Source organism: Dactylosporangium sp. NPDC006015 (genome assembly GCF_040614215.1).
GTDB classification, from domain to species: Bacteria; Actinomycetota; Actinomycetes; order Mycobacteriales; family Micromonosporaceae; genus Dactylosporangium; species Dactylosporangium maewongense.
Genome location: NZ_JBEXUD010000033.1, coordinates 57,672 through 115,342, shown reverse-complemented (window position 1 = coordinate 115,342; position 57,671 = coordinate 57,672). Strand labels below are relative to the sequence as shown.

Here is a 57,671-nt window from a genome sequence, read left to right as displayed (position 1 = left end):
CGTGCGGAGCCGGACGATCCGGCCGTCCGTGGTCAGGCAGTCGACGGCGCTCATCGCGGGCTCCGGGCGGCGGGCGGCCGGCCGGACGTGGAGCCGAACTCCAGCAGATCGGCCGTCGCCGCCGGGTCGAACAGGTCGTCGACCGCGGCGGCGCTGTGTGGCGCGCCGAGCGGGTCGCGCACGACGGGGCAGCGGACAACGTCCCGGCCGGACCCGTTGAGCGCCATCCGGTAGGTCATGGTTGCCTCCAGCCCGTGATGCCGCTGTCCGCGGCGTTCGGAGGAATGCGCCCTGCCCGTACACGTCATTCTTGCCCAAGACCGGGGCGAACGGCAGGGGGCGGGTGACGGCTCGGCGGGCGGATCGGTCGCGTCCGGGTGTGGCGGTCGCTGAAGTGGAGCGCGGAGTCCGCGGTCGTCATGGTGTCCCGCGGCCGGGCTCCAGCGCGCCGGGCTCCAGCGCCGCCGGAAGAGGGCCGCTGCGCCGGCGGGTGAGGTCGGCCGCCTCCAGCTCCGCCAGCTGCAGGGTCCGGGCGGCGAGCGCGGCCTCCAGGGCCGGGATCCAGTGGCGGTCCAGGGCCCGTACCCGCCGCCGGGTGGCGGCCATCTCGCTCTCGACGGCGGCGAGCGCCGCGTCGGCGGCCGCGTGCCTCACCGCGGCGAGCGCCGCAGCGCGGTACGCCGCCTCGGCCTGCGAGAGCGCGGCCCCTCCCGGCGCCGGCAGCTGCGCGGGGCGCGGCGGGATCAGCACCGACGGCTCTCCCGGGCAGCGGACGCCCATCACCGCGGTCCACGGCACGCAAACCTCGGCCGGCGACATCTCGGCCGCCGCGTCGATCGCCTCCAGGCCGTCGAGCAGCACGGCACGTTCGAGCCGGCCGCGGGCCGCCGCGTCGGCCGCCGTCCAGTCCCTGGCCGTCTCGGCACGGCGCCGCCGGAGGCGGTCGTGCTCGGCGGCGAGCAGGGTGAGCTTGCGCCGCAGGACGCTGCTGCCGTGCCGGGTGACCTCGAGGCGGTGACGCAGCCACAGCAGGCCCGAACGGCCCACCGGCACATGGCGAAGGGCGATCATCCGGCCGCCCCGGTGGGGTGGGCCGCGCGGATCGCCTCGGGCAGCATGACGAGCTCCCGATCCGGCAGGGTCCGCACCGCCTGCCAGGCCCGGTCGAGCGTGTCGTCCAGGGTCCGGGCCTCGTCCGGCCGCTGGTCGATCAGCCGCTGTTCGACGACGTCGGCGAAGCCGAGGTACTGGCGGTCGACATCGCCGAGCGCCGCCGCCCCGATCAGGTCGGCCAGCTCGCGGGTCTGCCGGGCGCGCGACAAGGCGGCGAGCACCTGCGCCGCGAGCGGAAGGTGATCGTCCCGGGTGCGGCCCGGGCCGGCCCCGTGGCGCATGAGCCGGGAGAGCGACGACAGCGGGTCGGCCGGCGGATACACGCCCCGGCCGTGCAGTTCGGCGGAGAGCACGATCTGCCCCTCGGTGATGTACCCCGTGAGGTCCGGCACCGGATGCGTGATGTCCCCGGCCGGCATGGTCAGCACCGGCAGGATCGTCACCGAGCCGGGCCGGTGCCGGATCCGGCCGCACCGTTCGTAGAGCGAGGCGAGGTCGGTGTAGAGGTACCCCGGATAGGCCCGCCGGGCGGGAAGCTCGCCACGGGCCGACGACACCTCCCGCAGCGCCTCGGCATAGCTGGTCATGTCGGTCATCACGACCAGGACGTCCCGGCCGCCGGTGAACGCGAGATCCTCGGCCACTGTCAGTGCCAGCCGCGGCGTGAGGATCCGCTCGATCACCGGATCGTCGGCCGTGTTCAGCAGCAGCACCAGCTCACCGGCGGTGGCCCGCTCGTCCAGGGCGTCCCGGACGTACGCGGCGTCGGCGTGGGTGAGGCCCATGCCCGCGAAGACCACGCTGAACGGTGCGCCGCCGACATGGGACTGCGCGGCGATCTGGACGGCCAGTTCGAGGTGCGGCAGGCCCGCGACGCTGAACACCGGGAGCTTCTGGCCGCGCACCAGGGTGGTCAGCGCGTCGACCGCGGAGACGCCCGTGATGACCGGCTCGGCCGGCGGTTCGCGCCACGTCGGGTTGAGCGGTGCCCCGGCGACCGCCGCGCTGCGCTCACCGCTGACGGGCGGGCCGCCGTCGATCGGCGCGCCGCGGCCGTTGCAGGTGCGCCCCAACCAACGGTCGCCGACAGCGATGCGCATCGGTGCGCCGGCGAACGCGACCGTGCTGCCGTGGCGGCCCATGCCCGCCGTTCCCTCGAGCACCTGGACGACTGCCGTGTCGCGGTCCACCTCGAGCACGACGCCGTGCCGGTGGGCGCCGCCGGGCAGGCGGACGGTGACGACATCGTCGTAGCCGGCTCCCGAGACGCCGCCGACGACGACCAGGGGGCCGCGCAGCTCCCGGATGTCGCCGTACTCGACCACGGGCCACGCGGTCATGCCGTCGTCCCCGGAGCCGTAGCGTTGAGCTGGGCCAGGACCGCGTCGCGCAGCCGGGCGACGCCACCGGCGTCGGCGGGACCGAGCGTCTCGCGGGCACGGGCCAGCGGGCCGAAGTCGATCGCCTCGATGGAGGCCGGCGCGGTGCCGGCGTCGACGAGCGCGTGGCAACGGTCGCAGACGGTGAGGACGGCGTCGAGCAGCGCCGCCGACTTCACCACCGTGCAGTGGGCATCGGTCGCGACGAGGGCGTTCTGTCGCAGGACGCCGTCGCGCAGGAGCCGGCCGGCGAGCAGCGTCATCCGCTCGTGCGCCGGCAGCCCGCCGGTGCCGACGAGGTCGGCGAGCGCGGCGATGCGGTCGGCGTCGGCGAGCACGTCCAGCGCCCGCGCCCGCCGGGCGTCCCAGCCCGGATCCCCGCGACGGGCGTAGTCGGCGCCGACCAGCCCGGTGTCGCGGGAGAACGACGCCGACCAGGACACCGCGGGGTAGTGGCGGGCGTACGCGAGATCCCGGTCGAGGGTCCACCGGCAGCGGACGAACCGCTCGGTGTTCGCGATGACCGGCTCGGTCATGTCGCCGCCGGGCGGGGACACCGCGCCGACGATTGTGACCGAGCCGGAGCCGCCGCCGAGCGTCCGCACGGCGCCGGCCCGTTCGTAGAAGGCGGCCAGCGCCGAGGCGAGGTCGGCGGGGTAGCCCTCCTCGGCCGGTGGTGTTCCGCTGCGGGACGCGAACTCGCGCAGCGCCTCCGCCCAGCGCGATGTGGAGTCGGCGATGACCACCGCGTCGTAGCCCATGTCGCGGTAGAACTCGGCGACGGTGACGCCGGTGTAGATGCTGGCCTCCCGGGCCATCATCGGCATGTTCGACGTGTTGGCGATCACGACGGTCCGGTCGAGCAGGCGGCCCCCGGTCCGGGGGTCCTCCAGTGTGGACAGTTCGCCGACGACGTCGGCCATCTCGTTGCCGCGCTCGCCGCATCCGACGTAGACGATGACGTGGGCGTCGCACCACTTGGCGATCTGCTGCAGCAGGAGGGTCTTGCCGGTGCCGAAGCCGCCCGGCACCGCCGCCGTGCCGCCCTTGGCGATCGGGAAGAACGCGTCGACCACGCGCTGCCCGGTGAGCAGCGGTGCGTCCGCGGCGCGGCGGGCCGTGTACGGGCGCGGGGTGCGTACGGGCCACGACGTGGTCATCGTCACCGGTGCCGTCCCGACGGTGACGAGGACGTCGTCGGGTCCGTACTCGCCGGGTGCGGCGACCTGCTGAACGGTGCCGGACACGTGCGGCGGGACGAGCACCCGGAACTCGATCGGGCCGCCGGTGGCGACGGTGCCGAGGATCCCGCCCGGTCCGGCCGTGTCGCGCTCCGCCACCCGCGGTGTGAAACGCCGGGCGGTGCCCTGCGCCGGCGGGGCGGCGAGTGACCCCGCGGTGAGCCAGACCGGGCCGCCGGCGAGGGGGCGCAGCAGGCCGTCGAACAGCCCACCGAGCAGCCACGGCCCGAGCGGCGCCGCCAGTGGACGGCCGAGCGGGACGGCGGCGTCTCCCGGGCGGAGGCCGCCGGTGTACTCGTACGCCTGCACGGTGACGGCCGGCCCCCGGACGGCGACCACTTCACCGGGTGAGCGGCAAGGGCCGAGCTCGAGCACGTCGTGCATGGCGGCGTCCGCGCCGTCCACCTGCACCAGCGGCCCGCTGACCCGCGTGATCCGGGCGGCCTGCGTGGAGTCGCTGCCCCGTGCGGTCATCGCCACAGCTCCGCTACCGCTTCGGCCGACTCGACGGCATGCGCGGTGAGCGACGCGACGGAGCAGTCCACGCACCGGTCACCGAGGCGGGCCGTGAAGCCGCCACCGGTCGCCGGTGCGACCGTCGCGCCCGGACCGAGGGCGGCGGCGGCCCGGGCGGCGAGCGCGGGGCCGAGCCGTCTGTCGTCGAGTGCCGCCCGCAGCGCCTCGGCCACGCGACGGCACAGTTCCTCGTAGACGTCCCGCTGCGCCGCGAGCACGAGCGCGTGGGCGGCACGGCGGGTGTGCGCCTCCTCGGCCTTGGCGAGGCGTGCGGCGTCGGCGCGGCCGGTGCCGCGCGCCATCTCCAGGAGTCGTTCGGCCTCGGCGCCGGCGTCGGCCAGCAGCCGGGTGCAGGACCGTGCGGTCTCGGCACGGACGGCGGCGGCGTCCGTCTGCGCGCGGTGCAGCAGGGCCGAACGGACCGGCTCGAGGCTCTTACGGACCGGCGTGCTCATGCGGCACCGTCCGGGTCCGGCAGCACGGCGAGCAGGCGGCCACCCGGCCCGCCGGCCGCGGCCACGGCCCGGGCCGCGGACGGGGTGACGATGACGATGCCGACCCGGTGGTCGAGCTCCCGCCATGCGGCCTGGGCCGCCCGTTCGTCCTCGGCGGCGACTACCGTGACCCCGGCCAGGCCGTAGCCACGGACCAGGCGGGTCTCGCCGATCGCCGCGACGCGAGCCGTCGCGTCCATGCTCACGCCTTGCCGATCAGGATGATCGCGACGATGAGCCCGTAGATCGCGATGCCTTCCGCCAGGCCGACGACCACCATGGCACGGCCGAACAGCTCAGGACGCTCGCTCAACGCCGCCAGCGCCGCGGCGCCGGTGTACGCCACGGCGATCGCCGCGCCGATCGATGAGCCGGCCACCGCGATGGCCGCGCCGAGCAGCGCGGCCCAGCTCGCGTCACCCGTCCCGGCCTGGGCGACCGCCGTGGTGCCCGCACCGGCCCGCGCCGGGGTGAGCAGCAGCGCCGCGGCGGAGACGGCGGCGGCGAACAGCACGGCGTTCACCAGGACCAGCGCGCGGGTCACCAGCCAGGGCCGCCGGGTGGCGGATCGCCGTACGGCCCAGGCGACCATCAGGACACCCGGCACCGCGCCGAGCCAGAGTGCGTTCACCGCTGAACCTCCTTCGAAGCCGGAACACAGCGCCACGGCCGGAAGGGCCGGCCGGTCCCCTCGAACACCCGGGAGAACAGCTCGTAGTACTCCAGGCGCAGCGCCTGAACCCCGGCGACGACGGCCTCGAGGCCGAACGCGACCGCGTTGCCGAGCACGAAGACGGTCACCGCCGTGACCGTCCACACTCCGCCCCGGTGCCACAGCCCGGTGGTCCCGGCCCACACGAGCGCGCCGAGTGCTGCGTGCGTCAACCCGAACGCGGCCAGCCGGGCGAACGAGACCAGGTTCGCGCAGATACGGACGACGAGGTCGAAGAGCTGGACGACGGTCTGCGCCACGGCGGCACCCTCGCCCGCGGCGGCACGCAGGCCGGCGGCGGCGAACGCCAGTCCCGCGGCCGCGACGGCCGCCGAGACGGCGACGAGCGGGGCGCTCGCGGCGAAGACTCCGGCCGCGAGCAGGGCCAGGCCGGCGAAGACGGCGGCGCCCGCGACGCCGGACGGCGCGTACAACGCCAACCCGGCCGAGCCCTCCCGCCAGCGGTTCACGATGCCCACCACGTAGGCGACGGCCAGGAACGCCCCGCCGAGCCCGACCGCTGCCACCAGCAGCCGCACCGGCTCGTCCAACGGCCGCAGCCACAGCGCAGGCAGCAGCCCGGTGGGCCCGAAGAACTCACCGTAGAGCACCCCGAAGACGGTGCTGGCCAGGCCCGCGCCGGCGACGAACGGCCACGCGTCGCGAAGCCGGGGGTACCGCCGGGGTGGGTGCCGGGCCAGCAACACGGCCACCAGTACCAGGACGAGTCCGTGACCGGCGTCGCCGAACATCATCCCGAACATCACCACGTAGGCCACGCCGGCCGGCAGCGTCGGGTCGACGTCGGCGTAGGGCACCGCGCCGTACGTCTCGACGATAGGCGCGAACGACCTGCTCACCCGCCCGGCCCGGGTGAGCAGCGTCGGCGGCTCGGCTCCGGGCGGCGGCCGCAGCGCGGCGAGCGCACCACCGAGTGGTGCCAGCCGGTCGGCCAACGCCCCCCGGGACGGCTCGGGACACCAGCCCAGGTACGCGGCCGCGCCGTGGCGGCGCAACGCCGCGGCCCGCATCCGGTCGAAGCCCACCTCGTCCGGATCGCCGGCGCCGTGGTCGACGGGCTCCAGCTCGACCACGCCGGCGAGCCCGACCTCGGCCAGGACCGCGTCGAGCGTGTCCTCGGGCGCCACCAGGGCGACGCGCGTCATGCGCACCGGCCGCAGCCGTTGCCGCCACGACGCCGGCCCGGGCGTGGTCACGGTGTGCCCGGGCCCCGGCCGGCGCCGTACACCTCGTCCAGCGCGGCCGAGACGATCGACGGCGCGGCGATGTCGAGGCGGTCCCAGGCGCGGGCACGCAACGCTTCGGCCGTGCGCTGCGCCTCGTCCATGACGGTCTCCATGGCGTGGGCGGTGTCGGCGCGTGCCACGGCGAACGCCTCGGCGCGAGCCCGTTGTGCGCGGGCGTGCGCGGCCGCCACGATCCGTTGCGCCGCGACACCGGCCCGCCGTCGTCGCTGCGCGGCCGCCGCCTCCGCCTCGGCCCGGATCGCGGCGGCTTCCGCGTCGGCGGCGGCGAGCAAGGAGAAGACCGGGCGCAGTTCCTCCTCGGCCCGGGCCACCCGGTCGGCGGGCACCGCGGCCTGCCCGGCCGCGCCCGGTGGGCCGGCCGGCCGGAAGCGTTGCAGGAGTTGCCGCAGCGTCGTCACGGTCGCTACCTACCCCCGCCGGACGGCGGGCAACGGCTCGCCGCGGCCGATCCTGGGCGCATCCTGGGGGTATGCGATCCGGTGCGGCACATGTCGCCGGCGCCGTGCGGGCACGCGCCCTCGTCCGGCGTTGTGTGGGTCCGGCCTCGGCGCGGGTGCTGGCCGGGAGCCCGGGGCTCGACGCGGCGATCGGCATGCTGGCGTCGGGTCCGTACGGCCGTGAGGTGCGGCCGGGCCAGGACGCGCAGTCGGTGCAGGACGCGGTGTCCCGCACGGCGCTGTGGCACCTGCGGATCCTCGCGGGATGGCTGCCGCGGGACGGCGTCGAGCAGTTGCGGGCGCTCGCCGGCTGGTTCGAGATCCGCAACGTGGAGCGGATGTTGCGCCATGGACGGGGGTATGGACGGGGCCACGACGGCCCCGCACCGTTCAGGCTGGGGTCGTTGGCGGTCGTCCGGCCGCCGCTGTCCGCCACGTTCACAGTGGACCAGGTGCGGGCGGCGCTGGCGTCATCCGCGTGGGGTGACCCCGGGGCCGCGACCGCCCGTGCGATCGGACAGGGCATGCGGGCCACCTGGGCGGTGCGCGCCGCGGCGGTGCCTGCGGCCGAGCCCTGGGCAGCGGGTGGCCTCGCGCTGATGGTGGCGCGGGAGCGCTGGCTCACCGGCCGGCCGCTCACCGAGGCGGCCCACACCCGCGCCGCCGGTCTGCTCGGCCGGCGCGCGCTCGACGCCGCTTCGTTCGCCGGCTTCGTCGCGGCACTTCCGGCCCCGGCCGCGTGGGCACTCGCCGACGTCCGGGGGCCGGATGCGCTGTGGCGGGCGGAGGCGGGCTGGTGGGCACGGGTCGGCCGGGACGCGCACGGGCTGCTGCGCACGGCCGGGTTCGACGGCCGTCCCGCCATCGGCGCGGCCGCCGCGCTCGCGGTCGACGCCTGGCGGGTCCGGGCGGCCGTGGCCGCCGCGGCGGACGGTGCCGGCACCGGGCCGTACGACGCGATGATGGACGCCGGCCGCCGGGAGTGACGGGTGAGAAGTCCCGGACTTTCGTGTGCGGATGCGTGCGCGAGGACGAGACTTGAACTCGTGCAGACGGTCGCGACGCGGGTGGCGCGCCGTATCGAGGTTCGTGGGACGGTGCAGGGCGTCGGCTTCCGGCCGTTCCTCTACCGGCTGGCCCGCGGGCTGGGCCTGGACGGCTGTGTCCGCAACGACGGCGGCGTCGTGGTGATCGAGGCCGCCGGCCCTGCCGAGGCATTGCGCGCGCTCGTCGCTCGGCTGCGGATCGAGGCGCCCGTCCAGGCCCGCGTCGCCGACGTGCGGGTGAGTGAGCTGCACGGTCGCGCGCCGGCACCCGGCGCCGGCTTCCGGGTCGGCCCGTCGATCCGCCCGCGCCCGGCCGGTGCCGCGCCCGGCCGGATACCGCCGGACCTCGGCACCTGCGACCGGTGCCTGGCGGAGCTGTTCGATCCCGGCGACCGGCGGCACCGCTATCCGTTCGTCAACTGCACCGACTGCGGTCCCCGGGCGACGATCGTCGACGCCCTGCCGTACGACCGGGCACGCACGAGCATGCGGGAGTTCCCGATGTGCGCGGGCTGTGCGGCGGAGTACGCCGATCCGGCGGACCGGCGCTTCCACGCCGAACCGATCGCCTGCCCGGCTTGCGGCCCGCGACTGGCATGGCACGGCGCGGGCGACACGGTCGCGGCCGCCCACGGCGATGACGCCCTCGCCGCGGCGGAGCACCTCATCCGCCGCGGCGGTGTCGTCGCGCTCAAGGGACTCGGCGGCTATCAGCTCGTCTGCGACGCGACCGACGGGACCGCCGTCGCCCGGCTGCGCGAGCGCAAGCATCGCCCGGCCAAACCCTTCGCCGTCATGGTGGACGGCGTGGCGACGGCGCGGCGGCTGGCCCGGGTCGGCGGGGCGGAGGCGGCGCTGCTGACCTCGCCGGCGCGCCCGGTCGTGCTGCTGGCCCCGCTGGCGGGCGGCCTCGTGGCGGACGCCGTCGCGCCCGGCGTGCCGCGGCTCGGGCTGTTCCTGCCCACCACGCCGCTGCACCATCTGCTGCTCGCCGATCTGGCCCGCCCGCTGGTGGTCACCAGCGGGAACGTCTCGGACGAGCCGATCGTGGTCGACGACGACGAGGCCCGGCGGCGGCTGGCCGGGATCGCCGACGGCTTCCTCGGCCACGACCGGGCGATCCGGTCCCGGTACGACGACTCGGTGACCCGCCTCGTCGCCGGCCGGGCGTCGCTCGTGCGGCGCGCCCGCGGTTACGCACCCGAGCCGATCGCCCTGCCGGTGCCCGCGCGGCCGCCGCTGCTGGCCGTCGGCGCTCAGCTCAAGCACACGTTCACGCTCGCCGACGGCGGCACCGCGTTCGTCGGCCCGCACACCGGCGACCTGGAGCAGCAGGCCACGATGGAGGCGTTCACGGCGAACCTCGCGCAACTGTCCCGCGTCGTGGGCGTCACGCCGGGCGCCGTCGCGCACGACCTGCATCCGGGGTACCTGTCGACGCAGTACGCCGCGGCGCTGCCGGTCGGGCGGCGGATCGCGGTGCAGCATCATCACGCGCACGTCGCGTCGTGCGCGGCGGAGCACGGTGTGACCGGCCGGTTCATCGGCGTGGCGTACGACGGGCTGGGGCTCGGCGACGACGGCACCCTGTGGGGCGGTGAGGTGTTCGTCGCCGACCTCGCCTCGTACCGGCGGGTGGCACGGTTCGCCCGGGCGCCGTTGCCCGGCGGTGAAGCCGCGGTGCGGCGCCCGGCCCGCATGGCGCTCGGCTATCTGTTCGGCTCCGAACTGCCCGACGAACGTGTGCCGCGCGCAGCCGAGCCGTTCCTGCGCCGGTTGCCCGATCACGAGGTCGTCACCGTGCGCCGGATGGTCGAGCGCGGCGTCAACTGCCCGGTCGCGTCGAGCGCGGGGAGGCTCTTCGACGCGGTCGCGGCGCTGCTCGGCGTCCGTGACGACGCGACCTACGAAGGGGAGGCGGCGGTCGCGCTGGAGGCGCTCGCCGCCGGCTTCGCGGGCGCGCCCGAACTGCCGTGGCGGCTGACGGCACGGGACGGCCTGGTGGTGTACGACCCCTCGCCGACCCTGCTGGCACTGCTGGACGCGGCGCGGGACGGCGCCGGCGCGGGACCGCTCGCCGCCGGGTTCCACGCCACGATCGCCGCCGTGACCGTCGCCCTGTGCGCCGACGTCGCCGCGCGGCACGGGCTGCGGACCGTCTGCCTGTCCGGCGGGGTCATGCAGAACCAGCTCCTGGTGGAGGCCGTCGTCGGGAGACTGGCGGCGGCGGGGCTGGAGCCACTGGTCAACGAGCTGGTGCCGGGCAACGACGGCGGGATCAGCTACGGCCAGGCGGCGGTCGCCGCCGCCCGGGTGCGGAAGAGGTGAGCCGGATGTGTCTGGGCATTCCGGGCCGGATCAGGTCGGTCGACGACGCGAGCGGCCTGCACATGGGCACGGTCGACTTCGGCGGTGTGGAGCGCGAGGTCTGCCTCGCCTATGTCCCTGAGGCGCAGGCGGGCGACTACGTGATCGTGCACGTGGGATTCGCCATCAGCGTCGTGGACGCGGCCGAGGCGCGGCGGACACTGGAGGTCCTGGAGGCGATGGGCGACGTCCTGGAGCAGGAGCTCGCCGGCGGACCGGGGGCGGCGCCATGAGGTACGTCGACGAGTACCGCGACCCGTCCCTCGCCCGGCGCCTGTTCGCCGAGATCCGCGCGGCGGCCACCCGGCCGTGGACCCTGATGGAGGTGTGTGGCGGCCAGACCCACACCATCGTGCGGCAGGGCATCGACGAGCTCCTGCCGGCAGGGCTGCGGATGATCCACGGGCCGGGGTGCCCGGTCTGCGTGACACCGCTGGAGCTCATCGACAAGGCTCTGGAGATCGCCGGGCGCGACGAGGTCGTCTTCACGTCGTACGGCGACATGCTGCGCGTGCCGGGCAGCCGGACCGACCTGCTGTCGCTGCGGGCCCGCGGCGCCGACGTCCGCGTGGTCTACTCGCCGCTCGACGCGGTCCGTGTCGCCGCCGACCGTCCCGACCGTGAGGTCGTGTTCTTCGCCGTGGGCTTCGAGACGACCGCCCCGGCCAACGCCATGGCCGTGCTGCGGGCCCACCAGCTCGGGCTGCCCAACTTCAGCATGCTGGTCAGCCATGTGCTGGTGCCGCCCGCGATGACCGCGATCCTCGACGCGCCGGACTGTGAGGTTCAGGCGTTCCTCGCCGCCGGGCACGTCTGCGCGGTGATGGGCTGGACGCAGTACGAGCCGATCGCCGCCCACTACCGGGTGCCGATCGTGGTGACCGGGTTCGAGCCGCTCGACCTCCTCGAAGGCATCCTGATGGCCGTCCGGCAACTCGAGGACGGCCGTGCGGCGGTGGAGAACCAGTACGCCCGCGCGGTGCGCCGCTCGGGTAACACCCAGGCGCAGGACGCGATCCGGCGCGTGTTCCGCATCGGCGACCGCGCCTGGCGTGGCATCGGCACCATCCCGGGCAGCGGCCTGATGCTCACCGACGAGTTCGCCGGATACGACGCCGAGCTGCGCTTCGCCGTGGCCGGCCTGAGCGCCCGGGAGCACCCCGCCTGCATCGCCGGCGACATCCTCAGGGGCACGCGCGTGCCGACCGACTGCGCCGCCTACGGGACCCTCTGCACCCCACGCGCGCCGCTCGGTGCGCCGATGGTGTCGACCGAAGGGACGTGTGCCGCCTTCTACAACGCGGGGCGCACGCGCCCGGCGGTCACGGCGGGTCCGCGATGACCGCCGCCGACCTGTCCCGCGCCGGGTGCCCGGTGCCACTCGCCGAGACCGAGAAGGTGCTGCTCGGCCACGGCAGCGGCGGCCAGCTGTCCGCGGAGCTGCTGCGCGACGTCGTGGTGCCGGCACTCGGCGCCGCCGCCGCCGAGACCGTGCCGGAGGACGCCGCGGTGGTCTGTGTCGACGGCCTGGACCTCGTCGTGAGCACCGATGCGTTCGTGGTCAGTCCGCTGTTCTTCCCCGGCGGTGACATCGGCGTGCTGTCGGTGCACGGCACCGTCAACGACGTGGCGATGATGGGTGCGACGCCGCTGGCGCTCGCGGTGGCGTACGTCATCGAGGAGGGATTCCCGGTCGCAGATCTCAGGCGGGTCACCGCGTCGGTCGGCGCGGCCGCGGCGGCCGCCGGAGTGCCGGTCGTCACCGGCGACACGAAGGTGGTCGGGCGCGGCGCGGCCGACGGCCTGTTCGTGACCACGACGGGACTCGGCCGCCGGCTGCCCGGCGCCCGGGTTTCGGCGGCGCTCGCGCGCCCCGGGGACGCGGTGCTGCTGTCCGGGCCGATCGGCGCGCACGGCACGACCATCCTGAGCACGCGCGAGGCACTCGGGTTCGAGGCCGACATCGCCTCCGACACCCGCCCGCTGCACCGGCTCGTCGCGGCGATGGTGGCCGGGGCCGGGCAGGCGATCCACGTCATGCGTGACCCGACCCGGGGCGGGGTGGCCTCGACGCTCAACGAGATCGCCGCCGCGGCGGGGGTGGGAATCGAGATCGACGAGGCGGCGGTCGCGGTGCCGGCCCCTGTGGCGTCGGCATGTGAGCTGCTCGGCCTGGATCCGTTGCACGTGGCCAACGAGGGTTGCCTGGTGGCGGTGGTGGCGCCAGAGCCCGCCGAGGCCCTGCTGGCCACGATGCGGGCGACGCCGGAGGGGCAGGACGCGGTCCGGCTCGGGTCGGTGGTGGGGGAGCACCCCGGGCGGGTGGTCATGCGCACCCTCATGGGCGGCCGCCGCATCGTCGACATGCTCGTCGGTGAGCAACTGCCCCGGATCTGCTGACATCGGGGTCAAACGGCCTTTAAAGGGTAGTGGTGCAGAGACGCTCAGTTGTGGAGGCGTGCTCGATGGCCCCGGTGGTGTTGTCCCGGCTCGACGACCTCTTCGTCGCCCTGCGACAGGACGGACTCACCGTCATCGGCCCGACGGTGCGCGGGCACGCGATCGTGCTCACCGAGATCGGCGGTGCGGCGGATCTGCCGTACGGTTGGCGGACGGAGGTCGAGGCTGGCATCTACCGGCTGCTGCCCGGCGACGAGCGGCTCGCGTTCACGCACACGTCCGGGCCGCAGTCGTGGAAGCAGGTCCTCCATCCACCCCGGCAGCGGCTGTGGTCGGCCGACCGATCCGCGGACGGCTTCACGGTCGCCGACGAACCCGAGCCGCCGCGGCGGCTGGCACTGTTCGGCGTCCGCCCGTGCGACCTGCGCGCGATCGGCGTGCTCGACCACGTCCTGGGCGACGGCGGACGCTACGCCGCCCGCCGCGCCGAGGTGCTCATCGTCGCGGTCAACTGCACCGAGCCGGGCGGCGCGTGCTTCTGTGTGTCGGCGGGTGGCGGGCCCGGCGCCGACACCGGCTACGACATCGCGCTGACCGAACGCTCCGACGGGACGTACCTGGCGAGCGGCGGCACGGCCGACGGCGAAGCGCTGCTCGCCCGTATCCCGGCGACGCCGGCCTCCGCCGACGACATCAGGTCCGCGGAACGGGCGGTGGAGTCCGCCGCGACGCGGATGGGCCGGACCCTGCCCGAGGCCGACCTGCGCACGCTGCTGGCCGGTCACCGGGCGGACCCGCAGTGGGACGACGTGGCGCAGCGGTGCCTGACCTGCGGCAACTGCACGATGGTCTGCCCGACCTGCTTCTGCACCTCGGTCACCGACACGACGGATCTGACCGGTGACCACGCCGAGCGCTGGGAGTCCTGGGAGTCCTGCTTCGACCTGGAGTTCACCTCGCTGCACGGCGGGCCGGTGCGCGAGTCGAACGCCGGCCGCTACCGCCACTGGCTCACGCACAAGTTCGGCACCTGGCACGACCAGTTCGGCGAGTCGGGATGCGTGGGCTGCGGCCGCTGCATCGCCTGGTGCCCGGTCGGGATCGACGTCACCGCCGAACTGCACGCCCTCGACGCACACCCGCCCACGCCGGCCGAGGACACGCCATGACGACCACGTACGACCTGCTCGTCTCGCACCCGTTCCTCGCCGGGCTGCCGGCGGAGCACGTCGAGCGCCTCTCGCGCTGGGCGTCCCCCGCGCCGTTCAGCGCCGGCACGCGGATCTTCGAGGAGAACGACCGGGCCGACCGGTTCTGGCTCATCCGCGGCGGCAGCGTCCACCTCGACATCCGGGTGCCCGGCCGCGGCGACGCCGTCATCGAGACGATCGGCGCCGGCACGGTCCTCGGCTGGTCCTGGATGTTTCCGCCGTTCCGCTGGCACTTCGGCGCGGTCGCCGTCGACCAGGTGCGCAGCATCGCGATCGACAGCGCCGCGGTCCGTTCGCTGCTCGACGCCGACCCCGGCTTCGGCTACGAGCTGACCAAGCGGTTCATGGCCGTCGTCGTGGAGCGCATGCAGGCGACCAGAATCCGGCTGCTCGACCTGTACAAGGCACCTGCATGACCACGATGACCGCCGCCCGCTACCGGGTGACCGAGCGCTGGCGGGAGACCGGAGACACGGTCACCCTCGCGCTCGAACCGGTCGACGCGCCGTTGCCGGTGTTCCGGCCCGGCCAGTTCGCGATGCTGTACGCCTTCGGGGTGGGCGAGGTGCCGATCTCCGTCTCCGGCTACGGCACGGCCGGCCTGCTGCACACGATCCGGGCGGTCGGGGCCACCACCGGCGCCCTGTGCGGAGCCGGTCCGGGCGCGATGCTCGGCGTGCGCGGGCCGTTCGGCCGCGGCTGGGAGCTGCCCGCGCCCGTCGGTGCCGACCTGGTCGTCGTCGCCGGCGGGCTCGGGCTGGCCCCGCTGCGGCCGGTCGTCCTCCACGCGATGGCCGACCGGGACCGCTACCGGCGGGTGGCCGTGCTGATCGGTGCCAGGACTCCGGACGACCTGCTGTATCCCGGCGAGTACGAAGGCTGGCGGGCCGCCGGGCTCGACGTGTACACGACGGTGGACCGCGCCACCACCGAGTGGAGCGGTCACGTCGGAGTGGTGACCGCGCTGTACGACCGGCTCGACCACCGGCCGGCCGCCACGGTCGCCTGCGTGTGTGGGCCCGAGATCATGATGCGGTTCGCCGCGCGGGGGCTGGTCGGCCTGGGCGTGCCCGCCGGGCAGGTATGGCTGTCGCTGGAGCGCAACATGCAGTGCGGACTCGGCCACTGCGGCCACTGCCAGCTCGGCCCGCTGCTCGTCTGCCGCGACGGCCCGGTGGTCGCCTACGACCGGGCCGGCCCGCTGATGACGGTCAAGGAGCTGTGATGACTGTGACGGCACGGCCGAAGCTTGCGGTGTGGAAGTTCGCGTCCTGCGACGGCTGCCAGCTCACCCTGCTCGACTGCGAGGACGAGCTGCTGCCGCTCAGCGAGCACGTCGACATCGCCCATTTCCTGGAGGCGTCCAGCGCGGTGGTGGAAGGCCCGTACGACGTCTCCCTCGTCGAGGGATCCGTCACCACCCAGGACGACGTCGAGCGGATCCACCGCATCCGGGAGCAGTCGGGGATGCTGATCACCATCGGCGCGTGCGCCAACGCCGGCGGCGTCCAGGCGTTGCGCAACTTCGCCGACGTCCAGGAGTTCCGCTCGGTCGTGTACGCCAGCCCGCAATACGTGGCGACCCTGGCCGAGTCGACGCCGATCTCGGCCCACGTGCGGGTGGACCTGGAGCTGCCGGGGTGCCCGATCGACCGGCGTCAGCTCATCGGAGTGCTGACCGCGCTGCTGGCCGGTCGGCGTCCGGGCCTGCCCGTGCACAGCGTCTGCCAGGAGTGCAAGCTGCGCGGGACGACCTGCGTGACGGTGGCGCAGGGCATTCCGTGTCTGGGGCCGGTCACCCGGGCCGGCTGCGGCGCGCTCTGCCCCGCGTACGGCCGCGGCTGCTACGGCTGCTTCGGCCCGATGGCGAAGCCCAACACCGCCGCCATGGTCGCCTCGCTGCGCAGCCTCGGCATGTCCCCGGCCGACGTGGCCCGCGTCTTCCGGACCTTCCACGCCGCCAAGCCGGAGTTCCGGGCCGCCGCCGAGCAGGGGGAGCGGCGATGAGCCACCGCAACGACCGATCACTGCGCGTCGGTGCGCTCGCCCGGGTCGAGGGGGAGGGGGCGATGCACGTGCGGGTCGACGGGGCGACGGTGACCGACGTGCAACTGCGCATCTACGAACCGCCCCGGTTCTTCGAGGCGTTCCTGCGCGGCCGTGGCCACCTCGAACCGCCCGACATCACCGCCCGCATCTGCGGCATCTGCCCGGTGGCGTACCAGATGAGCGCCTGCCTGGCGATCGAGGACGCGTGCGGCGTGCGGGTCAGTGAGCCGGTCGCCGAGCTGCGCCGGCTGCTGTACTGCGGCGAGTGGGTCGCCAGCCACGCGCTGCACGTGTACCTGCTGCACGCACCCGACTTCCTCGGCTACCCCGGCGTCGTCGAGATGGCCCGGGGCCACCGTGACGCCGTCGAACGCGGACTGGCACTCAAGAAGGCCGGCAACGCCATCCTCGAGCTCGTCGGCGGCCGCGCGATCCACCCGATCAACGTCCGCGTCGGCGGCTTCTACCACGCCCCGTCACCGGACGAGCTGCGCGCGCTCGCCCGCGACACCCTGCGACCGGCCCTCGATCACGCCTTCGCCACCGTCGACTGGGTCGCCGGCTTCCCGTTCCCGGATTTCACCATCGACCACGAGCTGCTCGCGCTGACCGACCCGGACCGGTACCCGATCGACCGGGGAGAGCCGCGGACCTCGGCCGGCCGGTCGTTCCGGGTGCGCGACTTCGAACACCACATCGTCGAGACGCAGGCGGCGCACTCGACCGCCCTCCACGCGGCACTGGCCGGCGCCGGGAAGTACCTCACCGGTCCCCTCGCCCGGTACACGCTCAACCATGCCGCGCTGTCCCCGCCGGCCCGCCGGGCCGCCACAGCGGCAGGCCTGGGGGAGCGCTGCGACAACCCGTTCCGCAGCATCGTCGTCCGCGCGGTGGAGATGGTCTACGCCCTGGACGAGGCGCTGCGCATCATCGAGGCGTACGAGCCTCCGGCACCGCCTCACCTGGCGGTGCCGCCGCACGCCGGCATCGGATACGGCGCCACCGAAGCACCCCGCGGAACCCTCTTCCACCGCTACGAGCTCGACGCTGCCGGCACGATCGTCAGCGCCCGGATCGTGCCGCCGACGGCGCAGAACCAGCCGAGCATCGAGGACGATCTGCGCCGCTACGTGCAGGACCGCCTGGACCTCGACGACGAACGACTCACCTCCGAATGCGAGCAGGCGATCCGCAACTACGACCCGTGCATCTCCTGCGCCACCCACTTCCTGGACCTCACCGTGGAGCGCCGATGAACCCGCCGGTCGTCGTGATCGGGGTCGGCAACCCGTTCCGTCGCGACGACGGCGCCGGCCCGGCGGTCATCGAGCGGCTCAGGCTCGCCGGCCTGCCCGGGGTCGACCTGGCCGAGAGCGACGGCGAGCCGGGCACCCTCATCACCCTGTGGGAACAGCGCCGGCTGGCCGTCGTCGTCGACACGGTCCACACGTCCCACGCCCCGGCCGGACATGTCCACCGTCGGCTCATGGCCCGCCGGCCGTCCGGACCAGGGGGCAGTACCAGCTCCCACGCCATGGACCTCGGCGACGCCGTCGCCCTGGCCCGGGAGCTCGACCGGCTTCCCGACCGCATGCTGCTGCTCGGCATCGAGGCGGCGGGCACCGGCTACGGCACCGGCCTGACCCCGGCCGTGGCCGCCGCCGTCGACCGCGTGGTCGAGCACATCGTCGCCGCGGTCCACGAACTGCGGCCGGAGGTCGCGCCGTCCCGGGACCATCGGCCTGAACCGGCGCACGGAACCCGGGAAGGCTTGAAGTGAGCTCGGGAAGCGAAGGATCGGGCAGAGCGAGGACGGAGGCGAGTGCAATGACCGCGACGACGATCGAGGCGACGACAGAGCGGAAGGCGCGTCCGGCACCGGCACACGCGTGGCCGCCGACCGCCGACACCGGCGACGTGATGCTGCGACTGTGCCGCGCGGAACGGCGTGTCGAGGCGCTGGCGCTCGCGGTCCAGCTGCTGTGCGGCGAAGACACGACACCCGCCCGGCGGCAGGCCGCCGAGCTGCTCAACGAGCTTAGGCTGTAGGCGTCAGCCCGCGGCGGGACCCAACGGCGCCGGGCGTTCTGCCCGGCGCTCACGGCTGTGCGGCGTGCGTCAGTGGCGGGCGACGAGGACCGGGGCCGAGGCGTGGTCGAGCACCTGCTGGGTCACCGAGCCGAGCCTGAGGTCGTCGAAGCCGCCGGTTCCGCGGGGACCGAGGACGATCATGAGCGCGTCGCGGTCCGCGTCGAGCAGCGCCGCGGCCGGCGCCGCCTGGACGGTGCGGAGCTCGACCGGCACGGTCGGGTACTTCGCCTGCCACGGTGCCAGCTCGGCGGCCAGCGCGTCGTGGGCCGTGGCGGCGCACCGGGTGAGGTCCGTGGCACGGCCCCACCGGTGGGCGGGCTCCTGCCAGGCGCGCACCGCGATCAGTGGCACCCCGCGCGACATCGCCTCCGCGAACGCCAGCTCCACCCCGACCTCGGCGTGTGCCGAGCCGTCGGCGCCGACGACGATCGGCTGATGCTGCGGCAGCTGCACCTCCGGGCCGGCCCACCGCTCCGCGTGGTGCACGACCAGGACGGGACAGCCCGCGTGCGCGGCCAGCTGCAGCCCGACGGAGCCGATCCGCAACGAGTGGAAGCCACCCGTCCCTCGGCTGCCCACCACGACGAGCGCGGCGGATTGCGACTGGTCGACGAGCACGCGGGCCGGGCTGCCGCGCCACGTGAACGTGGTGACGAGCAGGCCGGGTTGCCAGTTGCGGGCCTCGACCGCGGCGTGCAGTGCGACCTCGTGCTCATCGGCCGCCGGTTCGAACGCGTCCGGAACGGCGATCACGTGGGCTACCCGTAGCAGCTGCCCGTGACGCATCGCCTCGTCCACGGCCCAGCGGACAGCACCGAAGCTCGCCGGCGAGCCGTCGACACCCACGATCACCGGTCGACGATTGGTGGTCATGACCCCCTCCCGTTGTCGGCGGGTCCGTCCCTACCCTCACCGTGCCGCGGCATGCGCCGCGGCGGCAGTGGAATTCGGCCCGCGCCTGGACCGTCAGCGCCGGTCGAAGTGCTCGCGGTGGGCCACCTCATCCGGCAGGGCCGGGCCGGGGCGCTGGAGCCGGTCCGGCCCGTGCGGCCAGGACTGCCGCGGCGGTCGCGACGGCGATGGTGATCAGCGCGCCCAGGATCAGCGCGGCGGGTTCGCCGTCGGCCAGCAGGTGCTCCTGTGTGCCGAGGGTCGCCGCGGCGACGGGCACACCGACCTGGGCGGTGGCGAGGCCGGCCAACGAGGCCGGTTGCCCGGTTGTCCGTGCGACGAGATGTGTCAGTGTTGCGCCGACACCGAGAGCGATGCCGAGCCCGATCAGCGCCGGCCGGTGGCCGAGGGCGGCGAGGTCGAGCGACGCGCCGAGCCAGACGAAGAACACCGGGCCGATGAACCCCTCGGTGACCGCGAACAGTTGGCGTGCGAGCCGGCGCGGCTCACCGACGGCGGCCACGGCGAGTCCGAAGCCGAAACCGGCGAGCATGACCGAGATCCGGGTCGCCTGCGCCACCGCGCCGAGGCCGAACAGCAGCGCCAGATTGAGTCGCAGTTCCAGCGCGAACTTCCGCCGCGCGGACAGTTGGTGGATCGCCTTGCGCCACCCCTTGCGCTCCACCAGCCGCAGTACGGCGAACAGCCCGATTGTGCAGATGATGAGCACGGCCGCGCCGAGCGCGGACCGACCGGCACGCGCCGGATCGATCGCGAGTGGCAGCGCGATGATGCAGACGGCATCGGCGAGCGCGACCTGAGGCAGCAACTGCAGAATCGGCAGCCCGGTCAGATGCATCGCATCGATGATCGGCAGGACCAGCGCGGCCGAGGACGACGCGAGAAGCACCACATAGAGGGCGATGTGTCCGGTGCCGAACGCGCGGGCGATCACGAACGCGACGGGAACCGCCGCCGCGGCGACGAGCACCGCGCGCAGCGCCCCCAGCGGCAGGGCCGTCCGCAACGCCGGGTCGCGGACCGGCACGTGCGAACCCGCAACGAACATGACCAGCGCGAAGCCGATGTTGGCCAGGAACGTGAACAACGCGTCGTCGGCGTGCAGCACACCCGCTCCCGACGGGCCGAGCGCCACCCCCGCCAGCAACTCCCCGACGACGACGGGCGGTCCCCAACGCCGAGACACTGCCAGCAGCGGACCGGCCAGGCCGGCCACGCAGATCAGCGCCAACAGACCGAGGCTCATCCCGGATCCCCCGGTGTGGAGGGGCCGTCACCGCCGCCGGGCGTCCCTGCAGGCGCCGGCGGAACGCTTGCACCGCCCACACCCGTCGCCGGCACGTGCCGCCGTGCCGCCGGCCGATCCGCCAGACCGATCGACATGTTCATGGCGCCGACCTCCCGGCTGTGCACCTTCGCGTCCGCTTCCCCGACCTCACCCACAGCATGGTCTGCGAATGGCGGACGTGCCCACGCCTGTCAGGCAAAACCTACCTACCTACCTACCTGGCTGGCTGGGCTGCGGCTCGTCGGAGCCCGGCGCTGACGTGGCCACGTCCGGCGACCTGGTCGCGGTCAACTGTCGTGCGGACGCGTCGATCCCGCCACCGGCACCCTTCGCCGAACTTGTCGCGGATCCGCCGCAGGGAAGCGGTCTTCCACCCCCACCATGCCGCGGCATGCGCCTAGCGGCAGGGCATTCGGCCCGTTCCTGGATTGTCAGCGCCAGTCGAAGTGCTCGCGGTGGATGTTGCGGTTCGGGATGCCGGCCTCGCGGAACCGGCGCACGAACGCGCCGACCATGCCGGCGGGGCCGCACAGGAACACCGACACTGCTCGCGGGTCGTCGTGGCCGGCGGCGGCGAGGACCTCGTCGGGGGTGAGGTAGCCGCGGGCGCTAGTGTCGTGCAGGTGCACCCGGACGTTGCGCGTGCGGGCGACGGCGGTGATCTCGTCGGCGAACGGTGCCGCGCCCTCCGTGCTGTAGAACAGGTCGACCCGGGTCGCGGACGGGAACCGGTCGAGGGCCCGTATCCAGCTGAGGAACGGGGTGATGCCGATGCCGCCGGCGATCCAGATCTGCTGGTCGGTGCCGCGGGCGTGGTCGAAGCGGCCGTGCGGGCCGCCGACGACGGCGGGCATGCCGGGCTGGACGAGGGTCTGGATGCCGGTGGTGTCGTCGCCGAGCGCTTTGATGGTGAAGCGCAGCACGTCGTCGTGGGGTGCGCTGGAGATGGTGAACGGATGCCGTCGCCAGCCGCCGGCGCTCTCCAGGAACAGCATGGCGAACTGGCCGGGGGTGAAGTGCAGAGGCCGGCCGACGGGGGACAGGGCGAGCTCGGTGAGGCCCGGGCCGATCGTGGTGACGGCGGCGACCTGGTAGTCGTACAGCGGCAGGAAGTACCGGGCGACGGTCTCGCGGTAGAGGTAGAAGGCCACGCCGATGCCGCCGGCGACGAGGTAGCTCCAGCGCAGCAGGGCCGACCCGAACGCGGTGCCGTCAAGCAGGCCGTGCACGAACGCCGCGGCCAGGAACAGGCCGGTCAGGCGGTGCAGCGACCGCCACCGCTCGTAGCCGCCGAGCAGCCACCGGCCGGCTCGAACCATGCCTCGACCGCGGGCAACACCGAGATCAGCACGATCGCGACCGACATGAGCAGGACCGCTTCGGCGCCGGCGAGCTGACCCGCGAACGACAGCCACCCGCCGTCGGACGGGCCGACGATGATCCAGGCCGCGGCGTACCCGCCGGCCAGCGCCCACACGCTGGGCGGGCCGAGTCGTCGCGCCGGGGGCAGCACCGATCGCACCGATGCGGTGACCGGCCGGGCGAGCAGCGTCACCCCATCACCATCCCACCGCCGGCGACGACCGGCGCGAGATCCGGCAAAGCCGGCGGACCCGTCCCGCCGGCGACGGTCGCGGCGTGCCGCACGGGTCACAGCGGCATCATGCTGAGCCGGTTTCCTCACTGGCCGGCGATCCACGGCGCGATGCGGTGCCGGTTCATGAGCCGAAGTGCGCGGCGTCGAGCGCGGCCTGCAGGGAGCGGCGGTAGCCGTCGCTGGTGACGGTGGCGCCGGACACCGAGTCGAAGTCGGCGCTCTGCGCCCGCAGGACCGCATCACGCAGCGCCGGCACCGCATTCGAGTTGATCTCCCGGTCGCGCCGGTTGCCGCTGGGCACCTGCAGCGCCACCACGTCGGTGATCCGGCCGCCGGAGATGGTCACCCGCACCTGCACCGGCCCCCACCGGGTCTGCGAGACGGTGCCGTTGACGACCGTGGAGCCCGGCGGGGCGGAGGAGCCGGCCGACGGCCCGGGGGCAGGGCCGCCGGGCACCACGCCCGGCGCCGCGCCGACGACGCCGGGCGTGTCCGGGGCCGTCGCACCCATCGTGCTGGTGCGGTAGCTGAACAGCAACACGACCGCCGCCACCGTGGACATCAGCCACAGCGTGATCCGCCTCATCCGTGCCCTCCCTACCAGCTGATCGCTCGGTGTGCACGCGCCGCGGGGTCACGCTGGACGCCGGCTACGGGCCGGGTCGGAAGAGTGCGAGGCACCGTGTCACTGTGCCGCGCGGTTCTTCGAGGATTCTTAGCCCACCGCGTGCCAAGCTTGGGCCCGTGCTCAACGCTCCCGCGCCGCCCAGGCTGCTGCTGGTCGAAGACGACCGGCGCATGGCCGGCGTGCTGCAGGAGTTGCTGGCCGACGAGGGCTACCTGGTGGAGTGGGCCCGCGACGGGCAGGAGGGGCTGCATCTCGGGCTGTCCCGCGCGTACGACGTCATCGTGCTCGACCGGCGGCTCCCGGCGATCGAAGGACTGGACCTGCTGCGCCGGTTGCGAGGGCGCGGCGTCACCACGGCGGCGCTCGTGCTCACCGCCAGGGGCACGGTCGCCGACCGGGTCGAGGGCCTCGACGCCGGGGCCGAGGACTACCTGACGAAGCCGTTCGACGCCGAGGAACTGCTGGCCCGGCTGCGGGCACTGCGCCGCCGCCACCGCGAGCAGGCCGACCAGCTGCCGATCGGGCGCCGGTGGCTCGACGCGACGACCCGCCAGGTGCACGGCCAGTCGGGTGACGTGGTGGCGTTGTCGGACCGTGAGTGCGCGCTCCTGCGGACGCTCGCCGCGCGGCCGCATCAGGTGTTCAGCCGCGACGACCTGCGCACGCTCGTCTTCGACGCCGCCGAGAACCCGGGCGTCGTCGACACCTACGTGCACTACCTGCGCCGCAAGCTGGGCCGCCCGGTGGTCAGGACGGTGCGTGGGCTCGGCTACCAGCTCGGCTCCGCATGACGGGCAGACCCGAGACGCGCCTGCTGCGCCGCGCCACCGCCGTGATCGCCGCGCAGGTCGCCGCCGCCGTCGCCGCGACCGTCGTCCTGGTCAGCGTGCTGGCGTTCTCGCTGACCATCCGCGCCGAGCACCGGGCCGAGGAGCGCACCGTCCGCGTGCAGACGCTTGCCGCCGGTGCGGACCTGATCGGCACCGAAGGTGTGCTGCTGTTGCGCCGCGCACCTGACGGTGCCGTCACGGCGAGCGGCGGCACACCGCCCGCCGTCGTCCGGATGGACGTCACCCGGCTGCGGCCCGGACGCGGCAACGCGACGGTCGGCGGCCGACACTTCGAGGCGTACGCGGTGGACGGCGCCGACGGCAGCCGGACCGTCGGCCTGCTCGACGTCACCGCCCGCGAGGAGTCCGGCGAGCGCCTCATCGGATCCCTGCTGGTCGCCGGCCTGATCGGGATCGTCGCGGCCGCATCGGTCGGTGCCGTCCTCGGGCGGCGGGCGGTGCGCCCGCTGGCGCGCGCCCTCTCGCTGCAGCGACGCTTCGTGGCCGACGCCAGCCACGAGCTGCGCACCCCCTTGGCCGTGCTGCACACCCGCGCCCAGCTGCTGCAGCGGCGACTCAACCGCGACGTCGACACCGCACGGGTACGCGCGGATGTGGCCGAGCTGGTGGCCGACACCCACGCTCTCGGCGAGGTGGTCGACGACCTGCTGCTGTCCGCGGAACTGTCGCACCGGCCCACCGGCGGCGTCGCGGTCGACGCCGCAGGCCTGGCGCGGGAGGTTGCCGCGTCCGTGGAGCCGCACGCCGGTGCGCAACACGTCACGTTGCGCACCGACATCGGTGCGGGGCCCCTGGACGTGACCGGGGTGCGGTCCTCACTGCGTCGGGCCCTCGCGGCGCTGGTCGACAACGCCCTCGGCCACGTCAGCGCGGGAGGCACCGTCACGGTCAGCGTCGGCCGGGCGGACGACCGCGTCTGCCTGGCGGTCGTGGACGACGGCGTGGGGCTCGACCCGGCCCGGGCCACTCACCTGCTGGCCCGCTTCGCGCGCGGCGAGGATCCCGGCGACCGGCCCGGCCGCCGCTTCGGGCTCGGGCTGGCGCTGGTGCAGGAGGTCGTCGTCGCGCACGGCGGGCAGCTGCGCATCGACGGCAGCCCCGGGCACGGCGCCCGCTTCACGATGGTCCTCCCCGCGGCCCCCGTCCCCGCCGGTCCTGCGGCGGCGGCCGGGGAGTAGGAGCGGTTCGGGACCTTCGGCCTTGGAACGGTGGCCGCGGCGCGTGGACCATGAAATGTGGTCGGTCCGCGGTGCCGACCGGCTCCCCAGGTGGACGGAGGAACGGGATGTCCGTTTGGCGCGGGTCGCTCGTCGGCCGGCTGCGTCCGGCCTCTGTCACCCGGTGGTGGGCCGTCCGGGAGGCCATCCTGTTCTGCCTGGTGGCGCTGCTGCTCATCGCCGGTGTGGTGGCCGCCGCCGTGGGTGCCGGCGGCTGGGCGTCCGCCCTGTGGACCGGTGCGGCGCTGGTCGGGCTGGCCTGGTCGACGGTCACCATCGCCGTCGCGCTGCTGCGCCGCCGGCCCTCGGTGGATGTCATCGCGTGGCTGGCGCTGGCGGGCGCTCTGCTGGTCGGCGAGCCGCTGGCGGGCGCGGTGATCGCCGTCATGCTGTTCACGGGCGGCGTGCTGGAGGCGCGCGCGTCGGCCCGGGCCCGCCGGGAGCTGGGCCGGCTGGCCGCCGGAGCGCCGCGGATCGCCCGCCGGGAAGGCCCGGACGGCGTGGCGGAGATCCCGGTTGACCGGGTCGTGGCCGGCGACCGGCTGCTGGTCGGTGCGGGCGAGCTCGTCCCGGTCGACGGCCGGCTGCTCGGCGACGGCGTGTTCGACGAGTCGGCGCTGTCCGGCGAGCCGCTACCGGTCGAGCGTCGCGCCGGCGACGACATCCGCAGCGGTGTCGTCAACGCCGGGCCGGCGGCGCGGATGCTGGCCACCGAGACCGCGGCCGCGTCGACCTACGCGGGCGTGGTGCGCCTGGTCGAGCAGGCGCAGGCGAGCAGCGCCCCCTTCGTCCGCCTCGCCGACCGGTTCGCGCTGGCCTTCGTACCCCTGACGCTGCTGGTGGCCGGGCTCGCCTGGGCGATCTCGGGTGAGGCGGTGCGGGCCGTGGCCGTGCTGGTCGTGGCGACGCCCTGCCCGCTGCTGCTGGCCGCCCCGATCGCGATCATGTCGGGGGTGTCCCGGGCCGCGCGGTACGGGGTGATCCTCAAGGGCGGTGCGGCGCTCGAGCGGCTGGCCGCCGGGCGGGTCCTGCTGTTCGACAAGACCGGCACGCTGACCCGTGGCCGGCCGGTCCTCTCCGCCGTGATCACGGGCCATGACCTGCCGGCCGACGAGGTCCTGCGGCTGGCCGCAGCGCTCGACCAGGCGTCGGCCCACGTGCTCGCCGCGCCCATCGTGACCGCGGCCCGCGAGCGCGGGGCCGGCCTGCCGACGGCGACGGACGTGCGGGAACGGCCCGGTTTCGGCATCGAGGGAACGGTCGAGGGCCGTCCGGTACGCCTCGGCAAGGCGGCCTGGGTCGTCGACGGCGCCGCACCGGAGTGGGTGCGTCGGGCCCGCCGCCGGGCCGCGCTGGACGGGTCGCTGACCGTGTTCGCGGCGGTGGACGGCCGGCCCGCCGGGGTCCTGCTGCTCACCGACCCGCTGCGGCCCGACGCGCCGCGCATGATGCGGACGCTGCGCAACGCCGGCATCGAGCGCACCGTCCTGATCACCGGGGACCGGGCGGACATCGCCGAAACCGTCGGGCGGATCGCCGGAGTCGACGCCGTGTACGCCGACCGCGACCCCGCGGACAAGCTCGCCATCGTCCGCGCCGAACAGGCCGCCGCGCCGACCGTCATGGTCGGCGACGGGGTGAACGACGCCCCGGCGCTGGCCGCCGCCGGTGTCGGCGTCGCGCTGGCGGCCCGCGGTGTCACGGCCGCCGCCGAGGCGGCCGACGTCATGCTCACCGCGGACCGCGTCGACGGTCTCGCCGACGCGATCCTCGTCGCCCGGCGCGCCCACCGCATCGCCCGCCGTTCGGCGGCGCTCGGCATGGCCCTGTCGCTGGCCGCGATGATCCCTGCCGCGGCCGGGCTGCTCACGCCGGTGGCGGGCGCGCTGTTGCAGGAGGTGATCGACGTCGCGGCCATCGGCCTGGCCCTGACGGTCCTGCTGCCGCAGCATACGCACACCGTCACCATGCCGACCGCCGACCTCGCCGTGACCCGGCAGCTGTACGCGCAGCACACCGCCATCCGCCCGCTCGTCGAGCGGATCCGGGCCGTCGCCGACGACCTCTCCGTCACCGGAGGCGACCTCGGACCCGTCCGTGAGCTGGTCGACCGCCTCGAGACCGACCTGCTGCCGCACGAGCGGGCCGAGGAGGCGCAGCTGCTGCCGATCGTCGCGCGGGCGCTCGGCGGTCCCGACCCGATCGCGGCGCTCAGCCGTACCCACGCCGAGATCGAGCATCAGATCCGCCGGCTGCGCCGCATCCTGCCGGACAGCGCCGGCCACGCCGAGCCGGAGGACGTGATCGACCTGCGGGCCGGCCTCTACGGCCTGTACGCCATCATGCAGCTGCACAACGCCCAGGAGGAGGAGAACGCGTTCAGCCTCATGCCGGCAGCGTCCGCCCCGACCTGAGCCTGACGACGTGGGCCCCGGGAGGACCTCCCGGGTCCACGTCCTGTGCTGGTCACAGTCCGGAGGCGGGCAGTCCCTCCAGCGTGAAGCGCTCCTGGAGCCAGGGCAGCAACGTCCGGTACGCCGTGATGGTGTTCGGCTGGCCGTTGTCGTGGGACAGCACGATCGAGCCCGGGCGGGTGTGACCCTTCACGTGGCTCACCACGCGCGAGATGTGCGCCGACGCGCCGCTGTCGTGGGTGTGCTCCCAGTCGCGCGGATCCACGTCCCAGGAGATCGAGTCCATGCCCAGCGCGCGTGCCTTGGCCACGAGGGCGGGCGTGAAATTGCCGCCGGGCGCGCGGAAGTACCGGATCGGCGCGTCCTGACCGACCACCGCGCGGATCATGTCGTTGGTGTGCTTGAGGTCCCAGTCGATGTAGGCGTCGTCGCGCTGGGCGAGGTTCAGCAGGTGCTGCCACGAGTGGTTGCACAGGGTGTGCCCGTCGGCGTAGATGGCCCGGACGAGGTCGGGCCGGTCGCGGACCCGGAAACCGACCATGCAGAACGTGGCGTGGATGTGCCGCTCCCGCAGCATTTCCAGCAGCTTGGGGGTGTTGATCGGGTCCGGCCCGTCGTCGAAGGTCAGCGCGACCGCCGGGCTCCCCGTGGTGATGAACGCGCCGAAGCGCCCGTCGCCGTCGTGGAAGGTCGGGCTGGCCGAGGGCGACGCCGACGGCGTAGGGCTGGGCGAGGGCGCGGCGGCGACCGGCACCGCGGACACGGCCGGCCGCGGTTGCGCGGGCCGGTGCACCGGGACGCCGTCGCCGCCCAACGTGCCCAGCAGCAGTACCACGGCGGCCAGCAGGCCAGAGATCGTAGGGCGCACGCCTACCAGACGGCCGAACACCGCGACAGGGTTGCAACCGGTGCCGGCCCGAGTCAAGCCGGGTGCGGGCGCACGGTTCATGATCGCGGCACTCTTCCCATGCATCGATGATGGGCTCTATGATGCTGATCAATTCATTGTGATCTCTGCCGGAGGTGGCAAATGCGGAAAATGACGATCCGCCACAAGAGTGCCGTTCGCCTGTTGTCCGGAGCGCGGCGGCTCTGGCTGGAATGGTGCTGGTAAGACGCGGCCGGGCGGGCGCCTCCGAGCGCCCGCCCTACAACTGCCACCGCGACCTCGGCCCGTACGCAGGGGTCGACGCATTCCTCGCCGACCTCGCCCGCGATCACCCCCGGCAGGCCGCCCGCCACTCCGTCGAGCTGCACTCCATCGTCCCGGCCCTGAATCCGGCCCTGAATCCGGCCAGGACGACCGCGGCTGACGAGCAGCCGATCCGGTTCCACCCCGTTCGGCGCACGGCCGCCCTCTCGTTCGGGGCGGCGGAGTTCGTGGCCGCGTGCGCGGTACGCCGTCCCCTGACCGTCCACTTCGTCCACGCCGACGCGGCCGACGAGACGACCGCGGGACTGCTCGCGACGCTGACGCGGCGGCTCGCGTCGACTCCGATGGCCCTGCACCTCCACGACGGGGGAGCGCCCGAGCCGGATGTCGAATCCCGGCCGACCCACCTACGGGCCATGCTGGGCGACAGTCTGGCGCGCGGCTTCTACCACCACGCCGTGCGTACCGCGCGGCGCGGCCGGGCCGCTGTCACACCCGAGACCGACCTTGCCCTCTGGTGGTCGTTCACCACGGGACTGGCCACCGCCCTTGCCGCGGTCGGCCACGCCGTTGAGGCACTCCAGCTGTACGCCGAAGCCCGAGCCGTCACCGACGATCCGAAGATCACGATGTCGGCCGCATACTCCACGGCCATGCTGTACGCCCGCCACCTTCCCCCGGCGCAGCAGGACCCGGCCCTGGCCAGACAATGGCTGGAGACGGCACTTCACCTGGCCGACGGCATCACCGACGAACGCCGGCGCGTCGTGTCGACCATCTTCTACGAGCAGGGCATCGCGCTGTTGGACAGCCGCGAGGGCCGGGCGGACGAAGCGCTGGAACTGGTGAACTCCGGTCTGGTGAAGCTGTCCACCGTCCTGGGCGCCGATGAGCGTCGGCAGGACCAGGCCCGCCTCCGGCACAACCGGGCCCAGCTCCACCTGGCGCTCGGAAAAGCCGCCGAGGCGCTGGCCGACCTCGACGACGTCATCGCCTACGACCCCGAGAACTGCGAGTACTACGTCGATCGGGCGGCCCTGCACCGTGCCGCCGGGCGTACGAGCGCAGCCCTGGGCGACTACGCGGCGGCGATCCGGCTGGGACCACACCTGCCAGAGGCGTACTACAACCGCGCGACGCTGTATGAGGAGACCGGACGGAGCGGGGCGGCACGTGAGGACCTGCGGCGCGTCCTGGCCATCGATCCGGCCCATCTCGACGCCCGCGTAGCCCTCGCGAACCTCCATCTCGCCCGGGGCGACCTCGCCGCCGCCGAAGCATGCGTACGCTCAGCTCCGGCCGAGCGGCGCGACGCACCCGCACTGCTGTGCACGCTGGGTCTGATCCGCTCCGAACGCGGTGCCCTCGACGAGGCCGACGATCTGCTGACGCGGGCCCTCGACGCCGCTCCCGGGCTGGCCGAGGCGTGGACCAACCGGGCCGCCGTGCGCTTCGAACGTGGCGACGCCGCCGCTGCCGTGGCCGACCTCGACCGCGCGGTGGTGCTGTCGACCGCAGCCGAGCCCCGCTTCAACCGCGCCACCGCGCTGATGCGGTTGGAGCGCTGGGGCGAGGCTGCCGACGACCTGACTGCCGCGCTGGCCGTGCCCGGCCTGGACGCCAAGCTCCGCCGCGACCTGCGCGCCGGGCTCAACCGCTGCCGGGCTCATGCGTCGTCCCGCCGGCGCTGACGTCACCTTCGTAGCACATGCCAGCTCTGACGAGTACCTGCAGCGGCTCCTCTCGCGGCGAGCGGGAGCGGTCACGACGCCACCGTCCGGCGGTATCTGGGGGCGGTCTCTTGCAGCAGCGCGTCGATCACCGGGGTGCAGCGCTCGTCGCCGGTCGCCTCGCGCAGGACCACGAGCGCCCGGCCGCGGGCCAGGTCGCAGCCCAGCCGGCGCAGTGTGTCGGCGGCGGCACCGGCCAGCTCGGCCGCGCCGTCGCGGTCGCCGGTGCGCAGCAGTGCCAGCGCGCGGGCAGTGTCCGCGACCGCCGCGGGCTGCCGGTAGTCGCATGCCCGCGCCAGGTGGGCCGCCGCCCGGGCGTGGTCACCGGCCCGGTCGGGGGCGCCTGCGGCGAGGTCGGCGTGCGCGAGCCCGGTCAGCGCCGCCACCCGGCCCTGTGCCGTCTGCGAGACGGTGGCCAGGCGCAGCGCCCGCTCCAGGTAGCGCCTGGCTACCTTATGGTGGCCGTGTTCCAGGCGTACCGTGGCCAAACTGTGCAGCACGAGCGCCTCGGCGGCCGGGTCCGCGCCCGAGCGCAGGGCGGCGAGCCCGGCCACCGCCGAGGCCAGCGCGGCCCGCAGGTCACCCTGCAATGCCTGCACGACGGCGAGGTGCCCGGCGGCGGCGGCCTCGCCCTCGATGTCGCCGAGCCGCTCATAGCCGGCCGCGGCGTCTGCCAGGCAGCGGTGGGCGCGCCCGAGCTGGCCGCGGTGCAGGTGGATGACGCCGAGGTTGATCCGGGCGGACTCGGCGCCGAGCCGCGAACCTGACCGTTCGTGCAGCGTGAGCGCCTCCTGCAGCACTTCGGCCGCCGTGTCGAGGTGGCTGGTCAGGGTCCGGACCACGCCGAGGTTGTTGAGGGTGGTCGCGGCCCCGCTCGGGTTGCCGGCCGCGCGGTGCTCGGCCACGATCGCGGTGAAGTGCCGCGTGGCGCTGCGGGAGCGGCCCAGCCGGGACTCCAGCACCGCGGCGAGAGAGCGTGCGGCGAGCTGCCCGGCCGGCCAGCCGGCCCGGACGCTGAGCCGGCGGCCGTGCCCGGCGTGCCGCACCGCTTCGTCGGGGTCGCCCTTGATCGTGTGCGCGACCGCCAGGCTCACGTGGAGCGCCGCGCTGGCCCGCACGGCCCCGTCGCGCTGCGCGGCGGTGAGCCCGGCGGCGGTCACCGACAGCCAGCTCGGCAGGTCACGGTTGGCCATGAACGGCACCCTGAGCGGCACCGCGAGCCGCCAGGCCATGTCCGCGACCCCGCGGCCGGGGGCTGCCAGCGCCGCGGTGCACAGGTTCGGGTACTCCACGGCGAGCCAGGCCCGGGCGTCCGCGGCCTCGGGGAACAGGCTCCGGTCGGCGGGTTCGTCGTCGGCGCGCGGCACGTTCGGGGCGAGCCGGGCGGCTGCGGCCCGGCACCGGTCGACGTACCACTGGTAGGCGCGCCGGGTCGCCGCCTCGCGCCGGCCGGGTGGCTCGGTCGCCGCGGCCAGCGCGGCGGCGAACTCGCGGAGCAGGTCGTGCATCGCGTACCGGCCCGGGCGCACGGTGCTGAGCAGGTTCGCGTCGGTCAGCCGGACCAGCAGGGGCGCCACCTCCGCCGCCGGCAGGCGACTGGCGGCGGCGCCGACCTCGCCGTCGAACTCGGCCGCCGGCAGCAGGCCGAGCAGCCGGAACACCTGCTGTGTGGCCGGGCCGAGCCGGCTGTAGGAGTGCCGGAACGCGGCGGTGACCGCGCTGTCGGCGTCGTCGCGGGTCCGCAGGGCCGGCAGGCGGGCGTCGCCGGCGAGCTGTCCGGCGCGCTCCGCGATCGGGTGCGCGACCCCCACCGGCAGGTCGACCGCGGCGATCCGCAGCGCCAGCGGCAGCCCACCACAGTGCCGGACCAGCTCGGTGACCGCGGCCGGCTCCGCGACCGCCCGCTCGGCGCCGACCATCCGGGTCACCAGGACGACCGCGTCGGGTTCGGCGAGCGCGGCCACCGGCAGGCTCCGCGCGCCCTCCACCGCGGCCAGGCTCAGCAGCCGCTCCCGGCTGGTGACGAGGACCTTGACCCCGGCGCCGCCGGGCAGCAGCGGGCGCACCTGCTCGGCGGAGCGCGCGTTGTCGAGCACCATGAGCAGCCGCCGGTCCGCGGTGACCGAACGAAACAGCGAGGCGGCCTGTGGCACGTCGGCCGGGATCTGGCCGTGCGGCACACCGAGGCCGGTGAGCAGGTGCCCGAGCGCCTCAGCCGGGCCGGCCTCGGGCTCCGCCCCGAATCCGCGGAGGTTGAGGTACAGCTGCCCGTCGGGGAACTGCCCGGCGGCCCGCCGTCCCCACCACACGGCGAGGCTGGTCTTGCCGCTGCCGGCCATCCCGGAGATGACGACGGTGGCGGGGCCGTCGGTGTCGGCGGCCAGCCAGTCGTCCAGCTGGGCCAGCTCGGTGCCCCGACCCACGAAGTGCAGGCCGACCACCGGCAGCTGGCGCGGGGTCGGCGGCTCCTGCTTGACCGCTTTGCGGTGCTCGGACCGCTGCTGTGGGGCACCGGCCGTGGCCAGCGTCGGGTCGTCGGTCAGGATCCGCTGATGCAGCCGGCGCAGGGCCGGTCCCGGGTCGATGCCCAGCTCGGTGCGCAGCAGGCGGCTGGCCTGCGTGTATGCGGCGAGGGCGTCGGCGCGGCGGTCCGCCCGGTACAGCGCCAGAATCAGCTGCCCGCGGAGGCGCTCGTCGAGCGGGGTCTGTGCCACCAATCGACCGATCTCCGGCAGCAGCTCATGGTGCCGGCCGGTGGCGAGCCCGGCGTCGACCCTGTCGGCGAGGGCCGCGGCGTGCCGCTGGTCAAGCGCCGGCCGGGCGGCGACGATGAGCTCGTCGGTGACCCCGCCGAGGACCGGCCCCTGCCACTGCGCCAACGCCTCGGTGAGCAGCCCCTCGGCGGCGGCCGCGTCGCCGGTGCGCAGGGCCTCCCGGCCTTCCCGGGCCAGCCGCTCGAAGCGCAGCACGTCGACGTCGTCCTCGGCCGCTCGCAGCACGTAGCCGACCGGGTGCCGCTCGATCGACCCCGGCGGCAGGAGGCCTCGCAGTTTGGAGATGTACTGGTGGAGGATCCGCTGGGCGGAGGCCGGAGAACGCGGGCCCCAGGTCACGTCGATGAGCCGGTCCGCGGAGACCGGCTCGTTGGCGGCGAGGACGAGGGCCGCGAGGACGGTTCGGGGTTTGGTGCCACTGACCGGGACAGGCCGGCCGTCGAGCCATGCGCCGACGAGTCCCAGCACCCTGTAGTCCACCGCGCAGACAGTACCGATGCATCGAAATCTTTGCGGGACCGCGGTCGGGACCCGGCCGCCCCGAGGTGGCCGGGTCCCTTGCTCAGCTGATGCCCTTCACCGGAGGCGCGCAGTGCTGTGCGCCGGTCCAGTACCGCACGCAGGACTTGAAGTAGAACGCGGTGTCCTCCTTCGCATCCAGGTGCTTCCAGCGGATGCAGTTGCCTTCCGGCCCCGGGTTCCACAACTTCGACTGGACCGTCCGGTTGGTGGCCGCGTCGGTGTATTGGAACTCCACGTACGAGGTGTCCCCGCCGAGCTGGCAGTTCTCGAGGTGCTCGCCGTACGGGAAGAACCTGGTGAACGACTGCTGAGCGAGCTCGGACTGGTAGGAGTCGCCGGGCTGGTCTGGCCCGATCGCGGCATGCGCCGGGGTGGCCAGGACGGCTGCCAGCGCCCCGGCCATCGCAAGGACGACGACGGATTTCCGGATGATGCTCATACGATTCCTTGCCTCCAGGGTGAACACGGGTCCCAGAAGTTGTCGACGTCCGCGCAGACGCGCATGTCGATGAAGCGCTCCTCACCGAAGTCGTGCAGGTACGTCGCGCACGACGGCGCCGGCCCGGTGACCTTGTGCGTCCCCCGCTGCAGGGTGCCGTTGATCCTGATGTACTCGAACTCGATGTAGACGTCCCAGCGGTCGGACTTGCAGACCGTGAAGCTGTCCCCGATGTGCTGGAAGCTGCCCGAACCGGCGGCCATGCCGAGCACGTCGACGTACTCCAGCACGTTGCGACCGGTGTTGTTGTCCCCGGCGTGGGCGGGCGTCGCCACCCCGGCGAGGAGCGCCCCCGCCGCGCCCGCCACCAGGCTGATGCGGGCCAGCCGACTGCGCATGCTCCTGGTGCTCATCAGGTGATCGCCGCCACCCATGGCGTGCACCAGTCACCAGGCAGGCCTGGCGCGGGCGGTGGCAGCACCGGGTAGTCGAGGCACGCCCGGAACATGAAGGTGCGGTTCTCCGGGAAGTCCAGGTTGTGGTCGTAGCACGTCCCACCCCCCAGCGCGTTGTACTTCTGGTAGTTCACGTCGTTCCAGATGTACTCGCCGTAGACCTGGAGCCCGTCTGTCGAGTCGTCGCACACGAAGAAGTGCTCGCCGTCGTGGTAGAAGATGGCCCGGACCCCCTCGCCCCGCGAGCCCGCCGTTCGGTTCGTCCCCGCGTACGCGGCGGCTCCCCAACCCAGCACCACCACCAGCGGCATGACAACCGCCGCGGTGAGCATCCTCAGCACCTTGGCCCTGGCTCTGCCCTGTCTCAGCACGCTCGATCCTCCCTCCGATGCACTGAACCGGTCTGGAGGGCCCCCACGGAAACCCGGCCCTCCTCGCCACCGATCCTGCGGACCAGCCGTTTCGACGTTGTTCGCACCGATGTTTGGCCCGCCTTGCACAGGCCCCCTGACCTGCGAGGACGCACCCACACACCGATCAAGGCGGGACTGAATGCGGGAGCCGCGTACGCTGCAACGATGGCTCACGGCGTGCTGCTCGGGATTGACTTCGGCACCTTCAACACCGTGGCCATGGTGCGTCGCGGCGGCGGTGAAGCACGTTCCCTGCTCTTCGACGGGTCACCGTTGCTGCCGTCTGCGGTGCTCCTGGAAGGCCCCGGCGACGTGCTGTCCGGAGCCGAAGCCGTGCGGTCGGCGCGGGTGCAGCCGGATCGGTACGAGCCCAACCCGAAGCGGCGGATGGCAGACGGGATCGTCCTGCTCGGCGGCCACGAGATCGACGTGGTCGACCTGGTCGCCGCCGTGCTGGGACGCGTGGCGTCGGAGGCGCGGCAGGTCGTCGGCCGGCTCCCGGATCGTGTCGTGGTCACGCATCCGGAGATCTGGGGCACGTCGCGGTTGAGCCGGTTGACCGAGGCGGCCGTCCGTGCCGGCCTGCCGGACCCGATGCTCGTGGCGGAGCCGATCGCTGCCGCCGCCTACTTCCTCGGCCAGGTCGGCCGGGTCGGCGCGGGTCAGTGCGCGGTGGTGTACGACTTCGGGGCAGGCACGTTCGACGCCAGTGTGGTGCGCCGCGGCCCCGGAGGAGCGCTGACGGTGCTGGCCAGTGAAGGGCTTCCCGAGGTGGGCGGCCTGGACCTGGACGCCGCCTTGGTGGAGCACCTGGGCCGGCTGGTCGCGCATCGGGCCCGGGACGCTTGGGACCGGTTGCGGCAACCGGCCACCGCCGCCGACCGCCGTGCCCAGCGGCAGCTGTGGGAGGACGTCCGGCTGGCCAAGGAGTCGTTGAGCCGGCGTTCGCAGACGCTGGTGCACCTGCCGGTCCTGGACGAGACCGTTCCGGTGAGCCGGGACGAGTTCGAGCAGCTCGCCGAGCCGGTCATCGCGCGGACGGTCGCGGTTACCCGCGCCGCGGTGCGGAGCGCGGGTATCGGGCTGTCAGACGTCGGTGGCATCTTCCTCGTCGGCGGGTCGAGCCGTGTCCCACTCGTCGCGACGCTGCTGCACCGCGCGTTCGGGATGCCACCGACGGTTCTGGAGCAGCCCGAGCTCGTGGTGGCGGAGGGTTCACTGATCCTGCTCGACGCGTGCGAGGAGCGCACGCCGACCGGCGTCACGATGAGGCTGCCCGCCGATACCGGGTCGGAGGAGACCGTTGCGCAGGCGCGTGGAACGGCCGCCGGCCCGGCACCCGTGCCGCAGGGCTCGCCGCAGCGGGTCACGCAGCTGTCGCCGGCCTCGCCGACGGCAGGCCGCGCGTCGCGCGTCGACGAGGCCGTCGAACCGGGGCGGGGGCGATCGGTCCGCCGCCACCTCACCGATCCGTGGAGCGTGGCAGCGGCCGTGCTGCTCGGTGCCCTGAGCGGCACGGCCGGCGGCCTCGCCGGTGCGGGCACGGCGGCCGTGCTGACTGCGGGAGTCATGGTCGCCGTGATCGTGCACGTGGTGCGGGTGGCTCTCGGTATCGTGTTCGACCGCTGAAGACCCGGTTGTCAGACGTCGCCACTAGAAGTTGCTCAGCACCGAGCTGAAGATCTTGTCGACGCTTGCCGGGTCGCGCGCGTCGTAGGCGGCTGCCCGCGACACTTTCGCGATCTGTTCGAGCGTGTCCAGGTCGGCCTCCTCGCCGAAGGCGATACCGAAGATGCGAACCGAGTTCTCCAGGGGTGACCCGTCCAGGTCGTGGAGCAGCTTCGCCCGGTCGTTGTCGGCCGGGTACTCGTTGCGCCCATCGGTGAGCAGCACGACTGCGTTGATGCGGTCGGCGTCCAGCCGTTCCCGCATGTACAGGTCGGCGGCCCGGGTCGTGTGGTAGAGGGCCGTGCCGCCATCGGCGCTCAGCGCCCGGATGATGCCGGTGAGTTGCTGCTTCGCGTCACCGACGCGCGACATCGGCAGCCGCTCGGTGTAGGGCTGCGCACCGTTCGGTCGCTGCCCCGTGAATGTCCACAGTGCCACCTCATCGTCGGGATGCAGCAGGTCGAGGCTCGCGATTGCCGCGTTCTTCGCGGCTTCCAGCTTGCTGATGTCACCGGCCGCCTTCTCCTTCATCGAGCCCGAGACGTCCAGGACGAGCAGCACCCTCGCCTTCTTCCGCAGGTCGTCCCAGCCGGCGAGGATCTTGTCCAGGACCTCTCCGACGGGTGGCTGGATCAGGCTGAGCTTCTGCCCGGCCGGGATCTGCAGGGTCTGCGTCAGTTCGGGTCCGGCGTTGCCCTTATGGTCGCGGAAGCCCATCGCCGCGAACGCCGCCTGCTGGGTCGGCCGCTGCAGGAACGCGAGGAAGTCCGCGGCCGCTTCCCGTTGCGCGTCACTGGCCGAGGGCAGCACCACGTATGGGTGGTCGAGCATCAGCGTGCCGTCCCGCGGCACCATCGGCACGAGCGGCACCGTGGGCGCCTTGCCTGTCACCTTCGGGTCGCCGGTGGTGTTGCCCTTGTTGTAGAGGAAGGTGAGCTGCTCCTGATGCACGACGGCGCTCACGTACGACATCGCGGCGCCCTTGGCGTCGGCTTCGGCCAAGTTGGCGAGGAACTTCACCGCATCGTCGGTGTAGTGCAGGACGCCGGCTTCGACCCCGCGAACGAAGTTGATCACATTGGGCTGGGTGAGGTCGGCCGTCGTCAGCTCGCGGGACAGGCCGGTCGCCGCGTAGTACGTGGCCACCGTCGCGGCCAGGCCGGACGTGGACCGGTGCGGGTTGTCCTTGCCGAAGGAGAAGCGCCCCCACTCGGGGTGGCCGTACCGGCCCCACCCCTGCGGATCGGACGCCAGCGCCAGCACGTCGCTCCACCCGAACTCGCGGTTCGGCCAGCCGAACGCCTCGGCCATCGGCTTCGGCATCGAGATGACCAACGGGCTCTGCGCGATCGACGGCATCTGCGTGCCGGCCGGCGGCACCACCTGCTTGCCGCCGGCGGTCTCCTGCTGGCGGGCCAACTGGAGCCACAGCGATGCGGTGGGCGTCCACACCTGTGGTGGCGGCCCACCGTCGCGCTGTTCGTCCCACCCGGAGACAAGCGCCTGCGCCGCCGCGCCGGACGTGAGCCGGTGCACGGTCACCGACGCGCACCGCTTGCCGCCGTACAGCGTGTCGGAGGCGTTGTACCGGCGCGCCAACTCGATCATCAGGTCGGCCTTCTCGGTCGACGAACTGACCTCGATGGGTTCACAGCCGGCCCGCTTGTCGGCACCCGCCTCCCCGGCGTCGCGACGGAGCACCACGTACGTCGCCAAGACGGCTATCAGACCGACGATCACCGCAATCACCAGCGGCATTCGCGTACGTGCCCCCGCGACAATTCCCATCGACGATCTCCTGTTCACCAGCTGAGCCCCGCATCGTAACCGAGGGCTACAACATCGCCGCCATCCGCCGGACGGGCCGGTGCCGCTCCCGGCGAGGGACTGCCCGACCGAGCCGGAAGCGCTCGGTCGAGCCGGCCGGAAGCCCCTCAGGCGTGCACGACGCCGCCGTCGAGGAGTTTGGACCAGTCCGCGCCCGCGGCCACGGCCTCCAGCGCGAAGACGCTGACCGACGTGGGCTCGTAGCCGATGAGTTCGACCGCCCGGCTCGGCAGTCGCGCTGGGTCGGCGTGGGCCAGGGTGGTCCACAGGTACACGGCACCCCAGATCTGGCGGGGCTCGTTGGAGAACCAGAACTTGCCCAGCATGCCGGGAAGGCCGGTGAACGCGTCCACGGCGTAACCGCGCAGGTAGTCGCGCAGCGACGTGGTGGTCTGCTCGGAGCGGGCAAGGTCCCAGGCGACGATCATCAGGTACACGGTGGCTCCTCGGAGGGCGGCGCCGAGCCCAGGCAGAACTCGCCGACGCTCGACTCGGACAGGCGGTCGTGGCCGGTGGCCTGTGCGAACGCGTCGGTGTCGCCCGCCTCGACGGCGCACGGGGCCAGCCGCATCGCGGTCGCGACCGAGTACAGCGTCTGAGTGAGCACGCCGACGTGTTTCAGGGTCAGCGCAAGGGCCATCGATTCGTACTTCCACATCAGCCGGCCGAAACGGGCGGCGATGACGATCAGCACCTGGGGCGGCTGCTCTGCGCCCATGGCACGGGCGGCGGCCTGCAGCAGCCGCCGGCGTGGCGGTTCGGCGGCGTCGAGCACCTCGAGCTGGTGCTCGAAGGCGTCGTAGTGGTACATGCCGGGTTCCAGCCCGGCCGCCGAGCGGACCACGAGGTACAGCTCCAGTTCGTGGACGGCGCCACCGGCCGGGTACGGGCGATCGGACGTGTCCCATCCCTGGCTGTCGTCGGTGGAGCGCACCCGGGCGCAGCGGAACAGCAGCTCGCCGATCGCTTCGATGGTGACCGGCGACGACTCGTCGTACGCGCGGATCGAACGGCGCCCCTCCAGGACACCGGTGAGCGTCGGGTCCGTCTGGTGCAGCCAGGTCAGGTCGGGCCGCGCCAGCGCGACGGTGCGGGTGCTCATGGGCGCCGGTCGGCCGGGCAGGGGCGGGAACCGGTCCTTGGCCCACAGGGTCGCGCCGAAGTGGGAGAACCGGGTCGATCCGGCGCGCTCGTACGACTGGCGGCTGCTGTCGTGGAACCACAGCTCGTGCGGGCTCCATTGGGCCTCGTCGAACGGCTCGGCGTCCCCCGCGCCGACGAGGAGCCCGGCCCGGGCGAGGTCGGCGGTGAGACGGGCGGGCAACGCCGGGCTTTCGAGGTCCGTGGTGAGCGGGCCCGCGACGAGCGCGGCGATCTGCGGCGCGTGGATCCGGACCACGACCGGTGAGCGGGGCGAGGTGAGCTGCAGACCGTTGTGGTCCCGGCGCATCACCGCGAACCGGGACAGGGTCAGCGGTCCGGACCGCTCCACCGGTGGTAGGGGCCACCAGTTGCCCTTGGGGACCACCGTGTACTGGGCGACGCCGCCGTGCAGCACGGTGACGGCCAGCCAGCCCCGCTCGCGCAGCCGGTCGACGAGCCCGTCCACCGGTGCGGAAGGGGCATGGTCGGCGGCGATCTCGGCCAGCACCGAGGGGTCGCAGCCGCCCGCAGACAGCCGCCACAGCACGGCCCGCTGGCCGTCGTCGAGGACGCCGAGCGGCTCCGCCCGAGGCCAGCTCACCAGGTGGTGCCGGCCGTCGTCGCGGGTGACGCCGTGCACGCCGAGGCGCAGGGCGAGGCGCTCGGAGAGCTGCGCGGGACCGTCGTCCGAGGGGCGCAGGCCCGGGACGAGACGGCCCATCGAGGCGCCGGTGGGGCTGCGCCGCGCTGCGTCGACCGCGGACACGCCGTGGAGGCGTTCGGCGGTGTTCGCCGCCACGTGGCAGAGCAGGAAGCGTTCCGACGGGGTCAGGCCCACCCGGGTGAGGAACAGGTACAGGTAGTTGAGCATCAGGCGGTGCTGGGCGAACCAGACGGTGTCCCGCACGTGCGCCTCGAACTCGGGACTGTCCGCGGTCTCCGCGTGGAACGCGCTGGCCCGGCCGAGCTGCGCGCTCAGCGCCGCGTGTTCGGCGCGCGCCTCCGGTGGCGGGTCCAGTGTGATCATGCCGGCGTCGACGAGGGCGCCGGCCCGGTCGCGGAACGGTGTGACGGTGCGGACCCAGCGTTGGACGAGGGCGTCGCCGTCGTCGTCGTGGACGGCGGCGGCGACCGCCTCGGCGCGGGCGGTGAGCCGTCCGGCGTTCGCCGTGAAGTAGCCGTCCCACGCGGGGCGCAGCCCGGCGCCCTCGGGCCAGGTCGACAGGAACGCCTCGGCGTGGGACCGGAACGACACGAAGCTCCAGCTGAGGTCCGCGCCGCAGAGCGCTTCGGCGGTGGCGATCAGCAGGTCGAACGCGATCGCGGGGAGCTGGCGGCCCTGGCGGCGCAACCGCAGCACGTCGAAGGCGAGGGCGGTGGTCCGCAGGTGGAACTCCGCGAGCAGGTCGGCGGCCGCCACGCTGCCGAGCATGTGCAGCCGCCGGTCATAGCGGGCATCGAGGACGGTGTTGTTCGCCGGCCAAGGCAGGAGCGGACCGGGGTCCTGTTCCAGCTCGGCCAGGCGCCGGTGGCTGTCCAGCACCGTGGCCGGGTCCAGGACCGTCCGTGACGGGTTGTCGCGCAGGTAGCCGCCGATGCGGTCGTGGACCAGCGGGGAGACGACGTCACGGAACACGTCGCCGGGTGCGCGGACGTGCAGCCGCAGGTGTGGGCCCTGCCGCCAGTGCGGCATGAAGTAGGCGTCGGCGTGCGGCGCGACCTGCGCGAAGAGCGGCTGCACGGCGTCGAGCAGCAGGTCGCGCGGGTCGTCGTGGTAGTGGATGTGCACGCTCTGCCACCCGGTCACGCCGCCTCCAACTCGTGCACCGCCCGCACCGCCATGTGCCGCACGTACGCCTCCTGTCCGACCGTGAGTCCGAGCCGGTTGCACAGCAGATGCGCGCAGATGTCGAGGACCGGCAGCACGCCGTCGCCGGCCGCGCCGGTGCCCTCCCAGCCGCGGGCAGGCGGCGCGAACCGGCCGGCGGTCAGTTCCGCGGTGAGGCCGTCGCGCAGCCGGGTCACCGAGGTGGCCCAGCCGCCGAGCACGTGCCCCGGCGGAAGGGTGCCGGTGCCGGCGACGACGCGCCGCACCTGGCCGGTGATCGACATGAGCCGATCATGTTGCCGCGCGTACGCGTCGTCGGTTGCGGTGACCGGGTCCGGCATGATCCGCAGCAATGGCGCGAGGGTCGCCGGATCCGGTTGGCAGACCAGCCAGGTGGTCAGGATCGCGCAGAGGGCGACCGTCAGGCGCTGGGCGGGTGGCGTCCTGGGCAGCACCCGGAGCGCCAGCAGGCTGGATTCGACGAAGTGTCGCTCGACGGCCTCCATCGCCGCGCCCGTGCCGTAGCGTTCGGTTTCGCGGCGGTACGGCACGAAGTGGGCCGTGTTCTCCGGCCGTAGCCGGCGTGCGTAGCCGGAGCGGCCCTCCCACCGGGCGGCGAGCGCGGCCCGGTGCGCGTATGCGGCCTGGGAGTCCTCGCCGGTGACCGGACGGCCGCTCAGGTGGTCGCGGCACCGGCCGCCGAGGCGCGCCGCGAGCCGTCGTCGCGACGCGCCAGGCGCCGGGCGGACGCGTAGCCGCAGGTGGTTGCCGCCTTCCCAGTACCGCAGGAAGAACAGGTCTTCGGCGAGCTTCTCCTCGCGCAGCTCGTCGAGCAGGGCGGGCACGAGGTCGATGAGCAGCGGGTCCAGGTCGCCGCGCTGGAACAGGTGGATGCTGAGCCAGTCGTGTCCGCTCACTCGGTGCTCCCCACTGCGGTCAGTTCGAACATGAGCTCGGCGACCCGCTCGGCGGCGTCCTGCGGTGCCGGCAGGGGCTCTTCGAACGTGACCAGGCCGGACCAGTCCGCGAGGAGCCGGTCGAGGTTCTGCACGGCGTACCAGTTGGCGAGGTCGACGTACACCGGCTTGCGGGCCTTCGTGAAAGCCCGCTGGCCCCAGACCTGCTCGGGGTCCCACAGCCGCACGTAGGAGGCGCGGGGGATGCCGGTTTCGCGTTGCCAGCCCAGCAGCCGTTGCAGGTGGCCGGCGCCGGTGTCGCCGGGGCGTTGCCGGGGCACCGCGGCGGCAGGCACCAGCCAGCGGGCCCGTTGCAGCACGACACGTCCGACCTCGACCCGGGGCAGGAGTGTGGGCGCGGTGACCGTCGCCGGGTCGAGGAGCGGGCACAGCACCGGCCAGGCCGGGTGGACGAGGTATGCCGGGCCGAACGCGGCGAGCAGCAACCGCGCGGCGGGCGGCAGCAGGAGGTCGGCCATCATGCCCGCGTGGACGGGGATCACCTGGCGGCCGGTGGCGGCGTCGAAGAGTTGCGGCAGCCCGGTTCCCGGATCCTGGCGGACCCGCAGCGCGCCGAGGGCGATCCGGTGCCGCGGCGGGCGGGTGTCCTCCGTGCCGGGGTAGGAGATCTCGTGGGTCGACAGGGCGACATGAAGGTTGAGTGCCGACCCGAACAGGCCGGCCAGTTCCGCGACGATCGGCCCGTCGGGCCGGTCCGCGGCCGGTGGGGCCGTGACCGGCGTGCCGGTCGCGCGTTCGGCGAGGTGCGCCCACCGGCCACGCCCGCGACCATGCCCGCCGGTGATGACGTTGACCGCCAGGCGTGGCCCGTCGGCGCCGGGGACGGCCTGGCCGTAGCAGGTGATCGACGCCGGCGCGGTCACCCAGGCCGGCCAGCTCGCGGTCAGCCGCCGCACCAGCTCGGGGTCCACCCGCTGCGGTCCGGTGAGCTCCGCGATCGACTCGGTGAGCAGGGCGTGCAGCCGCGCGTGCCGTTCGACCGGGCTTGTCGCCAGGTCCGCGGCGCCGACCGTGTAGTCGCCGCGGAGGTACGCGGACAGCGGGGTCCGCGCGGCGAGCTCCCGCTGGACGCGCTCGTGCAGGTCCAGGAACGCGATGTCGGGGGCGGATCCGAACCACGGCGCCCAGCGGTCGGCGAGGGCGAGACGGGTCGGCAGCATCGGGTCGTGCAGCCCGAGCCAGCGCCGGACGACGTCGAGGTCGTCCAGCACCGGCCGCCACGCGCGGGCGTCCAGCCGGGCCGGCGCGCCGCTTTCCACGACGTGTTCGTGGCAGACGAACCGGTCGAGCCGGTCGGCGTCCGGCCAGTCCGGCACGGCGAGGTCGTGGCCGAGCCGCACGGTGTGCGCGACGGCGGTGACGAGCCGTTCGCGGTGCGCGGCGAGCTCGGTGTGGTCCCCGATCCGTGTCGGGACGCTCATCAGCCGGTCCAGTTCGCGCAGCGGCCGCACGTCGGTACCTGTCGCTTCGAGCCAGCCGGCCAGGGCGCCGAGCGGCTCCGCGCCTTCGACCTGCACGGGCGGACGGGCCTCCAGCAGGCCCACGGCGACGAGCCGGTCGACGAAGACGCCGACCTTCGCGGCCGCCGCACCGGTGGCCGCGAGGTGCCGCACGACGTCGGCGGTGGTGGCCTGCCGGTGGCGGACGACGTCGAGACAGGCCAGCACGGCGGGCGCGGCGGCCATGGTGACGATCGTTTCGCCCGTACCGAGGAAGCGCAGCGTCTCGCCGGCCCGGTGCAGGCTGGGGTTGACCCGCAGCACCAGCGTCGCCGCCAGGTCGGGACGGGTCGACACGGCGCGGACCAGCCGCGCGACGAGCACCCGGTCGAACTCCAGCACCGACGACGCCGGCACCGGGTGGGCGCCGGCCGGCACCGACGGCCCGGTGTCGTCGACGTGGGCCAGGCCGATCCGGGCGAACGAGCTGTATGGGCTGGTCTTCGCGGCGGCCCGGCCGAGGAACGCGACCAACCCGCCGATCGTCCGGGCGCGGGGCCGGTGACCGTCCCGCAGCCAGCGCTCCAACGCGGCCGACAGGTCAGGACTCGCCTGGGCCAACGCCCGGCGGAACTCCGGGCGGCCGGCCGCGTCCCGGATGCGGGCGGCGACCGTGTCGGCCTCGACGCCGAGGAGCGGCTCAAGGTCGGCTTCCGCGCCGATGCGGGCGGCCCGTTCCGCGTGCCACGCGTCGATCCGGCAGACCATGGGTGCGGGCAGGGCATCGCGGATCTCCGCGTTCCACACGTGCTCCGGCAGTCGCCGGTCCTGGTGGATGGCCCGCCGCAGGGCGACGAGCCGGGTCTTCAGGGCGGCGTTGGCCGGGTCACCGACGAGTGGGTACAGCGCCTCGGACAGCACCTGTGCCGTGCGCCGGGCCCGGTCCTGCGCGTCGAGGAGTGCGTCGACGGCAGCGACCGTACGGGTGAACCGCATCGCGGACAGGACATCGACCGGCAGGCCCGCCACCCGGACCACCACCGGCCGCTCGACAGCGTAGCCGGCGACCGTCCGTGTGGTCAGGGCCTGCGGTCGTGTCATTGGATCAGGACGAGGACGAGCAGGAGAACACCGACGAGGCGCCGAACTCGCCCAGCCCGTGCCCTGCGGTGAGTGATTCGACCGTCAGGCCCTGTTCGGCCAGGTCGAAGATGTCCATCGGCACCTCGTCGAGCTCGAACCGCAGCTCGGGCCGGGAGTCGGTCAGGCCTTCCGTTGACTGCATCTGTTACCTCCTCAGCGGTGGTCGGCCCGTGCCCGGGCGACCTATGCCCACGGTGGGGGATCACCACCCGGTTCGGCCGTCACGCGGGCTGGATCTAGTGGTTCCCCCAGATCGTCGCGGTGAGAATGCGCGTCATGGATGGACTGGTGACGGCTGTCGCCGCGATCCAGTCGTACGTGCCGCAGGCCGTGGTCGGCGTGCTCGGCACCGACCCGGCGGCGACGGTGCACCTGACCGACGACGCGGTCCTGATCGGCTCCTGCGACACCTGCCTCGCGCTGCGCCGGGAGCGCCTCCAACCGGCCCCGCTGCGCCTGGCCGCCGACGCCGCGAGCTGGACACCCGGGCCCTGGCCACACCTCACCCCCGCCGTCCTGGAACTGATCCGCCACCTCCACGCGGTCGTCGCCGCCGGCACGGTGTTCCGGCTGGCCTGGGAGACCCTCGACATCCAGCGCCACGAACTGCTGCCCGACCCGTCCTGCCCGGCCTGCGGCACCCCCGCTCCCGCCGACCCGATCCGGTTCGTACCACGGCCGAAACCGTCCAGGTCGGCGTCCCGCCTCCGCGATCTCGACGCCGTCCACCTGCCGGAGCGGGCACTGGTCAACCCGGTGTGCGGGGCCCTCGGCCCAGCCGCCGTCGCCCTCACCGACGCACCGATCGTCCCCGTGGTGGTCGGCGGCACCCTGGCCGGCTCCGGCAGCGGAGCGGACCGGGTCATCCCGGTGATGTGGAGCGGGCACGCCCGCAGCTACGGCCGTAGCCGCACCGCCGCGCTCCTGGAGGGCCTGGAACGCACCGCGGCCGCATGGCACACCGGCACCGCCCCGGTCGTCGTCGACACGTTCGAACGCGTCGCCGCACGTGCCGTTCCGGGCGACTGGCCGTCGTTCGACCCGCGGTCACCGATCCGGTGGGTACCGGGACACTCGCTGCGCCACGATGCGCCGGTCCTCGTGCCTGAGCGGATGGCGTACTTCCTCGCGGGTCCCCGGGAGACGTCGAACGGCTGCGCCATCGGCACGTGCCTCGAGGAGGCAGCCCTGCACGGCCTGCTGGAGCTCATCGAACGAGACGCGTTCCTGATCGCGTGGTACGGCCGGGCGCACCTGCCCGAACTCGCGCCCGGCACGGTCACGGATCCGGCCGTCGGCGCACTGATCGACCGCCTCGCCGCAGGCGGACACCAGGTACGCCTCTTCGACACCAGGATCGACCTGCCGGCACCGGTGGTCACGGCGGTCGCGGTCGCCACCGGCGGTGCGGCACCGGCGCTGTGCTTCGCCGCCGCAGCCGGTCTCGACCCGGATTCGGCCGTCGCCGGCGCCGTCGGTGAACTCGCCGCGCTCGTGCCGGCCGTCCGCGAACGCGCCCTCGCCCAGCGCGGCCGGATCGACGCCATGCGGCGCGACCACGGCCTCGTCGAGTCCGCCGCCGACCACGCCGCGCTCTTCGCCGACCCCGCGGCGATGGCGTACGCCGGGTTCCTGCTCGGCGACCGGCACGAAGTCCCCGGGGCGCCGCGCCCATGGCCCCGACCGTCCGACATGGACCTGCTCGAAGACCTGCAAGCCTGTGCCGGTGCGGTCATGGAGACCGGCTCGGACGTCATCGTCGTGGACCTGACCACAGTGGAGCAGCGGCGGCTGGGCCTGCGTTCGGCGCGGGTCATCGCCCCGGGGCTGGTGCCGCTCGACTTCGGCCCCCGGCAACGCGCACCGGGGCTCACCCGGATCAGCACCGCATTGCGGCACGCCGCCGCGCCCCCGTCGGAGGGCCCGCACCACGTGCCGCACCCCCTGTCATGACGGTGACGCCCGAGGACCGCCTGCGCCTGCGCGCCGACGTCCGGCTCACCCGGACAGCCGATGGCATGCTGATACGGCGCGGGGAAACCGCGTTGCTCGTCCGGGGGCAGGCAGCGGCCACGCTCGAGCGCATCGCCCCCCGGCTCACCGGCACGTCGACGGTCCGTGGGCTCTGCGCCGGCCTTCCCACCGACGAGCAGCGCACACTGGTGCAACTCGCCGCCCTGCTGCTGCGCCACGACTGCGCCCGAGACGTGGCGCAGGACAACCGCGCCTCGCCGGCTGAGGACCCGCGCCGCCACCGGGTGCTGCTGAGGAGCCGGTGGCCTGCGGCGGCACCCATGGTGGCCGCGGCCGCTCGCACGTTGCTGCGCTCGGGGATGCCGGCGATCGACATCGCGGCCGATCTGTCCGGCCGCGACCGCGCCGCCCTCGATGCCGAAGCCGCAACGGGTCACCCGGCCACGCTCAGGTTCGTATCAGGGCAAGCCGCCGGCCACGGGTACACGGCGATCGTCACGGTCGAGCCGATCGGGGGCCCGCACGAGGCGCCCGGCGAGGTGACGGTCGCGGCACTCGTCGGCGCCGAGGTCGTGGTCATCGGCGCCACCACCGGGGGAGATGGCGGGCCCTGCCCGACCTGTACGCGGCTGCGGTTGCTCGCAAACCGTGACCCTGGCACCGTGGCCCCGGCCGCGCCGGACGGCGCCCGTGCCGCGATCGCAGGGACGCTGCTCGCCGCCGAGGTCCTGGCGGCCGTCAGGGGCGGCCGCCGGCCCTTCCCGGCGGTCCTGGTCCTCGACCTCGCCACCTGCGAGACCCACCGGGAGCGGCTGCTGCCGCACCCAGGCTGCGCCCATCCCCGTGGCGCGGCCGACGCGACGGCGGCGGATCTCGTCGCATCGCACGTCGGGGTCCTGGCCGGGTTCACCGACGACGCGGCGACGCAACTGCCGCTGCGGGTCGGTGCCGTCCGTCTGGCGTACCCCGCGCAGACCTTCGTCGCCTACCATCCGTCCACAGTGGATGCGGCCCGGGACGCCGCTGTCCGGGCGGCGGTGGCCCACTACGCCGAGGCGGTCCTCCCCGACCGGCCGCTGCGATGGGCACCGGCCCGGAGGCCGTTCACCGGCGACCCGGCATCCTCACCCGCGGGCCCGTCCAGGGCGGGCGTCGGGGTGGGCGCCGGCCTCGCGGATGCGGTGACCGCCGGGTTGTGCCACGTCCTCGCGGGCGATGCGGCCCGAGCCGGGCCCGGCCGTCCCGTCGAGCCGGCGGCGCTGTATGCGGGCGCGAGCCGGCCGGACATCCTGGAACTGCTGGTGCGCACCGCCGCGCGGGCCGGGTTGCCCGCCCGGCTGTCCGTGCCGGCCGGCGCGGCCATCCCCGTCGTGGTGGCGCGGGTCCAACGGTCGACGCCGGCCGTGGGTTGGGGTGACGACCTGGCGGCGGCCGCGACGCAGGCGTTGCTGTCGCTGCTCGGCCCGCGGCAACTCGCCGGCACCGGCCGGCCGCACCCGGTGCTCGACACCGGTGCCCTGCTCCCCGCCGCCGAGCGGTGGTTGCGCGAACAGCACCGGGACGCGTGGTTCGCCGACATCACCCCGGTGGACGTCGCCCGCACGGGCCTCACGGTCGTGCGGGTGCTGCTCATGTGCCGTCGACCGGGATCTTGACGAACAGCGCAGCCCCGTTGGTCACGCACGTCGTCGCTGCCATGGGCATCGGTGTGCCCGCCACGGCTGCCGTTGCGGCGCCGGCGTCACCCGCAATCCGCGGGTGCGCCGGGTGAGCGGATCCTGCCCGACGCGGATCGGCGGCCGGCGTCCCACTCGGCCGGGGTGAGTGGGAGCTCCGCGCGCAGGGTGGTCCCGGCTCCGCGCGGGCTGTGGAGCACGATCCGGCCGCCGAGCGCTTCGGCGCGATCGTTGAGGCCGACCAGGCCGGTGCCGCGGGTGAAGTCGGCGCCGCCGACGCCGTCGTCGCGGACCACGATGCGCAGGACGCCGCCGGTGGTGTCGGTTTCGACGGTGACGGTGACGGCTGAGGCGTTCGCGTGTTTGGCCGTGTTGGTGACTGCCTCGGCGATGATGTAGTACGCGCTGACCTCGATGTGCTCGGGAAGCCGTCCCTCCATGCGGATGTCGAGGTCGACGGGGATCGGTGCGTGGCGGGCAAGCGTGCGCAGCGCCGGGCCGAGGCCGGATTCTGTCAGGATGGCCGGGTGGATGCCGCGGGAGATCTTGCGGAGCTCGTCCACGGCGCCCGTCGCCCCGGCGACGGCGCGGTCGAGTTGTTCGGCGAGCGTGTCGAGCTCGGGTGGCAGCGCCGCCTGCGCGGTGCGCAGCTGCAGGGCCAGGGAGATCAGCCGCTGCTGGGCTCCGTCGTGCAGGTCGCGCTCGATGCGCCGGCGGGTCTGGTCGGCGGCGGCGACGATCCGCGCTCGGGACGCGGTGAGCTCGGTCCGGCTCTCAGCGTTGGCGATGGCGGTCGCGATGAGCCCGGTGAAGTCGGCCAGCCGCTGCTCAGTGTCGTGGGGCAGCCGTTGGCGGCGCGACCCGACGCGCATGACGCCCCAGAGCCGCCCCTCGACCTCGATCGGACTGGCGACCATGGAGCAGATGTCGGGCTCGATCCCGGGCAGCGTCGTTGACGCCGGTTTGTCCACGTCGCGGCGCGCGGAATGACCTGTGGCCTGTACCGTCGCCATGGCGGTGCGGGGGTCGGGCCTGCCGCGCCAACCCGGTGCGGTCTGCTTGAGTCCGTAGCCTCCCAGCACCGTCGCCTCCCCGTCCGGCTCGAATCGGAGGATCGACGTGCCGTCGGCGTGGAAGAGCGCGCCGACCTCGTCGGCCACCGCGGCGAACACGCGATCGGGCGCCGCCCCGCGGGCGACCAGCGTCGCCACCCGCCGCAACGCCGCCTGCTCGTCGGCGATCCGGCGGAAGGCCGTGTACAGGTGGGCGTTGTCGAGCGACACGGCGAGCTGACCGGCGATGAGTCTGACGCAGTCGAGCCGTTCGGCGGTGAACGCGCCGTGGATGAGGCGGTTCTCGAGCAGTAGCACCGCCCGCAGCATGCCGCGGTTGAGGATGGGCACGGCCAGCAGGGAGCAGGAGCTGAGGCCGGTGAAGTACGGGTCCCGGGCGAAGCGGTCGTCACGGGTGGCATCGCCCACGACCAGCAGCTCGCGTATCCGCTCGGCGTATCGGAGCACGGACATCGGCACCGTGTGCTCATAACCGGCGCCGCTGGCCGGGATGATGCTGCAGCCATCCCCGGGCGCGGGCAGTATCCATTCGTCCCGGTCGTCGCTCCACAGCAGCAGGTGCACTCCGGTGGCGCCGGTCATCGCGGAGAGCACCTGGACCAGGCGGGAGTACAGGCCTTCGGTGCTGGTCTCGGAGCTCAGCGCCGTCGACGCGGACAGGATGCCGAGCAGGTCGACGGTTCCGGTCGTCATGGTGGGGCGACGCTGGAGAAGGTCGCCGGGGTGGCGGGCGTCGTGCTTGTCGATCGGCTCGTCGTGCGGTCGCAACGCCGGGTAGGCCCAGTCCAGTTGGTCGACTTTCGCGGTCGCGCCCCAGGCGAGGTACTCCTGACGGGCCGCGGCGAGCAGTTCGAAGCCGGCGTGTTCGACGCCGTGGGCGAGGTAGAAGCGGGCGGCGTGTTCGGTGATCAGGGCCTGATGCCATGGCCGTACGTGGCGGGCGACCTCGTGCCGGGCGGCGTCGAAGCCGTGGACGGCGGCAACGAAGTCGCCGACGGCCCAGGCCCGCTCGGCCTCGAGCAACCGTAGCCAGTGCAGGAAGTTGGCCGGCGCGTCCGCGGCGCGTGCTGCCAGCCAGTGCGTCACCTCGTCCAGTTCGGACAGCAGACCGTCGCGCTCTCCGGTGTGGCCGGCTCGGGCCTGCCCGGCGAGGGCCAGTCCACGCAGCACGTGCGCGGCGGCGGTCGGGTAGAAGGTGGCCGCGGCCGACAGCAAGGGCATCGCCGCCGCGGTGCACCGGGTGAGGCCGACCAGATCATCGAGGATGGCGGCGGCGATCGCGCGGGTGACCTGGAGGTGGAACAGCGCCCACGGGCTCTCGGCGTACCTGTCGGTGGGGGACGTCGCACCGGCGATGGTGGCGCTTTCGCCGCACAGCACACCGGCCAGTCGCCGGTAGCTGTCGTACGATTCGCCGATGTGCTCGTCGCCGGTCTGCCGCACGAAGGCAAGCCCGGCCTCCACCTCGGCGACGTAGACGTCCAGCGACGGCACGCAGTCCAGCAGACCGACCATGTCCAGGTAGTAGGTGTATCCGGCGTTGGCCAGATCGCCCCCCGCGACGAGGCCTGCACGAGCCCGCCGGCTCGCGCGGACACCGTTTTCGATCGGCTCGAACCAGCAGCTCAGCAGCGTGGACAGGAAGCGCACCTGCGAGGTGTCGGGCTCGTAGCCGCGGGCCTCGCCCAGTGCCAGGATTCGATGCATCGCCTGGTATGCGGCGGCGTAGTCGCCGCGCACCGACACGGCGGCGAAGCCGACGTGGCTCGCCGGGCCGAGGAGGGGGCCGGCGGGGCCGTGCTCGATCCAGATCCGCAGCGCTTCCAGGCTCAGCCAGGCGAGCCTGGCGTGGTCGGCGGCGAAGTAGACCGCCGGCAGGATCGCGTTGATCAGACGGGCCACGGCGAGCACCACCGGCTCGGTGACCTCCGGCCGGGTCAGCTCGTCCACGGCGTCCTCGTGCTCCAGCCACCGGTACATGAGGTCGAACCGGCGGTCGAGCTCGGTCGGGAGCCGGTCCGCGGTCGGCACGGCGCTGTCCAGCTCACGCAGTGACTCCAGGCCGAGCCCGATCGCCTCGACGTAGCGGTTGCGGTGCGTCAGGCCGCGCACCTGCACCGCCGTGGCGGGCGCACATTCCAAGGGGGTGGGGCACAGCCCTTGGATCGTGCGGAACTCCTCGTCCGCCTCCTCCAGGAGCCCCAGGCTGTACAGAGCGGCGTGCCGGCCGGTGCGCACCTCGACGAGCGCGGCGGTCTCGTCCGGGCCGATCAACCGCAGCGCGGCCGTCAGCAGCGCGTTCACCAGCGAGTATTCCCCGATCATCGTCGACTGTTCGGCGGCCCGCCGGAACAGCTCCACCGTCCGGCGCCGTTCCGCGGGGTCGTCGACCGCATCGACCACCGGCAGGTACTGTTCCGCCGCGACCGCGAACAACTCCGCCATCGCCGCCAGCCGCCGCGCCATCGCCAACTGCAGGCTGCGCCGCCGGCGAGGTTCCACCCCGCGGAGGACCACCTCACGGATCCGGTCGTGGCGAAACAGCACCGCCTCCCGCACCCCGGGCTCCAACACCAGCACCCCCTCGTTGAGGGCGGCCGCGAGTCGCTGTTCCATCACCTCCGCCGGCTCGCCGACGGCGGTCTGCAGCACGCCCAGCTCGGCCCGCCCACCGAGGCACGCCATCGCCTCCACCATCAGCCGCGTCTGCGCCGGCATGGCATCGACCCGCGCCGCCGACAGTCCCGCAACCTCCGGCCGGTCCAGGTGAGCGCGCACCTGCGCCGCATCCCACCGCCACCTGGCCCCCGCCACCAGCACACCGTCACGGCGCAGCGCGTTGAGCAGCTCCACCGTCTCGTACGGATTACCGGACGTGTACGGACTGATCGCGTCGCCCAGGGTCGCCGCCGTGGCCTTGTCCACGTGGAGCATCTCCGCCACCATGGCGACCGTGCCGGCGACCGGCAGGTTGGCCAGCCGCAGGTCCCGCACCTCCGGCCGGTCACACCACCGGGTCCGCGCAGCCGCCAACGGATGCACCGCGTCCACGTCACCTTCGCGGTAGGCGGCCACCAGCAGCAGACCGTCGACCGGCTCCGCGCTCAGCACCAGGTCCACGAAGCCCATCGCCGTTCGTCCCGCCCACTGCAGGTCGTCGACGAACATCACCACGGGCCGTTTCCGTGAGGCGACCGAGCGCAACACGTCGAACGCCACCCGCTGTGCCCGCGCCTGCGCGGTCAGCGGATCCCCCGGATCGGGCGGCACCCGCAGCAGTGCCGCGAACTCCGGCACCGCCGCGGTCAGCAGGCCCGCGTTCGCGCCGGCCGCCGCCAGGATCCGCTTGCGGACGTCGGCCAGCTCGTCCTCCGACTCGGCCAGCAGAAGCCGACCCACCGCCCGCAACCCCTGGTGCACGGCGTCGCATTCCAGGTCCCGCCGGTACTGGTCGAACTTGCCCGCCACGAACCAGCCGTCCCGGCCGGTCACCACCGGCCGCAGTTCATCGACCAGCACCGTCTTTCCCACCCCTGGCGCCCCGCAGATCAGCACACCCTGACACCGGCCCGTAAGCGCCTCCTCGAACGCCGCCGTCAGCACCGCCACTTCCGCATCGCGCCACACCAGCCGTGACGGCGGCAACAGCCGCGGCGGAACGTCGCGCTCGCCGACCCGCATCGTCGCCGCGCGCGGGTCGGCGTCCCGTAGCCGCTCCAGGTCGCGGACCAGGCCCTCCGCGGTCTGGTACCGCTTGTCCGGCTCCTTCTCCAGCAGATGCATGATGATCTCGGACAGTGGCGCCGGGATGGTCCGGTTCGCCTGCGCCGGCGGCACCGGCACCCGAGCCAGATGATCATGAGTGAGCCGCAGCGGGTCACCCCAGCCGAACGGCGGCGCGCCCGTCGCCAGTTCATACAGTGTCGCGCCCAATGCGTACAGATCGGCCCGCTGATCCACCGGCCGGCCGGTGCGCCCGGTCTGCTCCGGCGCCAGATACGCCAACGTCCCCGCGATCTCGGTGTGGTGCGTGAACCCGGGACGAAGCTCGGCGATCGACGTCGCCAGCGCGAAGTCCACCAGGCAGAGGGCGCCGTCGCGGGACGCCACGATGTTCGCCGGCGTGATGTCGCGGTGCATCACGCCCCGGCGGTGCATCCCCGCCACCGTCCGGGCCAGCTTCACCGCGAGCCCGATCAGGTCATCGGCCGCCAGCGGCTTCGCCGCCCCGGCCAGGCTCGTGCCGGCGACATCCTCCACCACGACCGACCCCGGGCACCGCGGTGCCTCCAGCAACTGTGGGACACCGACCACGCCGCGCAGCCGCCCCAGGATCGCCACCTCGTGCCGCACCCGCCGGTCCGCGTCCGGTCCCGAGAACTCCTTGCGGATGACCGTGCGCCCGGCGACGAGCAACCGGGTGACCCGAGTGTGCTCGCTCTCGTACAGTATTTCGATCCGACCGGGTGGATCGCGGCCACGCAGCATCCCGCCGTTCTGCATCAGACACCTCCCGGCACGATCCGATCCACCTCAAAGCGTACTTAGATCCTGTTCCCGGGCGAAGCCGACTATTCACGCGGACGCGATGTGGGTGAAACCGCCGGCCGCGGCACCGTGCGATGAGGTCAGCCGCCGCTGGTGGTCCACTCGTATTCGGGCTCGGGCCGGGCCGCCGGGCCACGGCCGAACAGGACGAGGACGACGGTGCCTGCCACGGCAGCGCCGGTCACCGCGCCGGCGATGCCGGCCGCCGTGGAGTACGCGTCGGGGTGGCCCGCCGACCAGCCGTAGAACGTCGCGATGACGCCCGCGGCGGCGGCTGCTGCCAGTGCCGCCTGCGTGGGCCACAGCCACGGCCGTGGTCGTGGGTCGCCGGCGACGGTGGCGATCCACCACACGAGGCCAGCGACGCCGACGCCCATGCCGATCAGGGTGAACCCGAGACCCAGGAACGAGTCCACCAGCTGGGCGAGCGCGACGACGATCGCGCCGAGGACGGTCGTGCCCGCCGCGAAGCCGGCCAGCACCCGCCGCCGGGACAGGGCCGGCAGCAGGCCCAGGACGTACAGCGCGGACCCGATCGCGACGGCGAGGGCGTACTCGGCCCAGATGTGTTTGCCGGGTGCGGTGAGCGGCGCCGGCGGCCAGGTCTTGCCGGCGTACGACAGGCCGATGCGCTGCCATGCCCCGTCCGGCTGCCGGACCGCGACTCCGTCGCGCCGGTTGGCGACGAACACGCGGTAGCCGCCGGCGACTGGCAGGATCGCGACCTCCGCGGCGCTGAGGTGTTCGCGGGGTGAGCGCAGGTCGCTGTCGCGCCGGGCGAGGAACGTGCGCCGCCCCTCCGCCACCTGCCACGACATCCGCCAGGTCCGCCCGGCGTCGGTGCTCTCCTCGACGGCGAGCCGGCCGGGCACGACCCGGTAGCACACGTCCGGCCGGTCCGGCACGCACGCGTTCGTGGCGCGCGGCGGGAGGTCCGGCGTGACGGGCGCCTTGAGGGCGGTCCAGGTCACGCCGTCGACGGTCGCCGCGGCGCCGTCGAGGTCACTGTCGCCGTCGGGCAGGCCGTGGAAGGCGTTGTACAGCATGGCCCGAACCTGCCCGTCGACGACCACGACCCGGTCCACCGCCGGGTAGTCCGGCGCGCTCGTCGCGGCGACGCCCAGCACCGCGAACGGCAGCACCACGGCGGCGCGGACACCGCGCGCGACCGGAGTGGACACCACCGGCGTCAGGGTCCGGCCCCGGACCCACCAGGCGATCCCGAGCGCGGGCAGCGCGAGCAGGTCGGTGGGGTCGGCGAGGATCGTCGACGGGCGGATCACGCTCCACGCCGCCGACGCGACATCGGCACCGCCGGGCACCGCCTTGACCGCGGCGAACGCCACGCCCACCAGTACCGTCGAACCGGCCGCCGCCCATCGCGCCGGAAGGCGGGGGACCAGCAGGCAGCACAGCGCCGCGACCAGTGCCGGGGCGAAGACCAGACCGGCGACGTCGCTGAGCTTGCCGGTCACCACGCCCGGCGCGGCCGCCTTGAGGAGGTGGTCGTTCACCAGCAGCACGAGCACCGCGACGGCGGACACGGGATGTGTCAGCCACGCCAGCGTCACCGAAACGTTCCTCATGGGCGATCAGACGCGATCCGCGCGCCGGTCGTTCCCGGGTTGGCGATCTCGGCCTCGACCACACTGGGTGGCACATTGCGCGGACTCGGCCGTGCTTGGCTCACCACGTTCCGAACTCCTATTGTGGGTCCGTCCCCCGGGGGATTCGAGGGCCCCGGCGCGGGAATGGGGTCGCACTCACAGTGTCGACGACCCGGCCGCTCCCCGGAACCTCTGACGTTCTACGACACCACGCTGTCAGGGCAGCAAAGTCGCCCCACATGGGCAGGGGAACGCATCGTTCGCGGTGATCCGGCGAGGCCGGGCGGGGCCGTAACGTCGGCCCCATGAGGCGCGTGCTTGCCGCGGTCGTGGCGGTGATCGTGGTGGTCGCGCCGACCACCGCCTGCTCCGGCCGGAGGAAGCCGGCCCCGCCGGCGGCGCAGGTGAGCGCGCAGGTCAAGGCCGGGGCGGCGACCACCCTGTCGGTCGCCGACGTACAGGTGGTGCTGCCCGACGGCGCGGCCAAGGACGGGGTCGTCGCGAAGCTCGCGGTCGGCGGCGAGGCGCCGGCGGCACCGGACGGGATGGCGGTCGCCGGACCGGCTGTCGCGGTCGACCTGCCCGGCGGGCTGACGCAGCCGGCGACGGTGACGTTCCAGGCGCCGGCCGCGGTGAAGGACGGCACCCTCACGCCGGTCGTCGTCTGGCAGGACGCCGCCGGGGACTGGCGTTGGGTGCCCACGACATACACCGCGGGGGAGAGCGGCATCTCCGCGACCGTCGACCACTTCTCCAGGGGCTTCCTCGGCGGCCTCGACATCAAGAAGTGGATCAAGGACCGGGGCGAGGACTTCAAGAACTACATCACCGGCCGCTCGGGCGTGGCGCAGCCGCGCTGCGGCGACGAGAAGGCCGCCCGGCCGGCCGGCGTCGAGGTCACCAGCGACGGCGGCGACCGGGTCAAATGGTGTTTCGGCGTCGACAACGGCCGTCGGGTGGTGCGGATCGCCAACAACTCGCGCACGTTCATGCAGATCGCGTACCCGTCCGCGTGGAAGGTCGTCGACGGGCAGTCGCACGGGTTCAGCACCGACTCGGCGGCGCGGGCGCTCGGCATGCTGGCGGTGACCCCGAAGGGCACCTCGTCGCGGATCGTCGACGGCGGCGACACGCTGACCCTCGAGGTGCCGGAGAACTCCACCGGCCGGGTCACGGCCGAGATGTCGATCCTCGCCTGGGCGATCTCGGCCATCGTCTTCGGCATCCAGGTGTACTACGCCGTGGTGAAGGCGGCGAGCGACACGCTGGCCAAGGCCGCCAAGGGAACGATCGACCGGCTGTTCCTGCTGCTCGGCGGCACCGCGAACGCGGAGCCCATCGACGGGCTGATCGAGTGTACGAAGGCGGTCTCCGACCTCACCGAGATGAACGAGACCAACGCCCTCGATGTCACGAAGGCCGTCTGGGGCTGCCTGCCGGGCATCATGAAGGCGCAGCTGAAGGACGTGAAGGTCTTCGCCGCCGGGGTCCTGCTGAACATGGTCGGCACGGCCGTCGGGCTGATCCTCACCGGCATCAACCTGCTGGTCACCGGCCTGCGAGAGCTGTGGGACCAGTTCGCCGGCTTCGGCGGCAAGAGCGATCCGGTGTACGACGTCGTCATCCGCCTCAAGGCCGCCACCGTCGCCGACGCCGACCTGCGCGCCAACAACTGCCCCGGCTGCCGCGTCAAGGGCCAGTTCGCGTTCCTGCATCCGACCTGGGGCGTCGTCACCCTCGTGGTCGCGCTGTCACCGACCGGCGGCGCCGGCGGCTACGGCAGCTCCGACCTGATCGCGTTCGACGCCCAGCGCAAGGTCGTCTGGCGCAAGGACTACGACAGGCAGTGGGAGTCGGTGGCCTTCGCCGACCCCGGCATGGACGCCACCGGCAACGTCTTCATCAACTTCAACCCGGGCCGCCTCAACGGCGTCATCATTCTGCGGCCGGTCGCGGGCGGGCTGAAGGACTTCGCGACCCTGCCCGACGCCGAGTCCGGCTACCAGGAGCGGTTCTACAGCGCTCGCCTGGTCATGGACACGGCCAAGGGC

Annotated in this window: 48 protein-coding genes (2 of these 48 cut by a window edge); 20 read left to right on the top strand and 28 right to left on the bottom strand. The window is 73.8% G+C overall.

Going from position 1 to position 57,671, the window contains the following annotated elements:
- From ABZ321_RS40675 to ABZ321_RS40630, 10 genes are all read right to left on the bottom strand, one after another.
- Positions 1 to 54: the 5' end (the start) of a GNAT family N-acetyltransferase gene (locus tag ABZ321_RS40675; protein ID WP_354901009.1), read on the bottom strand. 2,592 nt of this gene lie to the left of the window's left edge; only the first 54 of its 2,646 coding nucleotides appear in the window; the start codon lies at positions 52 to 54; its stop codon lies off the left edge, out of view.
- Positions 51 to 239 (bottom strand): hypothetical protein, encoded by a 189-nt coding sequence (locus ABZ321_RS40670; RefSeq protein ID WP_354901007.1) that lies wholly within the window; start codon positions 237 to 239, stop codon positions 51 to 53. Before ABZ321_RS40670 ends, ABZ321_RS40675 begins: the two co-directional genes overlap by 4 nt.
- Positions 240 to 417: 178 nt before the next feature.
- Positions 418 to 1,047: a V-type ATP synthase subunit D gene (locus ABZ321_RS40665; RefSeq protein WP_354901005.1), complete on the bottom strand. Its 630-nt coding sequence runs from the start codon at positions 1,045 to 1,047 to the stop codon at positions 418 to 420.
- A gap of 20 nt (positions 1,048 to 1,067) precedes the next feature.
- A complete protein-coding gene (locus ABZ321_RS40660) occupies positions 1,068 to 2,453 on the bottom strand; it encodes a V-type ATP synthase subunit B (protein ID WP_354901003.1) in 1,386 nt (461 codons plus the stop codon).
- Positions 2,450 to 4,207 carry a V-type ATP synthase subunit A gene (locus tag ABZ321_RS40655; RefSeq protein WP_354901001.1) on the bottom strand — a complete coding sequence of 586 codons (1,758 nt, stop codon included), beginning with the start codon at positions 4,205 to 4,207 and terminating at the stop codon, positions 2,450 to 2,452. Before ABZ321_RS40655 ends, ABZ321_RS40660 begins: the two co-directional genes overlap by 4 nt.
- Positions 4,204 to 4,704 (bottom strand): hypothetical protein, encoded by a 501-nt coding sequence (locus ABZ321_RS40650; protein WP_344506373.1) that lies wholly within the window; start codon positions 4,702 to 4,704, stop codon positions 4,204 to 4,206. The genes ABZ321_RS40655 and ABZ321_RS40650 overlap by 4 nt, the downstream gene beginning before the upstream one ends.
- Positions 4,701 to 4,943 carry a V-type ATP synthase subunit F gene (locus tag ABZ321_RS40645; RefSeq protein WP_344506372.1) on the bottom strand — a complete coding sequence of 81 codons (243 nt, stop codon included), beginning with the start codon at positions 4,941 to 4,943 and terminating at the stop codon, positions 4,701 to 4,703. The genes ABZ321_RS40650 and ABZ321_RS40645 overlap by 4 nt, the downstream gene beginning before the upstream one ends.
- 2 nt (positions 4,944 to 4,945) lie before the next feature.
- On the bottom strand, positions 4,946 to 5,374 hold the full coding sequence (locus ABZ321_RS40640; RefSeq protein ID WP_354900998.1) for an ATP synthase subunit C: 429 nt from the start codon (positions 5,372 to 5,374) through the stop codon (positions 4,946 to 4,948).
- A complete protein-coding gene (locus tag ABZ321_RS40635; protein WP_354901036.1) occupies positions 5,371 to 6,621 on the bottom strand; it encodes a V-type ATPase 116kDa subunit family protein in 1,251 nt (416 codons plus the stop codon). The genes ABZ321_RS40640 and ABZ321_RS40635 overlap by 4 nt, the downstream gene beginning before the upstream one ends.
- A gap of 47 nt (positions 6,622 to 6,668) precedes the next feature.
- The gene (locus ABZ321_RS40630; protein WP_354900997.1) at positions 6,669 to 7,121 is read right to left on the bottom strand and encodes a hypothetical protein; all 453 of its coding nucleotides are present in this window, start codon (positions 7,119 to 7,121) and stop codon (positions 6,669 to 6,671) included.
- A 71-nt stretch (positions 7,122 to 7,192) separates the two neighbouring features.
- On the opposite strand from ABZ321_RS40630, the gene ABZ321_RS40625 reads away from it, so the two are divergent.
- From ABZ321_RS40625 to ABZ321_RS40570, 12 genes are all read left to right on the top strand, one after another.
- Positions 7,193 to 8,146 (top strand): hypothetical protein, encoded by a 954-nt coding sequence (locus ABZ321_RS40625; protein WP_354900996.1) that lies wholly within the window; start codon positions 7,193 to 7,195, stop codon positions 8,144 to 8,146.
- 60 nt (positions 8,147 to 8,206) lie between these two features.
- Entirely contained in the window at positions 8,207 to 10,534 is a 2,328-nt protein-coding gene (gene hypF / locus ABZ321_RS40620; RefSeq protein WP_354900994.1) for a carbamoyltransferase HypF, read from the top strand.
- 5 nt (positions 10,535 to 10,539) lie between these two features.
- A complete protein-coding gene (locus ABZ321_RS40615; RefSeq protein WP_354900992.1) occupies positions 10,540 to 10,806 on the top strand; it encodes a HypC/HybG/HupF family hydrogenase formation chaperone in 267 nt (88 codons plus the stop codon).
- Entirely contained in the window at positions 10,803 to 11,915 is a 1,113-nt protein-coding gene (gene hypD / locus ABZ321_RS40610) for a hydrogenase formation protein HypD (RefSeq protein ID WP_354900990.1), read from the top strand. Before ABZ321_RS40615 ends, hypD begins: the two co-directional genes overlap by 4 nt.
- A complete protein-coding gene (hypE, locus tag ABZ321_RS40605) occupies positions 11,912 to 12,973 on the top strand; it encodes a hydrogenase expression/formation protein HypE (protein ID WP_354900988.1) in 1,062 nt (353 codons plus the stop codon). The genes hypD and hypE overlap by 4 nt, the downstream gene beginning before the upstream one ends.
- Before the next feature lie 65 nt (positions 12,974 to 13,038).
- Positions 13,039 to 14,142: a 4Fe-4S dicluster domain-containing protein gene (locus tag ABZ321_RS40600; protein WP_354900986.1), complete on the top strand. Its 1,104-nt coding sequence runs from the start codon at positions 13,039 to 13,041 to the stop codon at positions 14,140 to 14,142.
- Positions 14,139 to 14,600 carry a cyclic nucleotide-binding domain-containing protein gene (locus ABZ321_RS40595; RefSeq protein WP_354900984.1) on the top strand — a complete coding sequence of 154 codons (462 nt, stop codon included), beginning with the start codon at positions 14,139 to 14,141 and terminating at the stop codon, positions 14,598 to 14,600. The genes ABZ321_RS40600 and ABZ321_RS40595 overlap by 4 nt, the downstream gene beginning before the upstream one ends.
- Positions 14,597 to 15,409 carry an FAD/NAD(P)-binding protein gene (locus ABZ321_RS40590; RefSeq protein WP_344506362.1) on the top strand — a complete coding sequence of 271 codons (813 nt, stop codon included), beginning with the start codon at positions 14,597 to 14,599 and terminating at the stop codon, positions 15,407 to 15,409. Before ABZ321_RS40595 ends, ABZ321_RS40590 begins: the two co-directional genes overlap by 4 nt.
- Entirely contained in the window at positions 15,409 to 16,191 is a 783-nt protein-coding gene (locus ABZ321_RS40585; protein WP_344506361.1) for an oxidoreductase, read from the top strand. The genes ABZ321_RS40590 and ABZ321_RS40585 overlap by 1 nt, the downstream gene beginning before the upstream one ends.
- Complete coding sequence (locus ABZ321_RS40580; protein ID WP_354900982.1) at positions 16,188 to 17,489, top strand: nickel-dependent hydrogenase large subunit; 1,302 nt, start codon at positions 16,188 to 16,190, stop codon at positions 17,487 to 17,489. The genes ABZ321_RS40585 and ABZ321_RS40580 overlap by 4 nt, the downstream gene beginning before the upstream one ends.
- Positions 17,486 to 18,013: a hydrogenase maturation protease gene (locus tag ABZ321_RS40575; RefSeq protein ID WP_354900980.1), complete on the top strand. Its 528-nt coding sequence runs from the start codon at positions 17,486 to 17,488 to the stop codon at positions 18,011 to 18,013. Before ABZ321_RS40580 ends, ABZ321_RS40575 begins: the two co-directional genes overlap by 4 nt.
- Positions 18,014 to 18,060: 47 nt before the next feature.
- The gene (locus tag ABZ321_RS40570) at positions 18,061 to 18,282 is read left to right on the top strand and encodes a hypothetical protein (RefSeq protein WP_354900978.1); all 222 of its coding nucleotides are present in this window, start codon (positions 18,061 to 18,063) and stop codon (positions 18,280 to 18,282) included.
- Between the two features lie 69 nt (positions 18,283 to 18,351).
- Here ABZ321_RS40570 and ABZ321_RS40565 read toward each other — a convergent pair whose 3' ends face one another.
- From ABZ321_RS40565 to ABZ321_RS40545, 5 genes are all read right to left on the bottom strand, one after another.
- Entirely contained in the window at positions 18,352 to 19,197 is an 846-nt protein-coding gene (locus ABZ321_RS40565; RefSeq protein ID WP_354900976.1) for a universal stress protein, read from the bottom strand.
- Positions 19,198 to 19,324: 127 nt separating this feature from the next.
- Positions 19,325 to 20,452 (bottom strand): cation:proton antiporter, encoded by a 1,128-nt coding sequence (locus ABZ321_RS40560; RefSeq protein ID WP_354900974.1) that lies wholly within the window; start codon positions 20,450 to 20,452, stop codon positions 19,325 to 19,327.
- Between the two features lie 503 nt (positions 20,453 to 20,955).
- Entirely contained in the window at positions 20,956 to 21,843 is an 888-nt protein-coding gene (locus tag ABZ321_RS40555; protein WP_354900972.1) for a hypothetical protein, read from the bottom strand.
- Complete coding sequence (locus tag ABZ321_RS40550) at positions 21,780 to 22,079, bottom strand: hypothetical protein (RefSeq protein ID WP_354900970.1); 300 nt, start codon at positions 22,077 to 22,079, stop codon at positions 21,780 to 21,782. The genes ABZ321_RS40555 and ABZ321_RS40550 overlap by 64 nt, the downstream gene beginning before the upstream one ends.
- A gap of 163 nt (positions 22,080 to 22,242) precedes the next feature.
- A complete protein-coding gene (locus ABZ321_RS40545) occupies positions 22,243 to 22,707 on the bottom strand; it encodes an FMN-binding protein (protein WP_344506354.1) in 465 nt (154 codons plus the stop codon).
- Positions 22,708 to 22,865: 158 nt separating this feature from the next.
- Here ABZ321_RS40545 and ABZ321_RS40540 point away from each other — a divergent pair, with 158 nt between their 5' ends.
- From ABZ321_RS40540 to ABZ321_RS40530, 3 genes are all read left to right on the top strand, one after another.
- Entirely contained in the window at positions 22,866 to 23,540 is a 675-nt protein-coding gene (locus ABZ321_RS40540; RefSeq protein ID WP_344506353.1) for a response regulator transcription factor, read from the top strand.
- Positions 23,537 to 24,778, top strand: coding sequence for a HAMP domain-containing sensor histidine kinase (locus tag ABZ321_RS40535; RefSeq protein ID WP_354900968.1), 1,242 nt, complete (start codon positions 23,537 to 23,539; stop codon positions 24,776 to 24,778). The genes ABZ321_RS40540 and ABZ321_RS40535 overlap by 4 nt, the downstream gene beginning before the upstream one ends.
- Positions 24,779 to 24,885: 107 nt before the next feature.
- Positions 24,886 to 27,231: a heavy metal translocating P-type ATPase gene (locus ABZ321_RS40530; RefSeq protein ID WP_354900966.1), complete on the top strand. Its 2,346-nt coding sequence runs from the start codon at positions 24,886 to 24,888 to the stop codon at positions 27,229 to 27,231.
- A 52-nt stretch (positions 27,232 to 27,283) separates the two neighbouring features.
- Here the strand turns inward: ABZ321_RS40530 and ABZ321_RS40525 are convergent, their stop codons facing one another.
- Complete coding sequence (locus tag ABZ321_RS40525) at positions 27,284 to 28,066, bottom strand: polysaccharide deacetylase family protein (RefSeq protein ID WP_354900964.1); 783 nt, start codon at positions 28,064 to 28,066, stop codon at positions 27,284 to 27,286.
- Between the two features lie 269 nt (positions 28,067 to 28,335).
- Here ABZ321_RS40525 and ABZ321_RS40520 point away from each other — a divergent pair, with 269 nt between their 5' ends.
- Positions 28,336 to 30,075 (top strand): tetratricopeptide repeat protein, encoded by a 1,740-nt coding sequence (locus tag ABZ321_RS40520; protein ID WP_354900962.1) that lies wholly within the window; start codon positions 28,336 to 28,338, stop codon positions 30,073 to 30,075.
- Positions 30,076 to 30,146: 71 nt separating this feature from the next.
- Here ABZ321_RS40520 and ABZ321_RS40515 read toward each other — a convergent pair whose 3' ends face one another.
- The 4 genes from ABZ321_RS40515 to ABZ321_RS40500 all read right to left on the bottom strand — a co-directional run bounded on the left by ABZ321_RS40515 (position 30,147) and on the right by ABZ321_RS40500 (position 34,675).
- A complete protein-coding gene (locus tag ABZ321_RS40515) occupies positions 30,147 to 33,368 on the bottom strand; it encodes a BTAD domain-containing putative transcriptional regulator (protein WP_354900960.1) in 3,222 nt (1,073 codons plus the stop codon).
- Positions 33,369 to 33,450: 82 nt separating this feature from the next.
- A complete protein-coding gene (locus ABZ321_RS40510) occupies positions 33,451 to 33,849 on the bottom strand; it encodes a hypothetical protein (protein WP_344513776.1) in 399 nt (132 codons plus the stop codon).
- Complete coding sequence (locus ABZ321_RS40505; protein ID WP_354900958.1) at positions 33,846 to 34,247, bottom strand: hypothetical protein; 402 nt, start codon at positions 34,245 to 34,247, stop codon at positions 33,846 to 33,848. Before ABZ321_RS40505 ends, ABZ321_RS40510 begins: the two co-directional genes overlap by 4 nt.
- Before the next feature lie 14 nt (positions 34,248 to 34,261).
- On the bottom strand, positions 34,262 to 34,675 hold the full coding sequence (locus ABZ321_RS40500) for a hypothetical protein (RefSeq protein WP_354900956.1): 414 nt from the start codon (positions 34,673 to 34,675) through the stop codon (positions 34,262 to 34,264).
- A 207-nt stretch (positions 34,676 to 34,882) separates the two neighbouring features.
- On the opposite strand from ABZ321_RS40500, the gene ABZ321_RS40495 reads away from it, so the two are divergent.
- Positions 34,883 to 36,346 carry an Hsp70 family protein gene (locus tag ABZ321_RS40495; RefSeq protein WP_354900954.1) on the top strand — a complete coding sequence of 488 codons (1,464 nt, stop codon included), beginning with the start codon at positions 34,883 to 34,885 and terminating at the stop codon, positions 36,344 to 36,346.
- 24 nt (positions 36,347 to 36,370) lie between these two features.
- On the opposite strand, the gene ABZ321_RS40490 is transcribed toward ABZ321_RS40495, so the two are convergent.
- From ABZ321_RS40490 to ABZ321_RS40465, 6 genes are all read right to left on the bottom strand, one after another.
- Entirely contained in the window at positions 36,371 to 38,101 is a 1,731-nt protein-coding gene (locus tag ABZ321_RS40490) for a substrate-binding and VWA domain-containing protein (protein ID WP_354900952.1), read from the bottom strand.
- 218 nt (positions 38,102 to 38,319) lie between these two features.
- Positions 38,320 to 38,649 (bottom strand): hypothetical protein, encoded by a 330-nt coding sequence (locus ABZ321_RS40485; protein ID WP_344513785.1) that lies wholly within the window; start codon positions 38,647 to 38,649, stop codon positions 38,320 to 38,322.
- Positions 38,640 to 41,162 (bottom strand): thiopeptide maturation pyridine synthase, encoded by a 2,523-nt coding sequence (locus ABZ321_RS40480; protein ID WP_354900950.1) that lies wholly within the window; start codon positions 41,160 to 41,162, stop codon positions 38,640 to 38,642. The genes ABZ321_RS40485 and ABZ321_RS40480 overlap by 10 nt, the downstream gene beginning before the upstream one ends.
- Entirely contained in the window at positions 41,159 to 42,100 is a 942-nt protein-coding gene (locus ABZ321_RS40475; RefSeq protein WP_354900948.1) for a lantibiotic dehydratase C-terminal domain-containing protein, read from the bottom strand. The genes ABZ321_RS40480 and ABZ321_RS40475 overlap by 4 nt, the downstream gene beginning before the upstream one ends.
- Complete coding sequence (locus ABZ321_RS40470; RefSeq protein ID WP_354900946.1) at positions 42,097 to 44,700, bottom strand: lantibiotic dehydratase; 2,604 nt, start codon at positions 44,698 to 44,700, stop codon at positions 42,097 to 42,099. The genes ABZ321_RS40475 and ABZ321_RS40470 overlap by 4 nt, the downstream gene beginning before the upstream one ends.
- Before the next feature lie 4 nt (positions 44,701 to 44,704).
- Complete coding sequence (locus ABZ321_RS40465; protein ID WP_344513792.1) at positions 44,705 to 44,884, bottom strand: thiomuracin/GE37468 family thiazolyl RiPP peptide; 180 nt, start codon at positions 44,882 to 44,884, stop codon at positions 44,705 to 44,707.
- Between the two features lie 134 nt (positions 44,885 to 45,018).
- Between ABZ321_RS40465 and ABZ321_RS40460 the strand changes: the two genes are divergently transcribed.
- The gene (locus ABZ321_RS40460; RefSeq protein ID WP_354900944.1) at positions 45,019 to 46,695 is read left to right on the top strand and encodes a TOMM precursor leader peptide-binding protein; all 1,677 of its coding nucleotides are present in this window, start codon (positions 45,019 to 45,021) and stop codon (positions 46,693 to 46,695) included.
- Positions 46,692 to 48,371, top strand: a complete 1,680-nt coding sequence (locus ABZ321_RS40455; RefSeq protein WP_354900942.1) for a hypothetical protein — start codon at positions 46,692 to 46,694, stop codon at positions 48,369 to 48,371. Before ABZ321_RS40460 ends, ABZ321_RS40455 begins: the two co-directional genes overlap by 4 nt.
- Positions 48,372 to 48,457: 86 nt before the next feature.
- On the opposite strand, the gene ABZ321_RS40450 is transcribed toward ABZ321_RS40455, so the two are convergent.
- A complete protein-coding gene (locus tag ABZ321_RS40450; protein WP_354900940.1) occupies positions 48,458 to 53,881 on the bottom strand; it encodes an AAA family ATPase in 5,424 nt (1,807 codons plus the stop codon).
- 212 nt (positions 53,882 to 54,093) lie between these two features.
- Positions 54,094 to 55,599 carry a hypothetical protein gene (locus ABZ321_RS40445; RefSeq protein WP_354900939.1) on the bottom strand — a complete coding sequence of 502 codons (1,506 nt, stop codon included), beginning with the start codon at positions 55,597 to 55,599 and terminating at the stop codon, positions 54,094 to 54,096.
- Between the two features lie 326 nt (positions 55,600 to 55,925).
- On the opposite strand from ABZ321_RS40445, the gene ABZ321_RS40440 reads away from it, so the two are divergent.
- Positions 55,926 to 57,671, top strand: the 5' portion of a protein-coding gene (locus ABZ321_RS40440; RefSeq protein ID WP_354900937.1) for a hypothetical protein. Its footprint extends 108 nt past the window's final position; 1,746 of the gene's 1,854 nt are visible here — the first part of the coding sequence; the start codon lies at positions 55,926 to 55,928; its stop codon lies off the right edge, out of view.

Excerpts from the sequence above, each read along its gene's own strand:
- ABZ321_RS40625 (WP_354900996.1), top strand. The coding sequence starts at position 7,193 with ATGCGATCCGGTGCGGCACATGTCGCCGGCGCCGTGCGGGCACGCGCC.
- ABZ321_RS40460 (WP_354900944.1), top strand. The coding sequence starts at position 45,019 with ATGGATGGACTGGTGACGGCTGTCGCCGCGATCCAGTCGTACGTGCCG.
- ABZ321_RS40465 (WP_344513792.1), bottom strand. The coding sequence starts at position 44,884 with ATGCAGTCAACGGAAGGCCTGACCGACTCCCGGCCCGAGCTGCGGTTC.
- ABZ321_RS40615 (WP_354900992.1), top strand. The coding sequence starts at position 10,540 with ATGTGTCTGGGCATTCCGGGCCGGATCAGGTCGGTCGACGACGCGAGC.
- ABZ321_RS40545 (WP_344506354.1), bottom strand. The coding sequence starts at position 22,707 with ATGAGGCGGATCACGCTGTGGCTGATGTCCACGGTGGCGGCGGTCGTG.
- ABZ321_RS40635 (WP_354901036.1), bottom strand. The coding sequence starts at position 6,621 with ATGACGCGCGTCGCCCTGGTGGCGCCCGAGGACACGCTCGACGCGGTC.
- hypD (WP_354900990.1), top strand. The coding sequence starts at position 10,803 with ATGAGGTACGTCGACGAGTACCGCGACCCGTCCCTCGCCCGGCGCCTG.
- ABZ321_RS40590 (WP_344506362.1), top strand. The coding sequence starts at position 14,597 with ATGACCACGATGACCGCCGCCCGCTACCGGGTGACCGAGCGCTGGCGG.
- ABZ321_RS40670 (WP_354901007.1), bottom strand. The coding sequence starts at position 239 with ATGACCTACCGGATGGCGCTCAACGGGTCCGGCCGGGACGTTGTCCGC.
- ABZ321_RS40565 (WP_354900976.1), bottom strand. The coding sequence starts at position 19,197 with ATGACCACCAATCGTCGACCGGTGATCGTGGGTGTCGACGGCTCGCCG.
- ABZ321_RS40655 (WP_354901001.1), bottom strand. The coding sequence starts at position 4,207 with ATGACCGCACGGGGCAGCGACTCCACGCAGGCCGCCCGGATCACGCGG.
- ABZ321_RS40570 (WP_354900978.1), top strand. The coding sequence starts at position 18,061 with ATGACCGCGACGACGATCGAGGCGACGACAGAGCGGAAGGCGCGTCCG.
- ABZ321_RS40650 (WP_344506373.1), bottom strand. The coding sequence starts at position 4,704 with ATGAGCACGCCGGTCCGTAAGAGCCTCGAGCCGGTCCGTTCGGCCCTG.
- ABZ321_RS40555 (WP_354900972.1), bottom strand. The coding sequence starts at position 21,843 with ATGGTTCGAGCCGGCCGGTGGCTGCTCGGCGGCTACGAGCGGTGGCGG.
- ABZ321_RS40510 (WP_344513776.1), bottom strand. The coding sequence starts at position 33,849 with ATGAGCATCATCCGGAAATCCGTCGTCGTCCTTGCGATGGCCGGGGCG.
- ABZ321_RS40575 (WP_354900980.1), top strand. The coding sequence starts at position 17,486 with ATGAACCCGCCGGTCGTCGTGATCGGGGTCGGCAACCCGTTCCGTCGC.
- ABZ321_RS40580 (WP_354900982.1), top strand. The coding sequence starts at position 16,188 with ATGAGCCACCGCAACGACCGATCACTGCGCGTCGGTGCGCTCGCCCGG.
- ABZ321_RS40495 (WP_354900954.1), top strand. The coding sequence starts at position 34,883 with ATGGCTCACGGCGTGCTGCTCGGGATTGACTTCGGCACCTTCAACACC.
- ABZ321_RS40645 (WP_344506372.1), bottom strand. The coding sequence starts at position 4,943 with ATGGACGCGACGGCTCGCGTCGCGGCGATCGGCGAGACCCGCCTGGTC.
- ABZ321_RS40445 (WP_354900939.1), bottom strand. The coding sequence starts at position 55,599 with ATGAGGAACGTTTCGGTGACGCTGGCGTGGCTGACACATCCCGTGTCC.
- ABZ321_RS40455 (WP_354900942.1), top strand. The coding sequence starts at position 46,692 with ATGACGGTGACGCCCGAGGACCGCCTGCGCCTGCGCGCCGACGTCCGG.
- hypE (WP_354900988.1), top strand. The coding sequence starts at position 11,912 with ATGACCGCCGCCGACCTGTCCCGCGCCGGGTGCCCGGTGCCACTCGCC.
- ABZ321_RS40505 (WP_354900958.1), bottom strand. The coding sequence starts at position 34,247 with ATGCGCAGTCGGCTGGCCCGCATCAGCCTGGTGGCGGGCGCGGCGGGG.
- ABZ321_RS40595 (WP_354900984.1), top strand. The coding sequence starts at position 14,139 with ATGACGACCACGTACGACCTGCTCGTCTCGCACCCGTTCCTCGCCGGG.
- ABZ321_RS40660 (WP_354901003.1), bottom strand. The coding sequence starts at position 2,453 with ATGACCGCGTGGCCCGTGGTCGAGTACGGCGACATCCGGGAGCTGCGC.
- ABZ321_RS40535 (WP_354900968.1), top strand. The coding sequence starts at position 23,537 with ATGACGGGCAGACCCGAGACGCGCCTGCTGCGCCGCGCCACCGCCGTG.
- ABZ321_RS40585 (WP_344506361.1), top strand. The coding sequence starts at position 15,409 with ATGACTGTGACGGCACGGCCGAAGCTTGCGGTGTGGAAGTTCGCGTCC.
- ABZ321_RS40530 (WP_354900966.1), top strand. The coding sequence starts at position 24,886 with ATGTCCGTTTGGCGCGGGTCGCTCGTCGGCCGGCTGCGTCCGGCCTCT.
- ABZ321_RS40470 (WP_354900946.1), bottom strand. The coding sequence starts at position 44,700 with ATGACACGACCGCAGGCCCTGACCACACGGACGGTCGCCGGCTACGCT.
- ABZ321_RS40600 (WP_354900986.1), top strand. The coding sequence starts at position 13,039 with ATGGCCCCGGTGGTGTTGTCCCGGCTCGACGACCTCTTCGTCGCCCTG.